Origin of the sequence: Pseudomonas sp. Larv2_ips (assembly GCF_963879675.1) — a bacterium.
GTDB lineage: Bacteria > Pseudomonadota > Gammaproteobacteria > Pseudomonadales > Pseudomonadaceae > Aquipseudomonas.
Map to the genome: position 1 here is coordinate 39,438 of NZ_CAWOAW010000001.1, position 57,116 is coordinate 96,553.

The following is a 57,116-nucleotide window of genomic DNA, read 5'->3' on the forward strand; positions in this document are numbered from 1 at the left end:
TTGCGGGCGATCCACGAATAGATCAGCGTCTTTGGCTCCTCAGGGTGGTGAGTTCTCCTGCGGTAGCTGGCGAAGGTTGGTGATGTGCAATACGTGCACACGTCGCTGACGTCGATCTGCTCACGCTCAAGGCCCGCCGCTTGCAACAGCATCACCCCGTAACCACTCAAGTCGAACCACGCACTTCCCGCTTGCCGCGCGTGGGGCGGTGCAATCTGCGGTGACAGCCGCGGCGTCGGTTGCTCGAAGCACCATGGCGCCTGACCGTCACGCCACACGTGGCCCTGGCTCGCCTGAAATTGCGCGATAAACTCGGCGCTCACTTCATAACAACACGGCTTGATCGACGGCCCGATCGCCACCCGCAACTGGTCAACGGCAATGCCCTCGGCAGCCAATTGTTTCACCGCATTGGCGATGATCCCCCCTTGCAGACCCTTCCAGCCGCCATGCACGGCGGCAACCGGATCACCACTGTGTGCGGCGATAAGAATGGGCAGGCAGTCAGCGGTGATCACTGCAATTGGCGCAGACGCGTGCGTGAACACGCCGTCTGCCTCAATGGTATTGGCCACCTGTTCCGCCTGCCATTCGATCACCGAAGCACTGTGCACCTGCTTGCAGATGAACACCCCGTCCGGCCGCAATGGATCATTGATCGAACAAAAACCGTGGTCGACGCCGGGGATGGCGCCGAGATTGTTTGCCTGTTGCAAGGGGCTCTCTCCGCTCAATAAAGTCAGTCGCCGACCGCTTCGCCTTCGCGCCGAGGGTCGGCGCCGCCGCTCAGCGACGCCTTACTCTGGGCGTCTGGCGTGCGAACGATGGCCTGCACGCCGCTGGTCATATCAATCTCGCTCAGTGCATGGCCTTTGTCCCTCAGCGCCTGCTTCAACTCGGGGCTGAACATCCCGGCCTCAAGCTCGGTGGCGCCGTTACGGCTACCAAAGTTGGGCAAGCTGATGGCCGCTTGCGGGTCGAGGTTCCAGTCGAGCATCGCCACCAGGGATTTACTCACATACTCGATGATCTGCGAACCGCCCGGCGATCCGACGGTGGCCAGCAACTCGCCGCTCTTGCGGTCGAACACCAGCGTCGGCGCCATGGCCGAGCGCGGGCGTTTGCCCGGCTCGACACGGTTGGCCACTGGCTGGCCGTTTTCTTCGGGGATGAACGAGAAGTCAGTCATCTGGTTGTTCAGCAAAAAGCCCTGAACCATCACGTGCGAACCAAACGCCGCTTCCACCGTGGTGGTCATCGACACGGCGCCGCCCAGGTCATCCACCGCCACCACTTGCGAGGTCGAGATGCGCAAGGGCGAGCGGTCCGGCGCGTACGCCACCTGGATGCCCGCAGGCGTGCCTGGCTTGGCGATGCCCATGCTGCGGTCGCCGATCAGTGTGGCGCGTTGGGCCAGGTAGTCCGGGGCGATCAGGCCTGCGGTCGGCACCGGCACGAAGTCGGCGTCGGCCACGTACAACCCACGGTCGGCGAAGGCCAGGCGACCGGCTTCGGCCAGCAGGTGCACGGCTTCAGGTGTGGGCTCAAGGCCGGCAGGCGATGTGCTTTTGACCGGCTTCATCGGTGCGATGGCCAAGCGCGGGTCGCGGGTTTCCAATGCCTGCAACGTACCGAGGATCTGCGCGACAGCAATCCCGCCCGACGACGGCGGTGGCATGCCGCACACCTGATAGCGCTTGTAGTCGGTGCACAGTGGCGTGCGCTCCTTGGCGGTGTAGCCCTTGAGGTCCGCCTGCGACAGGCTGCCCGCGTTGCGGTTGCCCTGGACCTTGCGTGCGATCTCATCGGCAATCGGCCCTTGGTACAACGCGTCCGGCCCTTCCTTGGCGATGCGCTTGAACACGTTGGCCAACGCCGGGTTTTTCAACAGCGTGCCGGCAGCTTTGGGCGTGCCGTCGGCATTCAGAAAATACGCCGCCATCTCGGGCGATTGCGCGATGTAACGGTCGGCAGCGATCAGCGCGTGCAGGCGCGGGGAAATCGCGAAGCCTTGCTCGGACAGCCGAATCGCCGGTTCAAACAGCTTGGCCCATTGCAGGTGGCCGGTCTTTTTGTGTGCCATCTCCAGCGCGCGTAACACGCCTGGCGTGCCAACCGAACGCCCGCCAATCTGCGCCTCGGGAAATGCCATCGGCGTGCCGTCGGCTTTAAGGAACAAGCGTTCGGTAGCTCCCGCGGGCGCCGTCTCGCGGCCGTCATACGCGTGCACGGTTTTGCCGTCCCACAGCATGATGAACGCGCCGCCGCCGATGCCGGATGATTGCGGCTCCACCAGGGTCAACACGGCCTGCATCGCAATCGCCGCGTCGATGGCCGAGCCGCCCTGGCGCAGCATTTCGCGCCCGGCTTCGGCAGCCAGCGGGTTGGCGGCGGCGGCCATATGGCGCTCGGCGTGGCGGGTGGTGAGGTCGGTGCGATAACCCGAACCCAGCTCCGGCGCGGGCGGTTGTTCATTGACGGGGGTATGGCAGCCAGCCAGGGCGAGGGCGGCGGCAATCATTGACAGTTGACGGCGGGAAATCGAAAACACGCGCTGAACTCCGTTCATTTTGAGAATGATCTGTTGTCCTTGGGTTAAGGCTTTTTACAGGTATATCGTGCCTTGCAGGTAGAGCACCGCGTGGCCGGAGATAATCACGCGGTCGTCCTTGAGCTCGCAACGCAGTTGCCCACGGCGCTTGCCGCCTTGTTCGGCGGTCAACTGCGACTTACCCAAACGCTCGGCCCAGAAGGGCGCCAGCGAGGTGTGCGCCGAACCTGTGACCGGGTCTTCATTGACGCCCACGTTGGGGCCGAACCAACGGGATACAAAATCAAACCGCGTGCTTTTGGCCGTCACCGCAATCCCGCGTTTGGGCAGGCCCTTGAGGCGCGCGAAGTCCGGCGTCAGGGCGGCGACTTGAGCTTCGTCGTCGACCAGCACGAGGTAGTCGTCGGTGGCAAACACCTCGGCATGCTCAATCCCCAATGCGCTCAACATGCCGCTTGGCGGCTCGCAGCGCTGGGGCTGTTTGGCCGGGAAGTCCATCGCCAGTTCGTCGCCATTGCGCGTCACGCGAAGCTCGCCGCTGCGGGTGGCAAAGCGCAATACGTTCGGTGCATCCGCCAATTGATGAATCAGCACCCAGGCTGCGGCCAGCGTGGCATGGCCACACAGGTCCACTTCGACCTCCGGGGTGAACCAGCGCAACTCATAGAAATCGCCACGGGGTACGAAGTAGGCGGTTTCGGAGAGGTTGTTTTCAGCCGCGATATTCTGCAGTTGCTCGTCGGGCAGCCACTCGGTGAGCGGACAGACTGCCGCCGGGTTGCCGCCGAAGGGGTGTTGGCTGAAAGCATCGACTTGATAGATATCCAGTTTCATCGAGGGCACTCCGAGTAGGGAGGCTGGACACTAACAGTGGGTCTGTGAAGCGTCAAAATACAGATGCGGCGTTTTTTTGAGCGCATGAGTCTCGCTCATCCCAGGCGCAACACCATCGCCCCGGCGGCGATCACACACGCGGCCAGGATGCGCACGCGGGTCAGACGCTCTTTGAGCACCCAGGCCGAGATCACCACGCCAAACAGGATCGACGTTTCGCGCAGGGCCGACACGGTCGCGATGGGGGCTGCGGTCATGGCCCACAGCGCCAGGCCATACGAGGCGATCGTGCCCACACCACCGACGATGCCCAAGCGCCAGTTACGCGCGAGGTAATCACAGAACAGCGTGCGCCGCGAAGCTAACGCCCACGTCGCCAGCGGGACGCCGGTCAGCAGGAAAATCCACAGCGTGTAGGCCACAGGCGCACCGGACTTGCGCACGCCCAAGCCGTCGATAAGGGTGTAGCTGGCGATCACGCCGGCGTTGATCAGCGCCAGAACCAAGCCTTTTCTTGGCCCTGAAGAAGGCGCCAGGGCCATGCTCAATATGCCCAGTGAGATCACCGCAATGCCAAGCCAGGCGGAGGTCGAGAGCGGCTCGGCCAACACAAACACGCTCACCGTCGCCACCAGCAGCGGCGCTGTGCCGCGCATGATCGGGTAGGTCTGGCTCATGTCGGCAATGCGGTAAGTCGAGGCCACCAGCACGAAATACAGCACTTGGAGAATCACCGACCCGCCGATGAACGGCCAGCTCTCTCTTGCCGGCAGCGGCAGAAACGGGGTGGCGGCCAACGCGATCAACGAGGCGACGGAGGCGATCATGCAGGTGGTCAACAGCTTGTCGGCGCCGCCTTTGACCACGGCGTTCCAAGTGGCGTGGAGCGCGGCGCCCAAAAGGATGATGGCGAATACGCTGAGGCTCATCAGTCGCTCTCTGCGTGGTTGATCAGCGACGTCAACACGTGGTCCGCCCACACGCCGTTAATCTTGAGATAGGCCCGCGCTTGACCCTCGCGCTCAAACCCCAGCCGTTCCAGCAGGCGTGCACTGCGTGCATTTTCGGGGCGGTAGTTGGCCATGATTCGATGCAGTTTCATGGCATCGAACCCATAGGCAATTGCAGCCTTCAGCGCTTCGTGCATCAGCCCCTGGCCCTGAGCCGATTCGTCCAGCGCGTAGCCCAGGTGGCAGGCTTGAAACGCACCGCGCACGATGTGGGTGAAATTGCAGGCGCCGATGATCTGACCGTCGCGCTGTATCAGCAGGTGCAGCGCTTCGCCGCTGGCGGTCTTTTCGGCCATGGTTTCGAGGCGTTGAGTGATGGCGTCAAGTGCAAAGAAGTCATCGTCGCGCGTGGGTTCCCAGGGTTGCAGGTAAGCGCGGTTTTGCAGCAGGTAGGTGTGCAGGGCGCGAGCGTGAGACGGCTGGGCGGCTTGCAGTATCAGCCGTTCGGTGGCAATGCCGTGGGTGGGGAAGTGCGTGTTCACCAATCGCCTCCTTGTGGTTGGGGGCGAGTATGCCTGAGGGCTTTTATTCAGGCATAAAAAAACGGCTTACCTTTCGGTAAGCCGTTTTTAGTACTTGGTGGTACACAGTCATTTGAACTAGATCTTCAACTATCTGGTTTTAAAGGGTTTTATTCGTTGCTAGCGAGTTAGGCATACACATGGGCATACACGCCCGTGATTGTTGCCCCTTTCGGAAGCATCAATCGCAATCGCCAGCAGAAGACGTGCATTCATGTTGTATGGCAATCATGGCAACAAAAGTAGCACCCATTGATCCTACTGTTTAGCCAATGCCGCTTGGCATCCGCCAACGCTTCTCTACAGGTCGAATGGAAACCTAGGTCTATTTGATTGACGGGTAAAGGCATGAACTTACACCCAGCTGTATCGTTGTGGATCTCGTAATCGCCGTTGGTTTGGGGACGCTTATTGATGATGAATTTAGGCATTGCTAGTAACTCGCTTCTGCGTGGACGTTTACCAAAAGTCACCCCCAGGTAACGCTCGCTGATCAGTAAGGCGTGCTGCTTTCCGCTCCAGAGTAGCTGGCACAAAGGCTATTGCAATTCGGTCTTTAGGTTTTTCTATTCACATGTAACAGCTTTCCGCCACGCGACGTTATCCAAGGGGCGTATGCCTTCGTTAACTAAGTCATTCCCGACGGGATAAACAGGCAAAAAATCGCTGGGGACCCTGAGCTTTTTCTCATACCACGGGGCATGAAACCCGCGGGATCGAGTTAGTGGGAGGCGTTTGAAGTTACTGAAATTTCAATCGTTGAAATTGAAAGGATTTTGAAGAAAAGAGGGTATCGTTACCGGACCGGTAACAGTGCTCTCGAATCGCTCAAACGGTAGGGCAAATGCACAGGTGAACTGGAGTTCACCTGGCTCACCTGTTCACTATGCTGCGTGACTTTCCGCTAACACGATTTGGCGGGTTTCCGACCCGTGCCAAACCGAAATGTGCAGGGCACCCCGACCGTATCGATTAGAAGAGTATCATCGATCTCCCCTCGCTGGAGGTCCAGTTACCAATGGGGCTCAGGGGTTACCCTCATAAAACCACGTTACGGGTGTTACACTCGTTACGAATAATTATAAATTGTTGATTTATAAAGGTTTTATGGCCGTTACACATTCCTATTATTTTGCTTCACGTGCGTGTTACACGTTCATTCGGTGTTACTCCTAAAATGCTCCATTGGATCGGTACAGACGCTCTTTGGAGTGACGCCATATGACCTCTCAAGAACAAATGTTTTCGAGCCGGTGCAGTTAATTGGACCGCCGAACAGGTGGATTACCAACGGGGATGCGAACCGTCTTCACCATAGGGAATAGATCACTGAGCGTGCGCCAGATTTGGTCGGTACATTGCAATTGGCCTTTAAACGCTCGCCTATCACAGACCTACTTTGAACCCAGCAGCCCTATCGCATCGGCAAATCGTCCTACAGCCTTCAGACGCATCCAAGTACACGATTGCTCATTGCGGGAGCATAACGGCATTGTGCGCGATGTTGTTCCGCCCAGTTCCCCGATAGCGTGCGCATACCGCCATCCGCCGTTAACCCTGCCCATCACTGCGTCCCGCGCAGTGCGTTGGCTGATCATGGATTTCATTGAGTTTGTTTGGATCGGCGACCCTTTCATGGCGCCCGCGCATGGCGGGGTGTGCTGGCCGCTTTCTCCGAATGATTCAAAGGTTTTTCCATCTTTCCAGCTCGAAATTGACCAAGCCTAACAGGGGTATGCATCTAGTGTGCTCACGCGTGGAGCGCTGATGTGAGCGTGCGCGTGGCTCTAGCTTGTCTGAAGAGCGCAGAACCACTCTAAGTAGCTAGTGGAGGTGTGCCGAGGGGTTTGAATTGCGCAAGAAGAAAGCCCCTTTCAAAAGCTATGAGGCGTTCCGAAAATAAAGGCTAATGTGTGATATTGATTTGCCATCCGAGCCTTTCCCTGACTAGCATGGGTTATTGAGATTTGGATGCGGTAATTCCGGGCTGCTTGATAGCCATGACGGTTTGCCGTTGCGAATTTGAACTAAAAGTTTCGCCTTCATGCTAGGGCCTTCAACCTAAGGCATTCCTGACATCGACAAGATACGTTTTGAAGGATCAAACGATGAGTACTAACGATCAACTCCATATCTTACAGCTCCAGAAAGACTTATGGAGGTGGCCCCGCTCAAGATCTGCTGTGATGGTCGGTGCGGGCTTTAGCCTAAACTCCCAGCCCCTACCTGGAGTAGCGTCACGCTTTCCAACCTGGAGCGAACTTGTAAAGAAGATGTTTGACGAGCTTTACCCAATTGAGGCCAATGCTTCCGAGGATGATAAAAATTATAGAACGCAGCGTTTTCTAAGTGAGAATTATCTTCGGTTAGCAAGTAAGTATGAGGCTGCGTTCGGATACGCTCGATTGGACACCCTTATTCGAAAAATGAACCCTGATGATGATCACATTCCAGGACTGTTACACAGAAAATTATTGGCTTTACCTTGGAATGATATTTTTACTACAAATTACGATACTCTTTTAGAACGTACTGAAGATTTAGGTAGATCCTACCAGACAATTGCAAGTTTTGCCGAGCTTCCCGGATCTTTATCTCCGCGGATATTTAAATTGCATGGCTCATTTGCTAGTACTGGTCGTTTAGTTATAGCAGAAGAGCACTACAGGAAATACCCAAAGGACTCAGCACCCTTTGTAAATACAGTACAACAGTCCCTGCTCGAAAATAGTTTTGTTCTTCTTGGCTTTTCGGGTGATGATCCTAATTTTCTTGCATGGACGGGTTGGATTCGCGACGAATTACAAGATCGGCATTCTTCTATATATTTAGTTGGACCTTTAAATTTATCCAATACGGATCGCTTACTACTTAGTCGAAGGGGCGTCACTCCCATTGATTTATGTCCTATGTTTAGGCGAGACGAACATTACGAATCTATACTTTGGTTTCTCGAGTCGCTAGCCGAAGCTGCGCCTCAAAGGCCAGAAAATTGGCTTGAGCTTGAACCCAAAGTAAAAGTGATATCGGCAAAGCCGTTATCTCTCTCTGAGAAGAAAAGCGGCCCTCCTCTTCCCCAAAAAAATCATACATCTGAGTCGATCAGTGAAGAGCAGCTAAAGGCTTTAATGCAAGCTTGGGCTTATGAGAGATTGTCGTATCCTGGATGGGTCACCGCTCCAAAACAAAAACGCGATAGGTTGTGGAACGGGACCGTCTCTTGGTTAACGGAGCTAGTCAAAATACTTCCGAGCTTATCAGCAGTGGATAAATTGCTTTGCGTGCAAGAGTTAGTGTGGCGCTTTAACTTGTGTCTTATGCCGCTTTTTCAAGACTTTATAGCGATATTTGATGCCGACCTGGTAAAAATTTATGAAAACATTAAGAGTGACAGCTTTAAAAGTGAAAGATTGGAGAGTGAGATCTTTGGGAAGATATCACCTCAGAGGCTTATAAATTCATGGTTAGATGTTTCTCTGGATGTAATGCGGGAGGCTAGAGAAGTATATGATGACGTTCGGTGGAAAAAGCTATCCTCGATGATCAGTGAGGTTCTTGAGGCTAATCAGATTACATCTGATAGATTTATTTATGAAAAGTTATTAAATTCAGCTTGGAATGTGAGGTTGGACGAAGATCTTGAAGATCTTATTGCATGGCAACCGCGGGAAGGAGTGCCTCAGGCTCAGTTGTGGAAAGCAAGCCTTTTAGCTGAAGCTGGAGAAGTACAAGAGTCGAAGGTGCTACTTGAGGTAACGCTAAATGGAATACGTAAGAGTTCAAAAAATAAAGGCGATAATATTGAACTCATGTCGCTTGAAGGGTGGTGTACTTATCTCATCTGTTGTCTGAATAGGAGCTTTCACTATTTTGACAGCTCTGAGTTTGGACAGCGATGGCAAGAGCTTAAAGCTTGGGATTGCAACCCATGGGAGATACAGAAGGAGCTAGAAAACTCCTTGGCGGAGATGTCTGTTCATCCGAGTCCAACAGGGAAGGTTCGTAAAGCAGGATTTGATCCAAGGGTAGTTCATCACTCAATACGCTTCAGTGGGGGCGTGGCAGGCACTGCAAGGCCTGCTTTTTCTTATCTGAGACATTTTGAGCATGTTGGTGTGCCAATGTATTGTCATGGAATAAATTTTGTTGGAGGATATTTAGAAAAAGCGGTTCAAATTATACAGCCTTACATAAGTTTCTGGAGTCCGGCACTTATGATTAGGTCGCGTCAAATTAAAGAGCTTTCCGAAAATCCGGCATTTTTAGGCCGTACGCAAGTTGCGTCTCTTGACGTGGCGCTTGCTCGAAGGATTAACGCGTGGTGTTTAACTATATTTGAGCGCCATACAAAAAAGTATTATATCTCTAGGCATCAAGAGATTTTTGAGGATCGATTAGTGTCTGGCCTGCCTGAGGTGCTCTCTAGAGTGTCTTTCAAGTTGTCGTCGGATGAGCTGGATCACAATTTTAGGTTAGCGCTAAAGATATATTCAACGTTGGCAAATATTTCTGCTCCAGCTATTAACTCTGTATGTCATAAATGGCTCACCCGGATTTATGACGCTGCTGACGATAATCAACTTATGGGCTGGCTACCTGATTTGCTCAAAGCCCCATTCCGTGAGTTTGAAGGAAGCAAATCTAGAGATCGCTTCGGCTGGGTAGACCCCATGAGTCAACTTCCTGTGCAGCGGTTGCAGATAAAAGATCGAGGGATATCATCCTCGGAGTTGGATGAGTCTATTAGTTGGCTGTTTCGCAAGATATACAGTTTGGACGGAGATGCGCGAAGTTCGGCAATATGGCGATTAACTATGCTGAATTCTGCGGCGCTTTTAGATAGCGAGCACATAAAAAAACTACGTGAATTACTATGGATCAATGTTGAAAAATATGCGCTACCAGTTGATTTACATCCTTTCAATTATCTCCATCTTCCAAAAAGAAATGAGCGAACGTTTTTAGAGCTTTTTAAGAAGAATCTGCTCAATCAACCTTTGTTGAGTAGTTTGAGGGAGGAGGGCGGACGATTTGTATTGAGTTCTCAAGGCGAATTTCCGTCTGAACGCCTCAATAATATCGTTATGTCATCTAAGCCCCCGGTGCAACTCATAAACGAGGCGAATGGTTTGGTTGTCTGGAGTGAAGATGAGGTCTTTGAACTTTTTGAGGAATTAGTAAGCTGGTGGGATACTGTAAAAGAGGAAAGTTTGCGCTTTGATGAAGTCAGGTTCGACGGAGCACGATGCTTCGGGAATTTCGTGTTACGAGTTATTGGGACGTCAAACTTCGTATTGCCACGTGAGTTTTTACTCAGGGTTTATAGGTGGATTCTTGATGTCAGGAATTACAATATTTGTGCGGACACAGCTCTCTCTGCTTTTTATTTCATCCTGCCGGAAAAAGAGGATGAGATTAAAGAGTTATTGCAAAGTGATTTGAATAGCGGTGAAGAGATTAGAATTAAATGTGCGATTCGAGGTGTGCATAATCTTTATGCGCTTGCGCAATCTCTAGAGAAAAAAATCGACAACAAGCTTTTGATGCAGCTTATTTATCGAATAGTGTTTAGATCTGAAAGAGCTCTGCTCGACGCTGTCGAGAGAGTTAGTTTTTTGATTATGCAGTTTCCCAGCGTTTTTCAGGAGCGCGAAATCGAGTTGTTAGCGGAAAGCCTCGCCGTATGGGCTGAAACAATATCTCTACCTGTACATATTGAAGTTGTCGGGATCGAAGAGGTTTCCAGGCCTGACTTACAGGCAGCGGTTGGTACATTGGCGGGCACCATGTCTGCGTGGTCTTCGAAGAATAAAGGTGTATTTAAGCGGCATCCTGGAATCGATCTTTGGAAGGAAATTTGCGATGGCAGTTGTTTGCCAGAAGTGAAAAGATCATTTAGGTTAGGTGTACAGTATTCAATGAAGAAAAACCAATAATTTAGGTTGTTTTAGATTGTCTGACCTGGTTTTGTATAGGTATAAGGCATAGTCGGTGTGCCAGGGATAGGTTTTCGGAGGTAGATTCAGGCAGGGTAAATAGTCGTGTTTGAAGAAGTTTCTGATAGTTTTTTTTGGCTCTTAATGTGTTAGGTTTTAGGTGTTGTTGCCGTTTGAATTTTGTGTTCGCGAGTTATATGTTTAATGATTAAATGTTTTATAGTGGCGGCTAGTTGAGATGTTTTAATTTTTCTATGGGGACTGTTTAACTTGAGAGATATCGATCACACAGCTAGGCAAGATCGCGCCATTGAACACCCTAGTTCGGATGCATTAGAGCGAGGAGTGTTTGTAACAAGTTTGGTTAAAGCGTTAGTGCATACCGAGTATTCAATCGCTGGTGCTGTTGAATCACGCAGTTCTACGGGTTTTGTAGTTGGGCTTACGGGTGAGTGGGGATTAGGTAAGTCGAGCGTTCTTAATCTTGTCGCACGTGAGCTTCAGGGGTTAGATCATGTTGCAGTCGCCACTCTCAATCCCTGGCTCTTCAAGGGTCGGGATGAGTTAGTAGAAGCCTATTTTAATGTTTTAAGAGACGCGTTAGGAACTAGTCCTAGTGAAAAGGCGGGAGCTTTAGTTCGTCAGCTAGAGCGTTATAAAGCCTCAATAGAATATGTTGGGGTTACGACTGCTCGGCTTATTGATCTTGTTGCAGGTGGGGGGGGCGCTTCAGGATTTTTTAGTAAATGGTTCTTGAAACTTATCAATTCGATAGCAAAACCTCGAGAGTTATCTGCACGTCAGGAGCGGGAGAGTTTGGAGGCTAAGCTCGCAAGCGAAAAATTCGCTGTCGTGGTCTTAATTGATGAACTAGATCGTGTTGAAGATGAGGAAGTGCGAGCTGTTGCACAACTTATTAAAGCGGTTGGAGATATAAAGGGTATTTCTTATCTTGTCGCTTATGACCCGGAGAGGGTAGCTCAGGCTTTGGGTAGAGGTAGTAGCTATTTGGAGAGAAGAAGTTCCGGTGAGAGCTATCTAGAAAAAATTATTCAGTTTCCCATTCCTTTGCGGCGATTATTTGAGGACGACTCGCGAGACCTCTTGAAGCGTGCTATGCAAAGTAATGGTGTCGTGATTCCTGAAATTTTCTCTGCGTATCAATCCGAAATATTTAATCAGCTAATTATTACTTTACGAACTCCTCGCGAAATTAAGCGATTGGTTGGTGCGTACTCAGTGTTGGAAGAGATTGTGCGTGGTGAAATCTGTTGTTTCGATCTTTTGGCCTATAGTTGGATAGTTACTAAGGCTCCTGGTGTTCGTCAGATTATATCTGACAAGATTCAATGCTTTGTCAGTGATCCAAGCGCGGAAGAGCAAATCAGAAGGCAGCGCTGGCGACGAGAGCATGGGGATACTCATGAAACTTTAGTTGATCTATTGGGGCCATGTCCAGAGAGCTACATTGACATGTTGCGTCTAGTCTTTCCGAGATTTAGTGATGCTCCTGAATCTTCTGCCGGAGCGTCGCCTGGTGATAGGATATCGAAGCGTAGAAACCTCACTAGACTGCTTTATTTAGGAAATCCTCCCACGCAGCTTTCAAGGGCGCAGGTTGAAAGAATCTGGGCCATAGTAGACCAGGAAGAGTTGGTTGCTGAGCTAAGGTCTTTACAGCGTGCGAATCTTTTTGAAAGCCTACTAGACAGAGTTGCTGACCTATCGCATATGCTTCCCGAGAATGGTGATCAAGTTTTTTGGGGCGCACTCTCAAAAGTGTTAGCTCGTGATCATGATTGGATCGTAAACGAAGAGGTTGAGCGTGGGTATGTTGACGATACTGGTTCAATGCTTTGGCGACTAGCTCATTCTGGGAGAGGAGGGATTAGTCGTTTCAAAAATATTATGGAGTCGCTGATTGAAAGCGGAGATCTCTTAATCAGTCCGTTGCTTTTAAGGCGACATCTCTTTGCTTATGGGCTTACCCCTCATGAGCACCAGAACAGTGATCCAATATATGATTTGAATGAGACCATCGCATTGCGTGACCGGGAACTACCTCGATACCGAGTGGCTATTATGGATGGTATTGCACTTCGAAGGTTGCCGGATACTGAAGCAATGTACTGCATTATCAATAGTGAGCTTTGGGATGAGGAGCTTAAATCCAACTTCACTGATCAGTTGATAAGTCCAGACGCTATTTACTCTCTGGCGGCACTCATGGTTCCACCTGGCCTGATGTGTGGACGTGACACACTCGACATAATGTTTGATGCTGATGTGGTATCAGAGAGGGTAAGTCAACTGATTGATTGGTCTCAAATTGCAGATAATGAATGGCTTGCGGTTTGTATTCGTCGGCTAAATGGTGCTCTTACAAGCGGGAGATTTCGGGAATGATTTTCTCTAATTAGTTGTGGGGGTTCTTTTTTTGGGTTTTGACATTACTTTGGATTTAACAAAGTAATTCAGATGTTTTATTTATAAATATTTTAACTTGTTTCTATTGTTTTTCAGGGGGGGCTAGTATTCCGACTTTTTTAAGTTGTTCAGCTTTTCAATTGGTTGTGGAGCTCTATCAGAGAGCTATATTTAGTGTTTTATTGCTATGTGCTTAGACTGCGTCACAGCCTCTATTCGCTGCTGTGACGCGTATTTTTTCTATACTTCTAGCAGATCCTTTAAATCATAATTATGTGACCGATCTACAAGTTCTCGATAGGTCCAGCTTCCGAAGCGATCGCCCTGTTCCGGGATGTCCAACTTCAGCAGCGCAACCGGATCTCGATTAATTAGTCTTCGTGCAGCACACAACTTACCGCCGGTTTCCAGCAGTGCTTTCGCGGCCGCGTTCCACTTTTCTTCCAGCACCGTGTTCGCGAGATGCGCTGCTTTGTTCTCGATCTTGGCGTGTTCTTTTTGTGCCTCCGTGATGTGCAGGTCAATCGTCACCAGCTCCTGCTCCAGCGCCGTGATGAGCAGATGTTGGCGGCGGTGATGCTCAACCGCAGCCGTTAGGTTTTTGGCTGCCTTTTGAGCTCCCGCGCTAGCGGCTTTCTCGCCCTCCACATCGCCCCAGGCGACAGCCTGCGCATAAGCGGTGGCTGCGTCTGTCTCAGCTTGTCGAGCTTTTGCCATGTCTTCCTGATCGCTCTGGCGGACCTGCTGCAACCGGGTCTCGATGCTGCTGCGCTTTTCGTTGAGTTCCAATTCGTCGGCTTTCCAGGTCGCCATCGCGCTGATGTAACCCGCAGCCAAGCTTTCACGGTTCGCCAGTGCCTCAAGGCGATCTATCTTTTGATTCAGGAGGTGGATCTCGTGACCTCGCGAGTAGATGCGTCTTGTGTGATCGTTGATTTCATTCTGCACAGCCCGTTCATGGCCCTGCTGGATAACCTCTGGGCTTTCCAGCGCTTCTTCGAGCGGCGCCAGGTCGCGCTGAATGTTCTCCATTTCGAGGATGAGTGTGTCGCGGCGGTCTTTCATTTCTTGGATAGTGTTCATCTGTATTGTCTCTGGGTACTGCGGTTGATAGGGATGGTTGTCGAACGGCTGGCTAGGCCGGTAATGAGCCGGCGCTACCTCTTTCAGCAGGCATGCCGTCAAGCGGCCTTGGCCTCGCCTTCACCCGTTGCTGGAACGGTCTTCACCACGTAGCAGCGTTGAGGCCCTAACCCGGGTAGGCGAATCAAGCTGTACGCCTTTCCGTCGCTTCCCGGCTCGAGCACGCCCCGTTGCAGCAGCTCCTTGTTCACCGCACTGATATTCATACCCTTGAAGATTTCGGCCCTCCAGGCTTCCGGCAGTACGTAGTAGGTGTTGGTGGTGTGCAGGGCGTCGCCCATTCCGTGTTCCAACGTCTTGCGAAAGCCCAACCGATCAATCGTGCGTGGGCCATGTTCATCGATCTTGGCGGCGGCAGATTCCCAACGGGTGAAGCGGCTTTCTCCAAAGCGCTCGATGACCTGTCTCAGTCGCGCCAAAATCGCATCACCCTCGAAATTTCCGGCGCCGCCACGCTCGGCTAGCCACGCATGCAGACACACACGTGCGGCGGTCGTGGCTGTACCGTCCGGCCAGCCGGTGACGCCGAAGGCGGTAGCCAACTCTCCGGCCGCTGCGGCGAGGCCGAAGCGAAGGGCTGCACGCTGGGCCTGACCACTGGCCGAGGCGGGCAGGTTTTTGGTGATGAACTGCTCCACCGTGCGGCGCACGATCACTGACCATCTGAGCATTTCCCCTGGCGCGCACAGTGCGTGCAGGAAGGCGGTGAGGGGTGTGCCGTAGTATTTGGCGACACGGGCCTTGAGCGCATCGGAGAGTGCAGCAGCATCCTCAAAACCGTTCAGCACATCGAACATGCCGAGACCTTTGCTCGCATCGGCAGGCACGGCGAGCATGCGCACCTCCATACCCGCTTTCAGCTCCTTGTTGGCATCCGCCATGTGCTGCGCCAACGTCTTCTCGCCGGTCGAGAGAAACAGCAAGCGCCACTCCTGCACCTGTCGGCCCGCTTGTCCTCGATCATTCGCCCGGGCCTTGCCGGTGCCATTGCCGAGCATGTAGACCGTTTCGCCGATAATGCGCGGGTCGCACATGCCGATTTCATCCAGCACAAGGAGGCCGTCTGAGTGTGCTGCGGCGATGGACTCCAGTGCGTTATCTGTCGAGCGCCATGAACGCACCAGGCGCGGACCGCCATAGACCGAGGCGGCGACTTGCAGGTGGGTGGTCTTGCCCCCGGAACTGTCGCCATACAGGTGGAAGCCGCCCGACTCATGACCGAGCATATTCAACAGAGGCCCTGCAAAGGCCACAGAAACGACAAACGCCAGGCGGTGGTTACCCACGCACAGCGCGCCGATTTGCTGCTGCCATTGCTCCAGAGAACCCGCCTCGCTGATCGGTGGGAGCTGGGCACCGGCTTCATAAAAATGCAGGTGTTCGGCATGTGAGCCGATTTGCTGTTCGGGCAAAAGAAAGGCGTTGTCGTGCCAGCCCAAGCGCGTCACCAAGCGTGCGCGCTCGGCGCTGTCGAAACCGCCGAGATAGCTTTGTAGGTCGTTGCGGGCATTGCGCCCCGACCGACTTCCGGCCAGTCGCAGACCCATGTCTACCAGTGGCCCGAGTACATCTTTGCCGAAGTCGCCGGTCATGGTTCGGGCCGGAATGTTCCAACGTTTTTTGGCGCCGTCCGGGTCATCGAACTCGACCAACAAACCCCAGTTGTGGCCCTTGTCGTCGCGAGTGCGAGCGATGATTTCGAGAGGCGAACACACGGGGCGCGCCTCACCATCATCGCCGGAATAGAATACCCCTTCAGACGTCAGGCGAAAGCCGCCCGGCAACAGGTCATTTTTCGATTTCGCAGGGCGTTTGGCGGGTGCCTTGGTCGTTGGTTCTTGAGGCTCGGTGGGCTCAGCAACACTGCCGAAAAACTCGCCACTGCGCACCAGCTCGGCGACGTGGCCTGCGGTCCAGCCTTTGGCTAATGCATCCGCTGCATCGTCGCCGTCTGCCCATTTCCCGCCTTTGACGAGTGTCGGCTTGCCGCCTTTGCTGCTGGGCTTGAGCTTGAACACGTCGAGCGAGATTCGTTGTACTGACGCCGCGCCCAGCTCAATCAGCTTGATCTCGATGGCGTCCATGCAGGTCTTGCCGCTGACATCGTTATCCGGCCACAGAACCACAGCGCGCCCTTTGAGCGGCGTCAGGTCGGCCTTGTGCCAAGAGTTGGAGCCGTTCGGCCAGCAGGTGGCTACGTAGTTGGGCATCAGTTCAGCGGCGGCGTCAGCGGCCTTTTCGCCTTCACACAACACCGCTGGCGCATCGGCGCGCTGTGTCAGCTCATCCAGGCGCAGCAATGGCCGAGGCTCCGGCAATCCTTGCCAACGCCATTGTGTGGTTTGTCCATCGGAGCGCTTGCACCAGGTCAACGGCGCAAAGACTTTTCGCGGTTTGCCGTCTTCATCTGTGCTCAAGTCGAATCGATATAGCGGCATGACCGGTTGGCCCTGCACATCCCGATAGATCCACACCTTGGACGGGACACCGTGTTGCCGGTGTTTGGCTGGGCACCTGTTCATGGCCTCGGCCGGGATCGGTTGAATCGCAATCCACTCCGGCGTAGCGCTCTTGGGCGGTGCGCTTTTGGCAGTCGCAGAGCCAGCGGAAACACTGAGCAGATCCTCCAGCTTTTTGCAGGCCTCAACGACCGTGCCACCGTCGATGTACCGCACGAGGTCTATGAGGTCACCGCCCTTATCGCCTGTGGCAAAGTCCGCCCAGGTGCCCTTGATCAAATTGACCTTGAGTGAGCCTGCACGTTTGTCCGTGCGCGTCGGGTTCGGTGCGGTGTATTCCTTGCCGCCGTCGACGCGTTTGCCGTTTGGTAGCCAGCGAGCAAGTACGCGGTCGATGTTCTTCAGCGCAGCGCTTTTTACGTCGGCAAAGCTGGGGTGTTTTGAGGTGTTGCCGGTGCGCTGAGTCATGGCGTTGTCCTCGTTGCATACAGCGCGTCGTTGACGTCATCAATCAGCGCTTTTGCCATTTCGCCTAGGTAGAGAGCAGGCCAGCTGATCCGCTCGCCCTCGTTACTCATGGCTGCGTCGAGGGTCAGTTGATTGGCGTAGTACTGAAACAGCGATATGGCCTCGAGTGCGTCCTCGATAGGCACGCCTGCATTGACCCTAAACAGCTTTTGAGTACCGCTGGCAACGCATGAGAATTGCGCACGCCCGAGAGTGTTGGCAGTGTTCACAGGGCACCGCCTTTCTGACCCATTGGCACAGAGGAGGCATCACCGTACAAAGCGAGTGTTTTGATCAAGCCCAAGGTGCCGCGTACGTCCCAAATAACGGATGACAGCACGCGGTTGGAGAGCACGGGTTTATCGCCGTCTAAATGATCTTCCAGCAGCATCAGAACTGAATCGGCACGGTCGAGGGCGCAGGTGATGGCGTCGATGGGAATACCGGCTTCGGCGTCCTGGCTGACGCAGAGTAGGTCCTCGGGCAGTGAAAAACCTGGGAGCATGCTCATTGGGCACCCCCTGCGGCTTCCAGGGCGCGAGCTTTGGACATATGGGCGTTGTAGCGGGAGAGGCGTGTAGCGAGGCTGGAGTTGGCGTGTAAAGCGGCGAGAGCCATCGCTCGGTGAGCGGCGGCGCGAATTTTGGGCGGATTGATGGCGTGCATGTGTGGAGCTCCCATATCTTTTTGAGAGCTGCCACGATCCTTCCTACGGGATTGGGTGGCAGCTATGTGCGGGGTAGGAATACCGGAGATACAGGAACCCGGCCAGGCCGAAGCCTGCCCGCACACAGCCGCCATGACACTTGATTGCAGGCGAAAAAAAACGCCTGCAATTGTGAATTGGGCGCTGGTGCGCCTGTACCTTTGCGGGTTCCTACACCCGGTCGCTGAATTTGCAGCGACGGCCAGAGAGTAACGCCCGTTTTTGGAAAGTGCAACTGTGCAGGTGGCTTGCGGATTTTTTTGATGCGGCATAAATTGATCAGGCATGTAGATTTACCTCAACGCCTCCGGTTGCCGCCGGGGGCGTTTTCATTTCAGGCATGGACTTCCCAACGCAGGGAAACAAAGGGCAAGAAGTCGCTTTCGAGGCAGGCGCGTGCATCTTCGTAGGCGGCGATTTGTTGGCCTTCGTCGACGATGATTGCTTGAGGGACTTGGCACGGAACTGACAATGCGCACCAGATGCCATCTGCCCATCGCATCACCATCACGTCCCGGTTCAGGCTTTTTTGCTCTGTACGGTGGCGCTCAAAACGCTGCATACCGCGCGATGAGAAACCGACTTTTCTGAGTACAGAAAAGGGCTGCAAGATGGCCCTGTTGGCGACTCGGTTTTTCATGCTGCCACCTGATCGCGGGCAGCGATGCGTGCCCGTGTCCATGCCTGAACTTCCCCCAATACCCACGCAACCGGAGCGCTTCGGGCATTGCTGTTACTCAGCTTTACCGGCAACGGGAATCCGCTTTCAGGTTGACGCATCAGCTTGTAGATAGTTGGGCGTGCGAGCCCTACGATTGAAATGACCTCCGGCATGCGGATGAGGGTCATGGAGGGATCATGCGAGGGAATTGCTTTTAATACGGTAGTCATAGCGAGCTAACCCTTTGTTAATTGAGACAACGGGTCATACGCTACGCAGGGGAGGGAGAGTGGACTGTGTCCGCTCCCTTTTTTATTTCAGTGGTCTTAGGCCCAGAGCGGTCAAATGCTCTCGAATGGTTTTTTTTGTGCCGTGGCCCTTCCGTTCGGAAAGAATATTGGTCAGTTCAGCATCGGACAGACTTCGCATTTCAATTTTCCGACCGTTAATGATTTGCTCTGCAGCAGCTTTGATTTTTGCCCGCCTATCCATAGCCAAGGTCTGTATTGCGGAACTGGGGTTTCGGTTCCCATTACCTGCTTCCTGGCCCCTTCTCGTCGCCTTTGTCGACAAGGCATCGTCGAGAATTCGATGCATCAGGCTTGATGTGTTGAAGCCTTTTTTAAACACATCCATCTGCTCCACCTGGCGATAAAGACTCGCCATCAGCAGCGCCTGATTCGCCTCGCCTAGCAACGTCGCGAACTCTTCTCGTGCCCTGATCTCGTTTCCGCTGCTGCGGTCCCGCTCTTTTTCGATCAGGGCAAGGTACTGGCGGGGTGAGTCATGTTTCAGCTGCTCTATCAGGTCTGCATCAATGCCGTAAGTGGTGAGTTCAAGGTCGAATAGCCAATTTGCAAGCGTCTCCACAGCCTGCGTTCCCAGTACCAGGGAAAAGGTCGCCGCAAGCTGTGAGTCTGCTGCGGAATGACTCACCCCAAGAAACCGTCGAATGACACTGGGCAATGAGCCTGCCTCTGCATAACTGGCATGCTCGCTAATGGGATCGCGAAGTCGATAAAGGGTTCTTGTTACCGACTCTGCACACGGAGCGTAGGAGCCCTCCTCAAGCCAGAACGATGTGGCTGTGTTGATCAGATCGAAGGCATCTTTGAAGTGGTTGTTGAATTGCGGAAACAGCGCAAGACTGCGAACGGCTGCCTCGACGTCGTCCTGATCCCACACCAGGCACGTTATATCGAAGCCTGCGATTTCGAGTTCAAGCTCTTCTGCATCGATGCCCCGCTCAAAGTCCATTTAGATCTCCCCGCCGCCCCGACGCCGATAGGCTGTTACAGCGATTTTCGGCTGGAAGCGCCAATGCCAGCAGGGTTGCGGGCGTGGCCTTTCTGTAACGCGACTGCTCGATGTAACACGTGGTGCTCAGAAGTTTTTCAGTGCGTGTAACGCTAAATATATCCATTAAAAACAATGGGTTAAAGGTATGCGTAACACGCGTAACACCCGTAACACCATTTCTGAGGGGGTATAGTGCTAACGGCTTCACACGGCCTTCCAAAATTGACCTTGCACTACATTTCCGTTCTCTAGGGAATCAAGATGATCGGCGTACCATTGCATCATCTGTGTGCGTTGCTCAAGGTACTGAGCCTTGTTGTAAATCCCTCGAACACCTTGTGCTTTGTGGCTGAGTTGGGCCTCGATATGGTCAGCCGGATATCCGCGCTCGTTGAGGATCGTGCTGGCGATGTGGCGGAAGCCATGGCCGGTCTGGCGCCCTTCGTAACCAAGGCGTCTTAGTGCCATTAGGAATACGGTATCGCTGCGGGGTTTAGTGCGGTCGCTTCTACCGGGAAACAGGAGAGTGTAAGCGCCGGTGAGTTGCCGAAGCTCCAGTAGTGCTTCGATTGCTTGAGCGCATAGTGGCACCAGGTGCTCACGACCTTTCTTGCGACCCTTGCGTTCGACTGGAACGGTCCACAGCCTCTTGTCGAGATCGAACTCTATCCAATGTGCTTCTCGGAGTTCGCTGGGGCGTACAGCCATCAGGGTTAACAGCCTTAGGCCAAGCTGAACATCTTTGGCGTGGGGGTAGGAGCGTATCGCTCGGAGTAACCCTGGAAGCTCATCGGGAGAGACGTGGGCGTAGTTCTCTGCCTTTCCCGAGGACAGAAATTTATGCACACCCTCCAACGGATTGTTGACTGCTCTGCCGGTCACGCGAGCCAGGTCATAAATATCTTTGCAGTAAGCCCTCACACGGCTCATCTGTTCCAGAATCCCCTGACGTTCAAGCCCTCTCAATAGCTCCATCCACTCCATCGACATGATTGAGGTGTAGGGACGTTTACCGAACGAGGGGAATACATGGCGTTCAAGTGCGCCGAGTATCCTTTTGGCCGTACCAGCATCCCAGCCGCTCAGGCGAGACGTGTGCCACTCCCTAGCCAATGCTTCAAAGGTGTCGTTGGCCGCATCGATCTCGGCGGCTTGGCGAGCTTTCTTGGAGGTGATCGGGTTCTTACCTTCCGACGCGTCTGCGCGTAGATCAGCCGCTTTTTGCCGAGCGAAAGCGCCGCCTACTTCCGGGTAGCCGCCAAGACCAAGCCATGACCATTTGCCGTCTGGCTTCTTGTAGCGTAACTCCCAGGACTTTTGGCCGTTTGGCTTGACCCTGAAATACAGCCCTGGGCTGTCTAGTTCGCGGTATGCCCCGGCCTCAGGCTCCAGGCTGGAAAGTGTAGTGTCAGCGAGAGGGCGCCGCTTGATATCAGTGCGTTTCATCCTTGTATGCCTTCAGTTCAATTATTTATGAAGCATACACGTGGGCATACACGGAGGGGAAGGATAGGGGTAGATAGAGGTGGACAGCCAGAAACAAGAAAGCCCGCACTAGGCGGGCTTCTTGAGGTGATTCATAGACTGCTATAGACATCTATGGATCGGTACTTGGTGGCTACACAGGGACTTGAACCCCGGACCCCAGCATTATGAATGCTATGCTCTAACCAACTGAGCTATGTAGCCAAGTGGCGCGCATTATTCGCGTAGAACGGGAATGCGTCAAGCACTTTTATCGAAATTTTTTCTACGCTTTCAATTGTTTAACCGGAATCGCCAGCTCTGGCGACGAGTGGCTTGTCATTCGTCCGCCTGTCGGGCCGCGTGGGGCGCAGGCTTTCAATTGAGCGACCCTTCACCGTCGTGGTGATTTTCTGCAGATGCCATCCGGGGTCGATCGTGGCGTTGCAAGAGCGTGCCGCAGTCGAGAACGGTAGCGCAAGCGCTGAGCATCAGGTGGGAAAGGTAGGGCTGGACGTCTTCGCCGCTGAGGTTGTTATCGGCGCTGAGGCAGTCGGTAGGGGATGGGGTGTTCGGGCGGTTGGCGATCGCGTCGCGGTGAACGAGAGAAGCAAAATTCGGTTGGGCAGATATCCCTGCCGCCCAACAATTACCCTCTAGAGGGCCTTACGGTTGCGACGGGTTATGCGTGACGCGCTTGAGGTGTTCACGCGCGCGTGACAAGCGTGAGCGAACGGTGCCGATGGGTATGTCCAATACGTCGGCGGTGTCCTGGTAGCTGCCGTCGGTCTCCAGTGAGGCGTACAACGTCTTGCGCATTTCTGTGGGCAGGTGGTCGATGGCGGTCAGGGTTTTCTCCAGTCGGCGGTTGATCTCGAACTGCCAATCCAGGTTCTTGGTTTCCTCCTGCCCATGCCACAGCGACTCATCGAATTCGCAGTGCACAGGCTTGGCGTACAGGCGGCGGAAGTGGTTGCGTACCAGGTTCTGAGCAATCCCGCACATCCAGGTACTGAGGCTCGCCTGACCACTGAAGCGTTCCCTGTTGCGCCAGGCTTCCAGGTAAGTCAGTTGCAGTATGTCGTCTGCATCTTCGGGGTTGAGTACGCGTTTATGAATAAAACGCCGGAGTTTTTTCTGTTGGTCGTCCGTCAGTTGGAGCATGAATTGAGGCGAGCTGCCAACCAGGTGCGCTAAAGCTTCAATTGGGATATTCACGTTTTTTTCCTCAGGGTAGACGCTATCGAAATAAGTTCGATGGAAACCCCCTTAGCACTGGGTGTGCCAAATGGAAAAAGATCGCAACTAGCTGATTATTAAAGGTAAATATCTTGAAATGGAGAGATATTGCGCAGTAGTTTGCAAAAAGCGCCGAGGGTTTGTGCCGGTCTTGTCAAACCTCTCGATAGCCGCGTTCTGATGGAACCGTATCGGTAGGCATTGCCACATAGGGACACACTCTTCCCGTCTTGGCATGCTTATGAAAGTCGAATCCCCTAAAGATGCGCCCTCTGCCCAGCGCCTGGATCAATCCGCCTTTGCGCCTGTTTCCACGCCCGCACCCGCGAAGGTTGATGAGCTTGCTTCGCTCTTCGACCAGGAAGTGATTGCCAACAACCGCGCTCAGCGCGCGATGTCGATTCGCGTGCCCCCCACCGAGCAGCTTGCGCAACTTTATGAACAGCTGGGCCATCCTGCTCAGGAGTCCCTGGCGACTATTTCGCGGCGGTTCAGGCACCAATTGCAGCAGCATCCCAGTGTCGACAAGCTGGTAGAGCTCGCCGAGGGCGACCCCGCACGCGCCTACGTGGTGCTCAAACATCTGGAAGCCCAGGCCGACAATGATGTGCGCCCGACCGAAGCTGCCTTGGCGCGCGATGCTATTGGCATGCTGGCGGTGGGCTTTAAAGGGGAGATCCAGGCTGGCCTCAAATTCGCCACGGCGTTGATGGAGGCCGGTGGTGATCCGCAGGAGCGCCAAGCGCTGCGCGCGCTTTATTACGCCAGCGTGGCCACGCGCCAATCCCTGGCGACGATGATGCAGGCGCTGTTGGGCGTATACGGCGGCGATACATTTTCCGTCAGGCTCATCAGCATGCGTAAAGCCTTGGCTGACGACATCGCGGTCCTGGTTTCGTCAATGACCACGCCGCGTTTGCGCACCTTGTTGCTGGCCCTGCAAAGCTGTGGGCAACTGAGCACCGTGTTGGCCGGTTGCCACGCGTTGATCCAGCGCCTGGGCATCGGCTACGACGCCGTCAGTCTTTTGCAGCGCCTGCTGGGGTATGCCGGCAGCGGCATCGATGCGGGCGAGATCCTGCGACTTGGGCATGATCTGGGCAGTGGCCCGAGCCCCCGGCAAGTGATTGTTCTCAACGCGCTTTACCCTCTGGTCCGGCAATTGCCTTTGGCCTTGTGGCCTGACAGTCGAACCCGCCAGGGCGCGCTGGACAGCTTTTTGGCCGTGATGGGGGAACTGGAGCGGATCGAGCGCGGCCCGATCAAGTTTGCCGGTGACCTGGGGGCGTCGGCGTGACTGCACTGTCAGCCATCAACGCTGTACTGCTCAAAATGGCCCAACGTGCCGAAGTCCTGGGCGCAGTGGTGATCCTGGGCATCGTGTTTATTTTTATCGTGCCGTTGCCCACCTGGCTGGTGGACATTCTGATCGCGCTGAACATTTGCATATCCTGTCTGTTGATCGTGCTCGCGCTGTATTTGCCAGGCCCCTTGGCGTTCTCGTCGTTCCCGTCGATTTTGCTGCTGACCACCATGTTCCGTCTGGCGCTGTCGATCGCCACGACGCGCTTGATTCTGCTGGAACAGGACGCCGGCGACATCGTCGAGGCCTTCGGCAATTTCGTCGTGGGCGGCAATCTGGCGGTGGGGATGGTGATCTTTCTGATCCTGACCCTGGTCAACTTTCTGGTCATCACCAAGGGTTCGGAACGGGTCGCCGAGGTGGCGGCGCGGTTCAGCCTGGACGCGATGCCGGGTAAACAGATGTCCATCGACAGCGACCTGCGTGCCGGGCTGATCGACGGCACGCAAGCGCGGGACAAACGTGAGCAGTTGTCCCGCGAGAGCCAGCTGTTCGGTGCCATGGACGGTGCGATGAAATTCGTCAAGGGCGATGCCGTCGCCGGTTTGATCATCGTTGTGGTCAACCTGTTGGGTGGCTTCACCACGGGCATGTTTCAACACGACTTGAGCGCTGCCGAGTCGATACGGCTGTATTCGGTGCTGACCATCGGCGATGGCCTGATCGCACAGATTCCGGCGCTGCTGATCTCCCTGACCGCCGGCATGATCATCACCCGCGTGGCTCCGGACGGGCGCAAGGGTATCAGTAACATGGGCGCCGAAATTGCCCGGCAAATGACCAGCGAACCCAAGAGTTGGATGATTGCGTCGGTGGGGATGCTCGCGTTTGCTGCGGTGCCCGGCATGCCTACCCTGGTGTTTATCCTGATTTCGATGGTCACCGGCGGCCTGGGTTATTACTTGATGCGCCAGCGTCAACGACTAGAACAGCCGGCCCCCGAAGCGGCTGACGCCGTGCGCCCGGAGCAGAACGGTGATGAAGACTTGCGCGGGTTTGATCCGTCGCGACCGTACTTGCTGCAGTTTTCCCCGGTCTTGCGCGGAACCCCTGAGGTCACCGAGCTTATCCATGGGATACGCCAGGCCCGAAACACGCTGGTGGCCAATATCGGTTTGACCTTGCCGCCGTTTGAAGTCGAACTTGATGACGCCCTGGCCGCCGATGAAATGCGCTTTTGTGTTCACGAAGTGCCGATGGTCAAGGCCTCGGTCGTCAACCATTTGGCCGTGGAACGCAAGGCGCTGGCGGTTGAACCCGAGCACGCAATACCGGGCAAGGCCGACCGCGATGAACAGGATTGGCTGTGGTTGGCGCCCGATGATCCGCTGCTCGATGACCCGCAGCTGGAGCGCTTTACCGCGACGAGCCTGATCATTGAGCGCATGAGGCAGGCGATGATGCTCAGCGGGCCGCAGTTCCTGGGGATTCAGGAGAGTAAATCGATCCTCAGCTGGCTTGAGCACAACCAGCCGGAACTGGTGCAGGAACTGCAACGCATCATGCCGCTCTCGCGGTTTTCGGCGGTCCTGCAACGCCTGGCCAGCGAAGGGGTGCCACTGCGTGCCGTGCGGCTGATTGTCGAGTCGCTGATCGAGTACGGCCAGCATGAGCGCGAGCCCGAAGCGCTGGCTGACTACGCGCGCATTGCCCTCAAGGCGCAGATTTTCCACCAGTACAGCGAGGAAGACGGCCTGCACGCCTGGCTGCTGTCGCCCCATACCGAAAACATCCTGCGCGAGGCGTTGCGTCAGACGCAGACCGGGGTTTTCTTTGCGCTTGATAACGAAAGCAGCGCCGCGTTGATCAACCTCCTCAACCAGGCCTTCACCTTACGCGCCAAAAGCAAAAGTGTGATGTTGGTGGCACAAGACCTGCGCAGTCCCTTGCGCACTCTGCTTCTGGAAGAGTTCAACCATGTGCCGGTGCTGTCCTTCGCCGAGTTGGGAAGTACCTCCAAGGTGAAAGTGCTGGGGCGTTTTGACCTGACCCAGGATGAGCTGGCGCGCGGTGCGCTGGCATGAATCTCCAGTCGGGCTCAACGCGCCGGAGCGCTCGATAATGTTTGAGTTACGGGTGCTCAATGGTCTGCGCCAGGGCGCCGCGTTGCCGCTTTTTGGCGAGCAATGGAGCATCGGCGCTCACCCTGACGCTGACCTGATGCTGAATGATCCTGGCATCGCCGAGCAGCACGCGCGGTTGCGGCTGATCAACGCAAACTGGTCAGTGCAGGCCGAAGCCGGGCTGCTGCAAGGTGATGAAGGGCAGGTGCTGGCCCAGATTGCGAGCCTGGTGCTGAACGTACCGTTTTCAGTCGGAGCTGTGCGGCTGTGCGTCACCTGGGCCGATCAGCCATGGCCCGGGGCACCCGCCCCAGCGCCGCCGGCCCCTGAAGCGCCGCGGGCGCTGCAACTTTCGTCCATCTCGCACGCGCAGCAAAAGCGCCTGATCAGCGTGGCGCTGGTGGTTGCGATCATCGTCGTGGTGGTGGGCATCGCGTCCACGGGTGAGCGTGAGGCCCAGGCCTCATTGATGCCGCCTGTGGTGGTCAAACACGAGTTGGCGACGCCGTTTGAAGTGCGCCAGCAGTTGCTGAAGATGCTCAATGAGCGCGAATTGAGCCAACGGATCAGCCTGCAAGTGATCAATGGCCAGGTCGCGCTCAACGGCGACGTGTCGCAGGACGATGTGGAGCTGGTGTCGCGCATGCTCAGCCGGTTTGTCGAGCTGTTCGACAGCGCGGTGCCGGTGATCAGCCGTGTGCGTGTCAGCGACGGCGCGCTGCCGTTCAAGATCGTGCAGATCGTCGGCGGCCCCAATGGCCACGTCGTTCTGGAAGAGGGCAGCCGGGTGTTTGTCGGTGATGAAGTGGACGGCCTGCGCCTGGTGCTGATCGACAACAGCAAAGTGGTGTTCGATGGCGCGCGGCGTTATGAGGTGCGCTGGTGAACGAAGAACTGAATGCACGTCTCGATGCCTGGCAGCAGCGCCAGGCCCAGGCACTGGCCAACCTGATGCCGGTGACCCTGCGCGGTCGGGTTCAGCGCGTCAACGGCATGTTGTTGCAATGCCGGTTGCCAAGCGCGCGTATTGGCGACTTGTGCCAGGTCGAGAAATCTGCCGATGACTACATGCTGGCGGAAATCATCGGCTTCGATCAGCAGGATGCCGTGCTCAGTGCCTTGGGCAACCTTGAAGGCGTGCGCGTGGGCGCCAGTGTGCAGCGTCTGGGTGTTTCGCATCGAGTGCGCGTCAGTGATGCGTTGCTGGGCCAGGTGCTCGATGGGTTCGGGCGGCCGATTACTGGCGTTGGCCCCAATGCCTTCGCTGACACCGACAGCCCGGATGCGAGCATGGTGTTGTGTGAGGCGCCGTTGCCGACCGAACGGCCGAGGATCCACCGGGCCCTGGCGACTGGGGTGCGCTCGATCGATGGTCTGTTGACGCTTGGCGAAGGTCAGCGCGTGGGCCTGTTTGCCGGTGCCGGCTGTGGCAAGACCACCTTGCTCGCGGAGATTGCCCGTAACGTCGAGTGCGATGTGATTGTGTTCGGCCTGATCGGTGAGCGCGGCCGGGAACTGCGCGAATTTCTCGACCATGAACTGGATGATCAATTGCGCGCCAAGGCCGTGCTGGTGTGTGCGACATCCGACCGCTCAAGCATGGAACGCGCCCGCGCGGCGTTCACCGCAACGGCGCTGGCTGAGGGCTATCGACGCAAAGGCAAGCGGGTGTTGCTGCTGATCGACTCCTTGACGCGTTTTGCCCGCGCGCAGCGAGAAATCGGCCTGGCAGCCGGTGAGCCCTTGGGGCGCGGTGGCTTGCCGCCTTCGGTGTACAGCTTGCTGCCGCGTTTGGTGGAGCGCGCCGGGTTGACCCGCGACGGCGTTATCACCGCAATCTACACCGTGCTGATCGAACAGGACTCCATGAGTGACCCCGTGGCCGACGAAGTTCGCTCGCTGCTGGACGGCCATATTGTGCTGTCGCGCAAGTTGGCCGAGCGCGGTCACTACCCGGCGGTCGATGTGCTGGCCAGCCTTTCGCGAATTCTGAGCAATGTCGCCACCCCTGAGCACATCCAGGCGGGGACCGGGCTGCGCCGTTTGTTGTCGGCGTATCAGCAGATCGAGCTGATGCTCAAGCTGGGTGAATACCAGGCCGGCAATGATGCCCTGACCGACTTGGCGGTGGACAGCCGTTCGGCGGTGGATGGCTTTTTGCGCCAGGACTTGCGTGAGCCTTCACCGATGGCGGCGACCCTGGATCAGCTGACGGAGCTGACCGCCTATGTTCCTTTCTGAGCTGGAAACCCTGAGGCGTCTGCGCAAACACCGCGCGGACCGGGCTGAGCGCGCATTGGGTGAGGCTAAAAGGCATCAGCGTGCACTGCAGTTGCACGTAGAGCAGGCGCAGCAGCGCCTTGAGGACACTCGCCTGCAGGAAGCCGAGGAAGCGGCGCAGCTATTGAGCAAGCATCAAGGGCACGTGCTCTCGTTTCAGGAACTCAAGTCGTGGAATACCCAAGAGCGCTCATTGTCGGCCAGCACGCAGCGTGAAGAGGCGCAGTTACAAGCGTTACAGCGGCAGCAGGAACAGCAAGTGGTGCATATCGACAGCATGCAAAAGCAGGCCAGCCAGTATTTGCGCGAGGTCGAAAAACTCTCGGAATTATCCCAGTTACTGGTGCAGGAGCGTCATGAAACGATTGCCTGTGAGCAGGTCTGAGCGGCCGCGCGTGCGCGAGCCCAGGGACGACCGTGAGAGAGGCGTTGAGGCCGTGGTGCCGTGGGTTCATGTGCACGTCTTCGCGCAACTGTTTGCCAAGGACGATGGCTCGGGCGGTTACGTTTCCAGTCTGCCAGCGCAAAGTCTGGCGACGGATAAATTGATGATTGAGGCGTTGGCGGGGCAGTTGGCGCTTCGCGTTCAAGGCGGCACGCAATGGCCGTTGCTGGCGGTGCTTTACCTGCCACGGCTGGGGCGAATCAACGCCAGTGTGCAGCGGCAGTCGGGCGCGTGGAACGTCGAGTTGGACGCCGAAGAACCGCGCACGGCGCATTGGCTCGCCACGGTGCAAAAACGTTATCAGGACAGGCTGACCGAGGCGCTGGGCCAGCCAGTCGATATCCACATCAACAGCACGGGGCCCGCATGATCATGTTGGCGGTGACACCGCCCCTGGTTGAGGCGGCAAGGGTTGCGGCGTTGCATCGGCTGGGGCGCGGATTACGCATGCCGTTTCAGGCCGGCGATCAGCAGGGGGCGTTTGTGCTCGAGCCCGGCCGCGCGCCTGAAGGGCGAAGCCCGGTGTGTTTCGAGAGTGCCGTCGGTGTACTGGGGTTCTCGGAACCCGAGGCGATGTTCAGCCTGATGGGCGAATGCCCGGTCACCCTGGCAGAAGCCGGCAATGACTCGACGTCGTGGTTCTGGGAATTGTTCCAGCATCACCTCAGCCCGCAGGTAGTGGCGTTGTTGGGTTATCTGCGCTTGCTGCCTGCAGCCAAAACGTTGGGCTTTGGTTGCCGCTTCACCGTGATGTTGGGGGCCTCCAAGGTCGCCGGTTACCTGTGGCTGGCCCCGCAGAGCTTGCTGGCGATGTGTGCGGCGGGCGCTTGGCGGTCCACGGCCAGCTCATTACCCGCATCGTTTCCCCTGGCAATCGCCGTGACCGTGGGCCGCTTGAACTTGCCCGTCGGGCAGTTGCGCAGCGTGCGTGCGGGGGACGTGCTGATGCCTGAGCAGGCGTTTTTTGATGCGCAGGGCCGTGGTCACGTGCGTATCGGGCGTCGCCATCTGCAAGGGCGCATTGACGATGAATCCGGGCCGTTGTGCCTGAACCTTTTTGCGATTGAGGAAGCGTCCATGGACGAGCACTTTGTAGTGGAAGAATACCCGGGGCCTGAACAGGACCAACCGGTGGAGGATGTCTTTGGCCGTGAGCCCTTTGACGAATTGAGTATGGCGCTGACGGTGCGCTGTGGTGTCCTGAGCCTGACCCTGGGCGAGCTGCGCAATCTTGCTCCCGGTGCGGTGCTGGGCATCACCGGGTACGCCCCGGGCATGGCCGGCCTGTATTACGGCGAGCGGCCCATTGGCCAGGGGCAACTGGTGGAAGTGGATGGGCGACTCGGCTTGCAAGTGTCTCGCGTGGTGTTTTCCCGATGATATTCCAGGGCGTTGACCCGGTCGTCCTGGCTTTGTTTTTCGGGGCGTTGTCGCTGCTGCCGATGCTGCTGATCATCTGCACCGCGTTCTTGAAGATCGTCATTGTGCTGATGATTACCCGCAACGCTATCGGCGTGCAGCAGGTGCCCCCGAGCATGGCGATCAATGGCATAGCGCTGGCCGCTACGCTGTTTATCATGGCCCCGGTGGGTTACCAGGTCGCCGAAACCCTCAAGGGCGCGCCCCTGGACATGAGCACCGTGCAGACCCTTCAACAGACGGGTCTTGTGGCCATACAGCCGCTGCGTGCGTTTATGAAACGCAACACCGATCCGGATGTGTTGACCCACATGCACGAAAACAGCGCGCGTATGTGGCCACCTGAAATGGCGCAAAGCACCCAGCGCGATGACCTGATCCTGTTGGTCCCCTCCTTTGTGCTGTCGCAGTTGCAGGCCGGGTTCGAGATCGGCTTCCTCATCTACATTCCGTTCATCGTCATCGATCTGATTGTGTCCAACCTGCTCTTGGCGCTGGGGATGCAAATGGTCTCGCCCATGACCATTTCCCTGCCGCTCAAACTGCTGTTGTTCGTCATGGTCTCCGGATGGTCGCGATTGCTCGACAGCCTTTTCCTTTCCTACCTTTGAGTGCCCCATGGAACCGATCGTACTGTTCAAGCAGGGCATGCTGCTGGTGGTGGTGTTGTCGGCACCACCGCTGATTGTGGCGGTGATCGTCGGCGTGCTGACGTCGCTGGTGCAAGCCCTGATGCAGATACAGGATCAGACCCTGCCCTTTGGCATCAAGCTGGTTGCGGTGGGCATCACGCTGATATTGACGGGGCGCTGGATTGGCGTGGAGCTGATTCAACTGATCAATCTGATGTTCGACATGATCGCTCGCTCGGCACTGAACTGAGGGCATGCACGTGCTGCTTTATCTTGAATATCTGCCAAGTCTGCTGGTGGCCATGGCGCGCATCTATCCCTGCGCGATCCTGGTGCCGGCGTTCTGTTTCCAGCATCTGCGCGGCATGCCCCGGCACGTGATCGTGATGGTCATGGCGTTCATTCCGGCTCCCGGCATCCATGCGGTACTGGCGGGCCAGGACTATTCGGCGCTGATGATCATCGGGCTGATGCTCAAGGAGGTCGCCCTGGGCTTTTTGCTGGGGGTCTTGTTGGCCATGCCTTTCTGGATGTTCGAGTCGGTTGGCGCGCTGCTGGATAACCAGCGTGGCGCCCTGGCGGGTGGCCAGCTCAACCCGTCATTGGGGCCGGATGCAACGCCTGTGGGGCATCTGTTCAAACAGCTGGTGATTTACTTGTTGATCGCAGTCCTGGGCCTGAGCGTGCTTACCCAAGTGATCTGGGACAGTTACCTGCTATGGCCGGCCACCGCTTGGGTGCCGCTGCCGGCAGTCAATGGTTTCAGTATTTTCCTCGGGCTGCTCGGCGATGCCTTTACCCACATGATGCTCTACGCTGCGCCGTTCATTGCGGTGCTGATGTTTCTGGAGTTCGGTATCGCGCTATTGGGCGTCTACAGCCAGCAGTTGCAAGTGAGCACACTGGCGCCGCCGGTCAAATGCCTGGCGGGTATCGGGATTCTGTTGCTGTACTTTGCGTTGCTGCAGGACCTGATCGTTGGGCGCTTGAATGTGCTCGGCGATCTTAAACACTCACTCGGGCTGATGTTCCAGGTCTCGACGCCATGAGTGACTCCGGTGAAAAGAAGCACCCGGCCTCAGCCAAGAAACTGCGCGATCAACGCAAGAAAGGTCAGGTTTCCCAAAGCCAGGATGTCAGCAAGCTGCTGGCGCTGACGGCCATCAGCGAGGTTGCGTTGTTCACCGCCGAAACCAGTTTGCAGCGCTTTCAGCAACTGATGGTGTTGCCAATGTCGAGTATGGCTCAGCCGTTCACGCGGGCGCTGGAGACGGTGCTGTTTGAAGGGTTGATGATGTTTTTCGCGTTCGCCCTGTTGATGGCCGGATTGGCAATTGCCGCGAAGCTGATCAGCAGTTGGATGCAGTTCGGATTTCTGTTTGCTCCCGAGACTTTGAAGCTCGATTTCAATCGGCTCAATCCCCTCAAACAGCTCAAACAAATGTTTTCCGCGCAATCGGTCATGAACCTGTTGATGAGCATTACCAAGGCAGTGCTACTGGGCGTGATTTTGTACGTGGTGATCAAACCTTCTTTGGGCGCGCTGATTAACCTGGCCAGCAGTGACCTGCAAACCTACATCCTGGCGTTGATCATTCTGTTCCGTCACTTGTTGCATGCCTGCCTGGGGCTTTTGCTGGTGATGGCGCTTATCGACCTGGCGTTGCAAAAACACTTTTTCGCCAAGCGCATGCGCATGACCCAGGTCGAGGTCGTCAAAGAGTACAAAGACATGGAGGGTGACCCGCATGTGAAGGGGCAGCGTCGTTCATTGGCCCAGCAACTGGCCCAGGAGGAACCGAAGGTCAAGCTGCCCAAGCTGGAAGAGGCCGATATGCTGGTGGTCAACCCGACGCATTTTGCCGTGGCGCTGTACTACCGCCCGGGTGAGACGCCGCTGCCCATGCTGGTATGCAAAGGCACGGATGACGCGGCGCGCGAACTGATCCACCAGGCCAAGGCCGCTGAGGTGCCGGTGATTCAGTGCGTGTGGCTGGCGCGCACGCTCTACACGAACAAACTGGGCGCGAGCATCCCCCGCGACACCCTGCAGGCGGTGGCGCTGATCTATCGCACGTTGCGTGAGCTGGATGATGAAGCCAAGCGCGAAACCCTGGAGCTGCCGGCGCTGGAGGTGCGCTGATCAGCGCACCGCACCTGCGCGAAGCCAGGGTCAGGTGAGCCGCCGCGCTGCTCACCTGACGGCCCGGCAACAGCCGGCGTTGATCGCGGAACACTCATCGTTCCAGCGAAATTGTCTGGTAATCCGCGCGCTCTCCTGAAGGGCCGGGCTCGACGCGCATCTGCGGCGGCCACCAGATTACCAACGTATCTTTGGTCGATTGCGGGCGTGAGCAGGAGTCGCCTTTGCACGTGGGAGCGCAGCCGGCGATGAGCAGCACGGTGCCGATCAGGGTGATGCACAACAGGTGGCGTTTCATGGGGCGACCTTCTTCTGAGTGGGAGTGATCAAGGAAGGGCGGGGCACGCCGATGTGTTCATCCTTCACCACCGGGCGCATGGCGATAAAGACCTCGGCTTCTTCACCCGGTTTGAGCCAGGCACGTGGCCATACCGTGACGGCCAGGGTCTGCGAATTGCTGCACTCCTTTTCGTCGATACGCACATTGCGCTTGATCTGATTGCGCACCACCACCACCGCCACATTGAACTGCGGGCCGGCGTACCACTGGCTGCGCTCGGTGTTCATGGCCAGTAGAGCGCGGGTGTTGCACAAGGTGTCCAGGCCCAATGGCATCGGTGCCGCCTTAAAGGCCAGGGGCACTTGCCCGGTCACCAGATTGGCCAGGGTGCTGGTGATGTCACTGCGCTTGATAACCGGCGGGTGTTCGGCGTAACGCCTGGCCAGGGGCTTGAGTGCGGCCTGCAGCTCCACTTGATCTTCCTGCGGCAAATACCGTGAAGGGTCCGCCTGATCGCCGATGACGCGTGGCGTCAGGATGAACAAACGCTCGCGGCGGTTGTTCTGACGTTCGCTGGAGGAAAACAGCGCCTTGCCCAGCAACGGTATGTCGCCCAGCAGCGGAACCTTGTTGCGCTTGTCGGTGCTTTCGGTGACATGGAAACCACCGACCACCAGCGAGCGTTTTTCCGCCATTACCGCCTGGGTGCTGACATTGCCCCGGCGCACGTCGGGGCCGATGCGATCCGGGTTGGATTCATCGAAGTTGCCGTCCTCGATATCCACCATGAGGTGAACCTGATGAGTGCCACGGGTGGTAATCACCCTGGGTATCACTTGCAGGCTGGTACCGACCGTAATCGGCAGGATCGTCGCGACCTCCGTGCCTGCGGTCAGGTATTGGGTGCGGTTGAAGTCAATGACCGAGGGCTGGTTTTCCAGGGTGAGCACCGAGGGGTTGGACACCATGGTTGCCAGGCCGCGCTGCTCCAGGGCGCGTATCTTGGCAAAGAAGCGGTCACGGTTTTCGATCGACAGCTGCGATGAACTGCCAGGGGCCATTCTCATGTCGCTGCTGAAATGGCTGTTGCCCCAGTTGACCCCGAATTCGCGCAGTTCAGAGCGCTCTATGTCGAGGATGATTGCGTCGATTTCCACCATTTTGCGCGCCACGTCGAGCTGGGTAATCAGCTCTCGGTACATGACCTGCCGTTCCGGGAGGTCGTAGATCAGGACGGCGTTGTTGCGCACGTCGGCCTCTACGCGGATTTTGCCTGCCGACACCGGAGCGCGCGGGGTGAGCGTGGCGCCAGAGGCCAACTGGCCTGGGTCCGCTGTCTGGCCGAACATTTGCCCGAGCATGGGATTGCTCAACCGCGCAAAGTTCGGCGTGATGGGCGAGGGCTGTGAGGCAAAGGGGCGCGGCGTAAGCGTCGACAGGGATGACGTCGCCCGCGGCTCCAATAAGCTCCGCAGCATGCTGGCAACGCCAGGGATGACTATTTTTTCGCCGCGGTAATCGATCTGGCGATCTCCCGCGTTGGCGAATTTCAGCGGGTAGCTGAGCACGCTTTGTTTTTCGTCGGGTGATTTACGCTGGCTGCTGAATTGCTTGATCTGTTCGATGTAGCGCTTGGGTCCAGAGACCAGCACCACCCCGTCATCGGGCAGTTCACCCCAGCCGAAACGACTGTCGAGCAAGCCGATATCGGTCAGGGCCCGCTTGAGGTCGGCGACGGTCTCGGAAGAAACCTCCAGGCGCGCGGACTCTTGCAGGTCCAGGGTGCTGATGTAGAGGGTGTTGTTGTACAAGTACCACTGAAAACGGTGTTCAACGCCCAGCCTGTCGAGTAACGACTGCGGAGTATTGGCGCGTATCTTGCCATTTACGATGCCCTCCAGCAGACCGTCGACTTGCAGTTGCGTGCCAAACGTCTGGGCGAAGTCCTCCAGCACATCCCGCAGGGGCTTATGCTCGGCTTCATAGGCGTAGGCGGTGTTTTTCCATTCGGATGGGATGGCGGCGAAGGGGCTGTGCAGCGGCGCCAACAACAAGGGCAGCGCAAGCAAACAACGCCAGTGGGCGCGTTTTGCCAGAGCCGCGGGCGAGTTTAAACGCAAGCCAGTGTGCTTGTTGATCTTGCTATACATGACAGGTTCTCTGTTTCAGTGCGAAAGCGTCGTAATGAAGTGGGCCGAATTTGCGCCCAGCCGTTGTCAGGCGCGCCGTTGCGCTGCGCCAGGTGTCACGTTGGTTGAGAGGTACTTCAAGGGTTTGCTATCAAGTGGCAGGCATTGCACCCACCGGAGATGGCGTATGGCCCGAACCCGGGCAAGGGCTGACTTGCGGTTCAATCCGCCGCCTGGTCTGTTCACGACCACCCAAGCCGTCAGTCAGCGTTTGCCACCAGCCACTAAACGACATTGATGGCCGATTTAACCGTTTCGTGTTTGTAACTGAGGTAGGTCGAACTCACGGCAAAGTTGTTAACCAGGGCGGACTTTTCCTCAATGAGTTGTTCGAAGAGCCGCGCGCTGTCTTCGTTTCCTTCGCTGTACGGAATGTCGGCGCTGATCTGGTCGAGGTTTTTTTCGGCTTGCGATTGCTGCCTGTAGAGACTGCTGAGTACGCGTGAGTCAGTATTCATGGCGTTATCTCCAGTGGGGGTGTATCCCTGTGTGGCGGCAGATTGCTCACCAGTTCCAACAACAGGCCTGTGTGGTTAAAAAGAACTGCGTTTACCCAGCAACGTTGTCACTTGATTTGGCCAAGGGTGGAATCGCCACCAGGTTGTCCAGGGCATGCGCCCAGTTGATGTGAAACCCGCCATCTTCCGTCTCAAGCAGCAGCGACTGGGCGGCGATTCCGTCTTCGACTCGAAGCGTCCAGGGCACGCTGCTGTGAAGATTGAGCCATAGCTCGACGTGTTCACGGTCCAGCGGATTGCACACCAGGTGCGCCTCAACGGTGGGCAGTTGAGCCTCCAGCAATTTGTTGAGCAGTGTTGTGAGGCGTTGAACAGGCACAGTCTCCTCCAGCAGGGTTCGAATGGCCGCGCTGATGACTGAGCTGGCGACCTGTTCCAAACTTGCCAGCATTGCCTGGCGCTCTGACTCCCAGCGATGCAGCTGGGTATTGGCGCGTTGCCAGAACTCATCACTGGCACTTTCGAGTATTTTTTCGCATTGCGCCTGGGCCTGGCTGATGCGCGTTTGTGCTTGAGTTTCTGCGTGTTCCAACAGCTGACGGGCCTGGGTGTATTCAGACAGCATTTCCCTGGGGATCAGGGCCGTGGGCAGTTCGTGGGCGGGGGTGTTCAGCTCAATCGTGTGGGCGCAAAACATGGTCGGGGTTCTCGCGAGGGGCGGGCGGCGCATCATCGACAGCGGTGGAGGTTGCGCGCCAGATCGTGGCTTTCCACAGGGTATCCAACCGGCCGTGGGTGTCTGCCAGTCGAGGATGCTGCTCTAACGTGAGCACCCTTGGGCGAGCAAAATTCAGGCGTAGCAGCTGCCAGACATTGGGCGCGACCCACGCGCGCAGGTAGTGCAATGGGTCGTCGACGTCCACCGGTGTTGAGCCCGTGGGCAGTGCCTTGGCCAGGCGTTGGCACCACAGCAGCTGCTCTTGATTCAACCGGCTGTCGTGGGGCGCGTTGTACACCGCATTAACCAGTGTCAGTGCGAGGTCGCGTTGTTGCGCGCTGCTCAACACCCATTGGAGGAGGGCTGGAGACGTGGGAGGGGCAAGCTCGGGCGCGATGTCGAACAGGCTGCTCACGCGGCGATGATAGGCGCGTGAAAGCGCTGCGGTTTCCACAAAACCCGTTTGCGTGAGCCAGTCGATGTGGGCGTTTTTCCAGGGGAAAGCCCACCATGTTACCCAGCTGAGGTCGTCACTCATGGGCGTGTGCCGGCGCGGTTTGCGGGGTGGGTGTGAAGACTTTTCTGCGGCGCCAGAACAGCCAGGCAATGCCTGCTGACAGAGCGATGATCAGCGGCGCAATCAGGCCGGCGCGCCAGAAACCAAGGTCTTGCTCGGGCACCAGAAAAGGGCCGAGGTAGGTCAGCTGTTGCTGCTCGGTGTAGGCGGTGGCCGGTACAAAAATGACGGTCAGTTTTGTCGTGTTGTCTATGGCCGAGGCCATGCCCGGGATGCTGCTGGCCACCAGTCTGCGCACGCGCGGATTGATATTGTCCGGGTCCAGTCGCGGGTCGTGCTTGATGAAAACCGAGGCGGACGCCGGCTGTACCGGCTCGCCTGGCGCGACGCGCTCAGGCAGTACCACATGCACACGCGCGACGATCACACCGTCTATGTTGGATAAGGTCGATTCCAGTTCCTGGGACAGCGCGTAGATGTAGCGTGCGCGCTCTTCCAGCGGGGTGGAGATGACGCCTTCCTTGCGAAAGATATCCCCCAGCGTCGAGCGGGCCGTTTTGGGCAGCCCCGCCGCATCCAGGGTACGCACAGCTCGGCTGATATCACTTGCCTTGACCCGAACAGCGACCCCGTCTTTGCCGGGCACCTTCTGGGCCCGGATTTGCTTGTCTGCCAGCTCCGCGATGACTTCGTTGGCTTCCTGTTCAGAAATATTGCGATGAAGCTCTACGCTGTCACCGCAACCGGACAGCATCAACGCTAATGAAAACAAGAATGGGGCGGTTAGGCGGCGGTACATGCAGCTATCCCATGCTTGAAATTTTGTCGACGCCTTTCGCGACGGCGCCAATGACCTTGACGCGTGACATCACGTCGATGTGCGCTTCGGCGAGCGACTGGGGGAACTCGTTCGCGTCCTTGGTCTTTTTGTTCAGGCTCGCGTCACGAAAGCCTTTGGATACGCGTCTGGATAAAGTGTCCGAGGCTGTCGCGTCCCACGATTGAGCAGGGGACGCCACGGCAGGCACGATGCCTTTAACGGGCTGCTCGGCCTGGCTGAGTTGGGCGTTGAAAAAGTTGATGTCAGACGCCCGGTTGATCGCGCCAGGCGCCTCGGCTTGAGGGAGAGTGCTGCTGTTTTCCGATTGCCCAGGGGTGGTGATGTACATGTGAATCTCCATCGAACGTATCGAGTGTTACGTGCGTCGTGACGATGAAAACCTCCTCGACCTGGGCAGAGGAGGTCGCGCTGACTTAAGCGAATCGCAAAGACTTAATGCGACCCGCTTTCGCTGTAGTCAGTTCTTGTTCAGCAGTCTTCTTGGCCTCTTCGACGACTTTCCTTTCTTTATCTGCGTTGATTGCGTCCAGTTGCGCCTGGTTACCCGCGCTGGAACCACCAATACCTGAGATTGAGGACATAGATCACCTTCTTGATTTCAAATGAAGTCTGATAGCGAGTGTTAGCTACCGTCTGAGTGGCTGTGAAGTCACCCACTTATAAGTGGTGCAAGGAAATAAAGCGTTCCAGTATTTATATGTTTAAAATTATTTCCAGTGCTGTTTGCTGAGAAGTCATTGTTGTAATGCTTGATGCTATGTAGGCGCTAAAGTGCCCGAGGAGGTGCGAGTGGGTAAGTTTTGCCGCAATGCGTCAACTGCACTGTTTCGGTTATAGGTCGAGTTGTTTGATTCGGTGGTAGAGCGTGCGTTTGGCGACACCTAATTCAAATGCGGTGATATCGACACAATGATCATTGCGCCGCAACGACTCTTCAATCAGTGCTTTTTCGATTTGTTGCAGGCGTTCCTTCAGGCTCAGCTTTCCGTCGTGCGGGTTGCTCATGGGCGTAGAGAACGGTGGCAGGCCCAGCACGAAGCGCTTGGCGGACGAACGTAATTCGCGAATATTGCCCAGCCAGGCGTGGCACAGCAGTTGTTGCAATAGCTGGCCGGGAACAGACGGTACGGTGCATTTGAAGTGCTCGGCTTCTTCCCGGACCATCTTCATGAACAGCGGAATGATGCGCTCCCGCTGGTGGCGCAAGGCCGGAAGTTCGAGGCTGACCACATTCAGGCGAAAGTACAGGTCACGCCTGAAGGTGCCCAATTCGACCATGTGGTGCAGTGACTGCTGAGCCGAGGCAATAACGCGCATGTCTACCGGGATGAAGCGGGTTGAACCTAGACGCTCCACGCCCCGCGACTCCAGCACCCGCAGCAGTTTGGCCTGCAGGCTCAATGGCATGCTGTCGACCTCATCAAGGTACAAGGTGCCCAGATGAGCCGCTTCGACAAAGCCGGCCCGCGATTGCACGGCCCCGGTATAGGCGCCGCTGTTGACCCCGAACAATTGGCTCTCCGCGAGGCTTTCCGGGATAGCGGCGCAGTTCACGGCAATGAAGTTACCGCGCCGCCCCGACAAGCGATGGACCCGTTGGGCCAAAGTGTCTTTCCCGGTGCCGGTTTCACCGAGTAGCAGAATGTCGATATTGAGTGATGCTGTGCTGTTAAGGGTGTTTTCAATACCTGAGCTGTCACTGATTGAGATGTCCGTTTCAACTTCCCTATGGTAGGCATCCGACATCAAGTAAGTGCTCCATTATCACTGTGCATCATTCAGGCAACGGTCGACAGGCAAAGGCCAGCAGGTCGCGAATTATAGTTATTTTGTTGTGGTTCTGAAGTAGGAACTTACGCGCAAGACGTAGGAGAAATGAGATAGGTTTGGGGATTATTTTGCTGGGGTGTGTAGTTAGTAAAATGCCGAGGGTTAATAGGATAATTCTTAAGCGTCAGGTTGTGCGGATGGACGTCCATAAGTAGTCACCCACAAAAAAGCCGATGCAATGCATCGGCTTTTTTGTTCGCGGTAATTACCGCAAGGTTACTTATACGTTGAAACGGAAGTGCATCACGTCGCCATCTTTGACGATGTATTCCTTGCCTTCAAGGCGCCACTTACCGGCTTCCTTGGTACCGGCTTCACCCTTGTACTGAATGAAGTCGTTGTAGGCGATGACTTCGGCACGGATAAAGCCTTTTTCGAAGTCGGTGTGGATCACGCCGGCAGCCTGTGGCGCGGTAGCGCCGACCTTGACGGTCCAGGCGCGGACTTCTTCGACACCGGCGGTGAAGTAAGTCTGCAGGTGCAGCATTTCGTAGCCGGCGCGGATCACACGGTTCAAGCCAGGCTCTTCCAGGCCCAGCGCCTCGAGGAACATGTCTTTTTCTTCGCCGTCATCCAGCTCGGCAATTTCGGCCTCGATCTTGTTGCACACCGGCACCACGATCGCGCCTTCTTCCTCGGCGATGGCCTTGACCACGTCGAGCAATGGGTTGTTCTCAAAGCCGTCTTCAGCGACGTTGGCGATGTACATCACCGGCTTGGTGGTCAGCAGGTGGAAGCCTTTGATCACCGCTTTTTCATCGGCATTCATGCTCTTCATCAGGCTGCGCGCTGGCTTGCCCAGGGTGAAGTGAGCGATCAATTGCTCCAGCAGGCCTTTCTGAACCACGGCATCCTTGTCGCCGCCCTTGGCGTTACGCGCGACTTTCTGCAGTTGTTTCTCGCAGCTGTCGAGGTCGGCGAAGATCAGTTCCAGGTCGATGATCTCGATGTCGCGTTTCGGGTCGACGCTGTTGGAGACGTGAATCACGTTCTCGTCTTCAAAGCAGCGGACCACGTGGGCGATGGCATCGGTTTCACGGATGTTGGCCAGGAACTTGTTGCCCAGGCCTTCACCTTTCGACGCGCCGGCCACCAGGCCTGCGATGTCGACGAATTCCATGGTGGTCGGCAGGATGCGCTTTGGATTGACGATAGCCGCCAACTCCTGCAGGCGCGGGTCCGGCATGGCCACGATACCGCTGTTGGGTTCGATGGTGCAGAAGGGGAAGTTCTCCGCCGCAATACCGGACTTGGTCAAGGCGTTGAACAGGGTGGATTTGCCGACGTTGGGCAGGCCGACGATGCCGCAATTGAATCCCATGGTGTTTCCCCTCGGTAAGAGTCAGGCCTTCTGGCTGTGCAGGTTTTTCATCGCACGGTTCCATTCACCGGCGAAGATATCCGGCAGCACGCCGAGGGCAAAGTCGATGCTGGCATCGAGTTTTTCCTGTTCGGCGCGTGGCGCACGACCCAGGACGAAATTTGAAACCATACTGGCAACGCCTGGGTGGCCAATGCCGAGCCGCAGACGGTAAAAATTATTCTGATTGCCCAGCTGCGCGATGATGTCGCGCAGGCCATTGTGCCCGCCATGCCCGCCGCCTAATTTGAGTTTGGCAACGCCGGGTGGCAGGTCCAGTTCGTCATGGGCCACCAGGATTTCTTCGGGTTTGATCCGGAAGAAGCCCGCAAGCGCCGCGACGGCTTGGCCGCTGCGGTTCATGTAGGTGGTGGGAATCAGCAGACGAACATCCTGACCTTGATGCGAAAAGCGTCCGGTCAGGCCGAAATATTTGCGATCGGCCACAAGGTTTACGCCTTGGGCGTGGGCGATACGCTCAACAAAAAGGGCCCCCGCGTTATGCCGGGTCTGTTCGTATTCGGCGCCTGGATTTCCCAGGCCAACGATCAGTTTAATGGCAGTCACGACAGGGGCCCTTCCTTTGGAGTTGTGGATAACATCGCCGCAACCTGCGTGCGGCGAAAGTGGACGACAAGAGATCATTTACTCAAGAGTAAACGCCGCGTTATCGCCCGCTTTCTCGCTACGTTTCGGTCCGCGATGTTTCCTCAAGCTCCGGCAATACAGAGTGAATTACTCTGCAGCGCCTTCTTCTTCAGCTTCTGGAGCAACGCGTGGAGCGTGAACGTTGGCAACAGCTTTGTCATCACCGTGAGCCAGTGCGACAAATTCAACGCCTTTAGGGGCCTTGAGGTCGGACAGGTGAACGATTGCGCCGATTTCCAGAGCCGACAGGTCGACTTCGATGAACTCAGGCAGGTCTTTCGGCAGGCAGGTCACTTCGATTTCGTTCAGGACGTGCGAGATCTCGCCGCCTTTCTTGACCGGAGCTTCTTCGCCAACGAAGTGCACTGGAACGATAGCGGTCAGTTTCTGACCGGCTACAACGCGTACAAAGTCAGCGTGCAGCACGTGGCCTTTGGCCGGGTGACGTTGCAGAGCTTTGATGATCACGTTTTGCTTGGTGCCGCCAACGTTCAGTTCGATAACGTGGCTGTAAGCAGCATCGTTTTCGAGCAGTTTGGCGATTTCTTTAGCCAGCATGCTGATGGATTCAGGGGCTTTTTCGCCACCGTAAACTACAGCTGGAACCAGGCTTGCGAGACGACGCAGGCGGCGGCTCGCACCTTTCCCCAGGTCGGAACGCAGTTCAGCATTCAAAGTAAAATCGTTCATGTTGTATCTCCAAAATAACCACATTCGCCCCAGCGTTTGCGACCAGCGCTAAAGGCGATATGGGCAAAAAAGCCCCGCCCCAACAGTATGCTGGGGCGGGGCGCTTTTCGTCAGGTTGATGTCGCTAAGGCGTGAACCTTAACGGAACATCGCGCTGATCGATTCTTCGTTGCTGATGCGGCGAACCGCCTCGGCAACTACCGGTGCGATATCCAATTGACGGATACGCGAACAGGCTTGAGCTGCTGCGGACAACGGGATGGTGTTAGTCACCACCAGTTCGTCCAGCATGGAGTTCTCGATGTTCTCGATCGCTCGGCCCGACAGCACAGGGTGTGTGCAGTAGGCGAAGACTTTTGCGGCACCGTGCTCTTTCAAGGCTTTCGCCGCGTGGCACAGTGTGCCGGCGGTGTCGACCATGTCATCAACCAGAATACAGGTACGCCCTTCGACATCACCGATGATATGCATCACTTCAGAGTGATTGGCTTTCTCACGGCGTTTGTCGATGATCCCGAGGTCAACGCCCAGGGATTTGGCAACAGCCCGTGCACGCACGACGCCACCAATGTCCGGGGACACGATCATCAGGTTTTCAAAGCGCTGGTCTTCGATGTCATCCACCAGTACTGGGGAGCCGTAGATGTTATCTACCGGGATATCGAAGAACCCTTGAATTTGGTCAGCGTGCAGGTCAACCGTGAGAACACGGTCGATGCCTACCACGGTCAGCATGTCAGCAACGACTTTCGCGCTGATAGCCACACGTGCGGAACGCGGACGGCGATCCTGACGGGCATAACCAAAGTAAGGTATTACAGCTGTGATTCGAGTCGCTGAGGAGCGGCGGAAGGCATCAGCCATCACGACGAGTTCCATCAGGTTATCGTTGGTCGGAGCGCAGGTCGGCTGAATAATGAAGACATCTTTACCGCGGACGTTTTCATTGATCTCGGCTGTAATTTCGCCGTCGGAGAACTTACCGACAGAGATGTCACCGAGAGGGATATGCAGCTGACGTACGACACGTCGAGCCAGATCGGGGTTGGCATTCCCCGTAAAGACCATCATCTTGGACACGCGCAGTACCTAGAGGCTGAGGGTAACCTGGATGAGTATTAGAAAATGGCAGGGGCGGCTGGATTCGAACCAACGCATGGCAGGATCAAAACCTGCTGCCTTACCGCTTGGCGACGCCCCTGTATCTGTTGCAACGAGTACCCAGTACTCGGTTCCTTTAGAGCAGACTTTGCAGCTTGCGATGCAACATCGAAACGTTACTTCCCTTTGCTACAAACCCTGTAAGGGTCTCTGTAAGAAGGGCCGAGACTTTATCAGCTTCAGCTTTGCTTGGGAAGCCCCCAAACACACAACTTCCAGTTCCGGTTAATTTTGCTTCGGTAAATTTACCTAACAAATTCAAAGCGTTACGTACCTCTGGATAACGCCTTGCTACAACCGGTAAGCAGTCATTTCGACTGTTTCCCTTGGGAACGGGGCGCACTTTAATGGGAGGAGAGTTACGTGTCAACAGTGGATCTGAAAAAATTTCTGCTGTACTTACAGATACTTGCGGAACAAGCACGACATACCACGGCTCTTCGGGGTATTCCGGGGTGAGTTTCTCCCCCACGCCCTCGGCAAAAGCGGCGTGTCCACGCACGAAAACCGGGACGTCAGCGCCCAGCGTCAGGCCCAGCGTAGCCAAGCGATCGTGGTCCCAACCCAGTTGCCACAAATGATTGAGGCCGAGCAGCGTCGTCGCGGCATTTGAGCTGCCACCGCCGATGCCACCGCCCATGGGCAAAATTTTATCGATCCAGATGTCGATGCCCAGGGGGCAACCGGATTGTTCCTGAAGTTTTTTTGCGGCCTTCACAATCAGGTTGCTGTCGTGGGGCACGCCTGCGAATTCGGTGTGCAGCTGAATCACGCCATCATCGCGTACGGCGAAGGTCAGTTCATCGCCGTAGTCCAGAAATTGAAACAGCGTCTGCAGCTCGTGGTAGCCGTCTTCACGGCGACCCAGAATGTGCAGCATCAAGTTGAGTTTGGCGGGGGAGGGCAGCGTCAGCGTTGTAACAGTCACGTTTATTGCCCCAGCTTGCGCGGTTGCCAGTCCTTGATCACCAGTGTGACGTCAAGGTCGGTGCCATGCAGCTTGATGCGCTCGGGCAGCCAATAACCGCTCTGTTGCACGTAGCTGAGGTACTCCACCTGCCAGCCGTCTTGCTCCAGCGTGGCCAGCCGACTGTCGCCATTGAGGCTCAGGCGGCTTTTGCTGTCCGGCGCGGGCAAACCGCGAACCCACCACACCAGGTGCGAAACGGGCAGCTTCCAGCCTATTTGCTGCTCCAGCAATTCTTCCGGCGACGCCGCTTCATAGCGTCCCTGGTTGGCCACTTCCAGGCTGACTTGCCCCGGGCGTCCCGTCAGGCGAGCCGCGCCGCGGCCCAGTGGGCCGGACAGGCGAATATCGTAATAGTCCTGACGCTGCAGCCAGAACAACGTGCCGCTGCCGGAATCTTTTGGCGCGCGAACCCCGACCTTGCCTTCGATCTGCCAGCCATCAATGCTGCTGAGCTGATCCTTGTGTTGTTTCCATTGCGCCGGGTTGCCCTGGCCTTCAACGGATTCGCGGGCGCCGAAACCCGCGCAACCGGCGAGCAGGGCGATGAAGCTGAAAACAATTACGTGGCGCAAGAACATAAGCTTAAAGGGTCTCGGATCCGGTCAGGCGCTTGATGGTGCCGCGCAGGATGGGGCTTTCGGGTTGTTCCTTGAGGAATTTTTCCCAGATTTGTCGCGCTTCGCGCTGCTTGCCATTGGCCCACAGCACTTCGCCAAGGTGGGCGGCCACTTCCTGGTCGGGGAAGCGTTCCAGTGCCTGGCGCAGCAAGCGTTCGGCTTCGTCCAGGTTGCCCAGGCGGTAATTGACCCAGCCCAGGCTGTCGAGTACGGCCGGGTCTTCCGGGTTGAGCTTGTGGGCTTGCTCGATCAGCACCTTGGCTTCGGCGTAGCGCGTCGTCCGGTCGGACAAGGTGTAACCCAGGGCGTTCAGCGCCATGGCGTTGTCCGGGTCACGCTTGATGATCAGGCGCAGGTCTTTTTCCATCTGCGCCAAGTCATTGCGTTTTTCCGCCTGCATGGCGCGGGTGTACAGCAGATTCAAATCGTCGGGGTATTGCAACAAGGCCTGTTGCAGCAGTTTCCAGGCGCGTTCGCCCTGCTTGTTGGCCGACAAGGTTTCGGCCTGGATCAGGTACAGCTGGATCGCGTAGTCCGGTTCGGCATCGCGCGCTGCGGCCAGGCGTTTTTCCGCCTCGTCGGTGCGGCCGTTGCTCATCAGGATGTCAGCTTGGCGCAATTGGGCCGGCAGGTAGTCGTTGCCAGGGCCAACCTGAGCGTACTCAAGCAGGGCCGCCTGCGGGTCGTTGCGCTCTTCAGCGATACGGCCGAGGTTCAGGTGCGCCGAATCCACATGGCTTTCGCGTTGGATCAGCTCTTCCAGATAGCCCTTGGCCTCGTCCCAGGCCTTGGCTTCCAGGCACACCAGTGCCAGGGAGTAGCGCAATTCATCGTCGTCCGGGTATTGCTGGACCAGATTGGCGAACTGCACTTTGGCGTCTTCCATACGGTCCTGCTCAACCAGCGTGCGCGCATAAGTCAGGCGCAGGCGCTTGTCGTCCGGATACTTCTTGATGCTCTTTTCCAGCAGAGGAATCGCTTCCTTGCCGCGATTGAGGTTCTGCAGCAGGCGCGCACGCAGCAAAATCGGTGCGATCTCGCCGTCTTCCGGCGGGTTTTGCTCCAACAGCTTGAGTGCGGCGTCGGCTTCATCATCCTGTTGCAGCAGCAACGCCTTGCCGAAAATCAGCTGGCTGTTTTTCGGGTGTTTTTGCAGCAGGCGGTCGAAACTCTTCATCAGGCCATTGCGCGTGTCCTGGTCGGTGTCGGCAGCCGACAGCGCGAGGAAGTCGAAATGCGTGTCGCCCTTGCCCAGCAGGACTTTCTCCATATAGACCATGGAGTCGTCATAGCGCCCCGCGCGCGCCAGTTGAATGGCCGCGGCCCGCTGCGCTTCCAGGTCGTCCGGTGCGTTTCTCGCCCAGATCAGCGAAGTGTCCAGCGCAGCCTGGTCAGCGCCCAGGTATTCGGCGATGCGAAACGCACGCTCCGAAATACCCGGATCCTGAGTGTTGATGGCCTGGGTCACGTAGTTATCCAGGGCAATATCGAAACGATTGCGCTGGCCGGCGAGTTCGGCGGTCAGCAGGCTGTAGATCGTTTCTTCATTGAACGAGGAATAAACCTTGGGCTTTTCAGGGGCGGGGGTGCTGTCTTCAACCGGCGGCGTACCGTCCGGCGACACGGGTGCCAAGGCCTGGCAGCCGCTGAGGAAGACAAAAGCAAGGAGCAACGCGGAAGATCTATTCATATAGGAAGAGGACGACTAACCTGCGGTCGGATCATCATGACACAAGCCTTCGGCCAAACATAACCGAGTCTCAGTTGGCGCCTTTATAGACACAAGGCATTAGGACAATAGCCTACGGTGGTTGTTCTGAATCATTCGAAGTAGGACAATTGTCGGCTTCCCGACATCATCAGCGATATTGAATGGCCTTCCTCGCACTCGGTATTAACCACAAGACTGCTTCCGTAGACGTGCGCGAGCGCGTGGCGTTTACGCCAGAGCAGTTGGTTGAGGCCTTGCAGCAGCTCTGCCGGCTCACCGACAGCCGCGAAGCTGCGATCCTTTCGACCTGCAATCGCAGTGAGCTTTATATAGAGCAGGAACATCTTTCAGCGGATGGGGTGCTGCGCTGGCTGGCCGATTATCACCATTTGAGCCTCGATGACCTGCGCGCCAGTGCGTATGTGCACGAAGAGGATGCGGCAGTTCGTCACATGATGCGCGTCGCCTCAGGGCTCGACTCGCTGGTGTTGGGCGAACCGCAGATCCTTGGCCAGATGAAATCTGCCTATGCCGTGGCCCGCGAGGCCGGCACCGTGGGGCCACTGTTGGGGCGGCTGTTCCAGGCCACCTTCAACTCGGCCAAGCAGGTGCGCACCGACACCGCCATCGGTGAAAACCCGGTGTCCGTGGCGTTTGCCGCCGTCAGTCTGGCCAAACAGATTTTCAGCGACTTGCAGCGCAGCCAGGCCCTGCTGATCGGCGCCGGGGAAACCATCACCCTGGTGGCGCGTCATCTGCACGACCTGGGTGTAAAGCGCATTGTGGTCGCCAACCGAACCCTGGAACGCGCGAGCATTCTTGCCGAGCAGTTTGGCGCCCATGCGGTGCTGCTGTCGGATATCCCGGCTGAACTGGTGCGCAGCGATATCGTCATCAGCTCCACCGCCAGTCAGTTGCCGATTCTTGGCAAAGGCGCGGTCGAGAGCGCGCTGAAGCTGCGCAAGCACAAACCGATCTTCATGGTGGATATCGCCGTTCCCCGCGATATCGAGCCGGAAGTCGGCGAGTTGGACGACGTTTACCTCTACAGCGTCGACGATCTGCACGAAGTGGTTGCCGAAAACCTCAAGAGTCGCCAGGGCGCCGCCCAGGCCGCCGAGGAAATGGTCAGCACCGGCGCTGAAGACTTCATGGTGCGCCTGCGCGAACTGGCAGCGGTCGACGTGCTCAAGGCGTATCGTCAGCAAGGCGAACGCCTGCGTGACGAGGAATTGATCAAGGCCCAGCGTCTGCTGGCCAACGGCAGCAGCGCCGAAGAGGTGCTGATGCAACTGGCGCGTGGCTTGACCAACAAATTGCTTCACGCTCCCAGCGTTCAGTTGAAAAAGCTTACCGCCGAAGGCCGCCTCGATGCGCTGGCCATGGCCCAGGAACTCTTTGCCCTCGGTGAGGGCGCGTCAGATAGCTCTTCGGATAAAAAACCGCAATGAAAGCGTCACTGCTCAATAAACTGGACGTGCTCCAGGACCGTTTCGAAGAACTGACCGCCTTGCTCGGCGATGGCGAGGTCATCTCCGATCAGACCAAGTTCCGCGCCTATTCCAAGGAATACGCCGAAGTTGAGCCCATTGTGGCCACCTACAAACACCTGATGAAAGTGCAGGCCGACCTCGAAGGCGCCCAGGCGCTGCTCAAGGACAGCGACCCGGACATGCGCGAAATGGCCGTGGAAGAGGTACGCGAGGCCAAGGAAAAGCTGGCCGAGCTGGAAGGCGACCTGCAGCGCATGCTGCTGCCCAAGGACCCCAACGACGGGCGCAACGTGTTCCTCGAAATCCGTGCCGGCACCGGTGGCGACGAGGCGGCGATCTTCTCTGGCGACCTGTTCCGCATGTACTCGCGCTACGCCGAGCGCCGTGGCTGGCGCGTCGAGATCCTGTCCGAAAACGAAGGCGAACACGGCGGCTATAAAGAAGTCATCGCCCGGGTTGAAGGCGACAACGTCTACGGCAAGCTGAAATTTGAATCCGGCGCGCACCGCGTGCAGCGGGTTCCGGCGACGGAGTCCCAGGGCCGTATCCACACCTCGGCGTGCACCGTGGCCGTGTTGCCCGAGCCGGACGAGCAGGAAGCCATCGAGATCAATCCGGCGGATTTGCGTGTCGACACCTACCGCTCATCGGGCGCTGGTGGTCAGCACGTCAACAAGACCGACTCGGCGATCCGCATCACGCACTTGCCGTCGGGCATTGTGGTGGAGTGCCAGGAAGAGCGTTCCCAGCACAAGAACCGTGCGCGTGCCATGTCCTGGCTGTCGGCCAAGCTCAACGACCAGCAGACCAGCGCCGCCGCCAACGCGATTGCCAGCGAGCGCAAGTTGCTGGTGGGTTCGGGCGACCGCTCCGAGCGCATCCGTACCTACAACTTTGCCCAGGGCCGGGTCACCGACCACCGGGTCAACCTCACGCTTTACTCCCTCGACGAGATTCTCGCCGGCGGTGTGGATGCGGTAATCGAACCGTTGCTCGCCGAATACCAGGCCGACCAATTGGCTGCGATAGGTGAATAAATGACCATCATCGCAAGCCTGCTGCGCGCCGCCGACCTGCCCGACTCGCCCACTGCGCGGTTGGATGTGGAGTTGTTGTTGGCCGCAGCCTTGGGTAAATCGCGCAGCTACCTGCACACCTGGCCGGAAAAAATCGTCAGCAGCGAACATGCGCTGACCTTTGCTGACTATTTGCAACGTCGTCGGGGCGGTGAGCCGGTGGCGTATATCCTCGGCCAGCAAGGCTTCTGGAAGCTGGACCTGGAGGTCGCGCCTCACACGCTGATCCCGCGTCCGGAAACCGAGCTGCTGGTGGAGGCCGCGCTGGAACTGTTGCCCGCCACGCCTGCCAGGGTTCTGGACCTGGGCACCGGCAGCGGCGCCATCGCCCTGGCCTTGGCCAGCGAACGTCCGGCCTGGCAGGTTACGGCGGTCGACCGCGTGCTCGAAGCCGTGGCCCTGGCTGAACGCAATCGCCAGCGCCTGCACCTGAAAAACGCCACGGTGTTGAGCAGCCATTGGTTCAGCGCCCTGCAAGGCCAAACCTTCGACCTGATCATCAGCAACCCGCCGTACATTGCCGATAACGATCCCCATCTGGTGGCCGGCGACGTGCGGTTTGAACCGGCCAGCGCGCTGGTGGCGGGGCATGATGGCCTGGATGACTTGCGGTTGATCATTGCCCAATCTCCAGCCCACTTGAATGCGGCTGGCTGGCTGTTACTCGAACATGGCTACGATCAGGCGGCGGCCGTACGTGACCTGTTGCTTGGCGCAGGCTTTGAAGCGGTACACAGCCGCCTTGACCTCGGCGGCCACGAGCGCATCACCCTGGGACGCCGGCCGTGCTGACCGATCAGGAGCTGTTGCGCTATAGCCGACAGATTCTGTTGCAACATGTCGACATCGAAGGCCAATTGCGCCTCAAAAACGCCCGCGCCCTGATTGTCGGCCTGGGCGGTCTGGGCGCGCCTGTCGCGCTGTACCTCGCCGCTGCCGGTGTGGGCGAGCTGCACCTGGCCGACTTCGACACCGTCGACCTGACCAACCTGCAACGCCAGATCATCCACGACACCGACAGCGTCGGGCAGACCAAGGTCGATTCGGCCCTGCGTCGTCTCGCGGCGATCAACCCTGAAGTCAAACTGCTTGCTCACCGCGCAGCGCTGGATGCCGATTCACTGGCCGCAGCAGTAGCGGCGGTGGACGTGGTGCTCGATTGCAGCGACAACTTTTCTACCCGTGAAGCGGTGAACGCTGCCTGTGTTGCTGCCGCCAGGCCATTGATCAGCGGCGCAGCGATTCGCCTCGAAGGGCAGTTGTCGGTGTTCGACCCGCGCCGCGCCGACAGCCCGTGCTACCACTGTTTGTACGGGCACGGCAGCGACACTGAACTGACCTGCAGCGAAGCCGGCGTCGTCGGTCCGTTGGTTGGCGTGGTCGGCAGCCTGCAAGCCCTGGAAGCCTTGAAATTGCTGGCCGGTTTCGGTGAGCCGTTGGTGGGTCGCTTGCTGCTGATTGATGCGTTGACCACACGTTTTCGCGAATTGCGCGTCAAGCGCGACCCCGGTTGCAGTGTCTGCGGGACGCAGCATGGTTAAGAGCGCGCCCATCGGTGTGTTCGATTCCGGCATCGGCGGCTTGACCGTGCTGGAAGAAATTCAGCAGTTATTGCCCCATGAAACGCTGCTGTACGTGGCTGATTGCGGGCATATCCCCTACGGCGAGAAAACCCCTGCATTCATTCTTGAGCGCTCCCGGCGTGTCGCCGAATTTTTCCGCGAGCAAGGCGCCAAGGCGTTTGTGATTGCCTGCAACACGGCGACCGTCGCCGCCGTCGCCTATTTGCGCGAGGACTATCCGGACTGGCCCCTGGTAGGCATGGAACCCGCCGTCAAACCCGCCGCCGCCGCCACTCGCAGCGGCGTGGTCGGTGTACTCGCCACCACCGGCACCCTGCAAAGTGCCAAGTTCGCCGCTTTGCTTGATCGCTTCGCCACCGACGTGCGTGTGATCACCCAGCCGTGCCCGGGCCTGGTGGAGTTGATTGAAAGCGGCGACCTCGACAGCCCCGAGCTGCGCCAGATGTTGCGCGGCTATGTCGAACCGCTGCTCAGCGCCGGTTGTGACACGATTATTCTGGGCTGCACCCACTATCCCTTCCTCAAGCCGCTTCTGGCGCAGATGCTTCCCCAAAGCATCATCCTGATCGATACCGGCGCTGCCGTGGCACGCCAGCTCAAGCGTTTGCTGGGCGAGCGTGACCTGTTGGCCCGCGGCAACCCTGAGCCGGCCCGGTTCTGGACGAGCGGTAACGTCGATCATTTAAGAAATATCCTACCGACACTATGGAAACATCCCGGAGTTGTGCGAAGCTTCGACGCGTGAAAAATTCGTGAAATACCGGGGTTAGACGCTGAACTTCTGGCTATGCGCGCGCTTCTATAGCGAGTTAGCCTGTACAAAACCATACAACTTCGTTCTCAAGGACTGTTTCTTATGAAGCGCTTGTTCTGTTTGGCTGCGATTGCGGCCGCCGTGGTAGGACACTCTGTTTCGGCCCAGGCCGCTGGCCTGGAATTTGGTGTGGGGAGCACCAGCGATTCGACCATGACCTATCGGTTGGGGCTGACATCGGATTGGGATAAAAGCTGGTGGCAGAGCGATACCGGCCGGCTGACCGGCTACTGGAGCGGCGCTTACACCTATTGGGAGGGCGACAAACGTGCGGGCGCCAGCAGCCTGTCGTTCTCGCCAGTGTTTGTGTATGAGTTTGCCGGGGCATCGGTAAAACCTTACATCGAGGCCGGCATCGGGGTGGCGGCATTCTCGCGCACACGCCTGGAAGACAACAACATCGGCCAGTCCTTCCAGTTTGAGGACCGCCTGGGCTTTGGTTTGCGTTTTACCGGTGGGCATGAGGTGGGCATTCGTGCCACGCACTATTCCAACGCGGGCATCAGCAGCAATAACGACGGCGTAGAAAGCTACGCGCTGCACTACACCATGCCGCTGTAAACCAGCGCAGTTTTTCAGAACCCTGCAAAACCAAATGCGGGAGCGGGCTTGTTCGCGAAGGGTGGGTGTCAGTCACTGAATAATTGACTGTACACCGCCTTCGCGAGCAAGCCCGCTCCCACATTTAATCCTCGTAACGTTCAGCGCTAGCGATACGCCGTCGCAATTCCTTCACGCTCGGTCAGGCATTCCGGCGCACCCATCTCGAACTCCCGGCAGATCAGCGGCCGTCGCTCGTAAATCGTGCACATCATGGTGTCCCGGTCCAGCGCCGCACACCAGCCATCATCCAGACGCAGCATCACTTCGCCGCCCCAGTCGTCGGTATCGATATAGCGCTCCGGCACGCCGGTGTCGGTGATCAGCATCACTTCCAATTGGCAGCAGCAGGCCGCGCACGTCGAGCAAGTGACGGCGGGTTCGGTGATTTGAGTGTGGGGGATGTTGGTCATAGGCGCGCAGTGTAAGGCAAGCGTGTCAGGTAGGTGTAAAAGCTCTGACGGACGTCAGTGCCCCAGTTGTCGGGCGATCCAGTGCAGCACCGGGAACACCAGCGCCCAAAGCAGCGCCAGGCCGATCAGGGTTGGCGCCGTGCCGTAACCAAAACTTACGCCGGCCAATTGGCTGCCCGCGTAATAAGACAACGGCCCGCCGACTGCGCCCAACACGCTGGCGCGCCACCAGGGCTGGGCACTCCAGGCCAGGCAATGGCGTAGCGTGGTGGCGAGCAACGCCCACAGCAGCACCAGCCAAAACGGAATCAGCGGCCCCGGAAAACTGAAATGAAAGACGCCAAAGGTGCGCAATGCGGTATCCACCACAGTGCCCAGCAGCGTGACGGCGAGGATCACCCGGCCTTCCCGCGACCATGAACTTATCCACAGCAGGTGAATGGCCAGCACTGCACCGACCACCAGCAACCATCCGCTGTCGCCCCCCAGCACACAGGCAAACCAGCCGCACTGGAACAGTACGGCGTTCGCCAGCGATTTAAGCACTGAAGCGCCCGAGCAAGGGTGGGTTGATTGCCGCAGGTTTTGCCAGCAGCAACTGCGCGGTGCCTATCGTACGTTCCATGAACCCACCTTCGCAGTAGCACAAATAGAACTCCCACAAGCGCAGGAAGTATTCATCGTAGCCCAACTCGGCGAGCCGGCCATGGGCGCGGCGGAAGTTCTCATGCCACAGGCGCAGGGTTTTTGCGTAGTGCAGGCCGAAGTCTTCCATGTGCAGCAGGTTCATGTCGGTGTCGCGGCTGACAATGTGCAGCATGTTCTGCACGCAGGGCAGGGCGCCGCCGGGGAAAATATAGCGCTGGATGAAATCGACGCTGTTCTTGGCCTGCTCAAAACGCTGCTCGCGAATGGTGATGGCTTGCAGCAGCATCAGGCCGTCGCTCTTGAGCAAATGCGCGCATTGCTTGAAGTAGGTCGGCAGGAAGCGATGGCCCACCGCTTCGATCATCTCGATGGACACCAACTTGTCGTATTGACCGGTCAGGTCGCGGTAGTCCTGCAACAACAGGGTCACCTGGTCCTGCAGTCCCAGGGCCTCGATGCGCTTTTGGGTGTAGGCAAACTGCTCTTTGGACAAGGTGGTGGTGGTGACTTTGCAGCCATAGTGCTGCGCTGCGTACAGCGCCATGCTGCCCCAGCCGGTGCCGATTTCGAGCAGATGGTCGGTGGGCTTGAGTGCAAGCTTTTGGCAGATGCGCTCCAGCTTGTTCAATTGCGCCTGTTCCAGGGTGTCATCGGGCGTCAGAAATTGCGCCGCCGAGTACATCATGGTCGGGTCGAGGAATTCTTCGAACAGGTCGTTGCCCAGGTCATAGTGGGCGGCGATGTTTTTCTGCGAGCCCTTGCGCGTATTGCGGTTAAGCCAGTGCAGGCCTTGAGTGAAGGGGCGTGCCAGGCGCGCCAGGCCACCTTCCATGGCGTCGAGCACCTCAAGGTTGCTGACCATCACGCGCACCACGGCGGTCAAGTCCGGGCTGGTCCAGTAACCGTGGATAAACGCCTCGCCGGCGCCGATCGAGCCGTTGGCCGCCACCAGACCCCACACTGCCGAGTCGAGGATCTGGATTTCTCCCAGCAGGTGCGCTTCGCGGGCGCCGAACACTTGGCGTTCGCCGTCCTCGATCACCACCAGTTGGCCGTGGCGCAGTTGGCTGAGTTGGCGCAGCACGGCCTTGCGCAGCAATGCGCTGGTCATGCCGTTGACGTTCAGGCGATTGGTCTTGACCGATAAGCTAGGGGATTTCATGGCGGCGATCCTTGGTATACCCGACTGCGGTGCGAGAGGCGCCATCGGCGGCCTGATGGGAAAAAATCGGTGTGCGTTTGAGCAACAGGCGCATGGCCTGCCAGTAAATTGCCAGGCACGTCTTGGCGGTCATCCACGGGAAGCGCCACAGGTAGCGATGCAGGCTGGCGCGGTTCAACGCCTCCTTGTGCAGGCTCAGCGTGGCGTCGAAAACCTTCAGCTCACCTTGCCAGTCGGCCATGTGCACGCCGATCTTGGCGGCGGGCGGGCTGAAACTCATGCGGTATTCCAGGTCGCGCGGCAAAAACGGCGACACATGGAAGGCCTTGGCCACGGCGAAGTGCTGATGCTCATCGGCGCCGAGCGCCTGGGCCGGCAGCACGTAGTGATAACGCTCGCGCCATGGGGTGTTGGTCACTTCACACAGGATCGCGGCCAGTTGCCCATCGGCCTCGAAGCAGTAGAAGAAACTCACCGGGTTAAAAGCCAGGCCCCAACTGCGAGCCTGGGTCAGTAGGCAGATAACGCCCTGGGGCTCGCGCCCCAGTGCCTTGCCAACTTCCTGGCGCACGGCATCGCTCAAGCTCATGCCGTGGCGCGTGAATTCACGCAGGTAATCCTGCTGGCGAAAGCCGAAGGGCGCCAGGCGGCCGGCGCCGGCCAGGGGCGACAGCCCGAGCACTTCGTCCTGTTCGCTTAAATCCAGGTACAGCAGGCCGATGCGGTAGCGAAAGGCGTGAGCCTTGGGCGCAAACCGGCGATGGGCGATCCAGCCGCTGTACAGGGCGCTGTTCACAGGGTTTCTCCAAAGGCTTGAGCCACGCGCAATGCGCTGACCACGCCGTCTTCGTGGAAACCATTGGCCCAGTAGGCGCCGCAAAAAAAGGTGTTGCGCGTGCCCGCCAATTCTTCCCAGCGCGCTTGGGCAGCGACCGCCGCGAGGCTGTATTGCGGGTGCGCGTAGGTGAAGCGCGCGAGGATCTTCAGCGGGTTGATCATTGGCGTCTGGTTAAGGCTGACGCAAAAGGTGGTGGCGCTGTCGATGCCTTGCAGAATGTTCATGTCGTAAGTGACGGCGGCCTGGGTTTGGGTATCGCCGGTCAGCCGATAATTCCAGCTGGCCCAGGCGAGCTTGCGGTCCGGCAGCAGGCGCGTGTCGGTGTGCAGCACCACATCGTTGTCGGCGTAAGGCAGCGCGCCGAGGATTTCCTGTTCAGCCGTGCTGGGGTCGGCCAGCAAGGCCAGGGCCTGGTCGCTGTGGCAGGCCAGCACGACCCGGTCAAAGGTCTCGCTGCCGGCGGCGCTGTGGATCACAACGCCGTCGTCGGTACGCTCGACGTTATGCACCGGGCAATTGAGGCGCACCTGTTCGCGAAAGCCGCGCGTCAGCGGTTCGATGTAGCTGCTCGACCCGCCCTCGATCACGCACCACTGCGGCCGGTTGTTCACCGAGAGCAAACCGTGGTTCTTGAAAAAGCGCACAAAGAACTGCAACGGAAAGCCGAGCATGTCAGCCAGGGACATCGACCAGATCGCCGCGCCCATCGGCACGATGTAATGCCGGATAAAGCGTGGGCCGTAGCCGCCGGCTTCGAGGTAATCGCCCAGGGTCATCTCGGCGCTGATGCGCTGTTCCTGCAGGTCCAGCGGTGCCTGGCGATTGAAGCGCAGAATGTCGCGCAACATGCCCCAGAACCCTGGCGACAGGATATTGCGGCGTTGGGCAAACAGGCTGTTGAGGTTGTTGCCGTTGTACTCGAATCCGGCGCTTTGGTCGCACACCGAAAAACTCATTTCGGTGGGTTTGAAGGTGACGCCAATCTGCCCCAGCAAGCGAATGAAGTTGGGGTAGGTCCAGTCGTTGAACACGATAAACCCGGTGTCCACCGCGTAGCGTTTACCCTCAACCGTGACGTCGACCGTGTGGGTATGCCCGCCGATGCGCTCGCCCGCTTCGAACACCGTGATGTCGTGGCGACGGCTGAGCAGGTAAGCGCTGGTCAGCCCGGCGATGCCGCTGCCGATAATGGCGATCTTCACAGGTCGTCCCTCTTCGGTGGCGGGCTGCGCAACATGCGTTTGCCGATGATCAGTTGCGCACGGTTGGGCAGCTTCGACAGCGGCCACAAAGTGGCGATAAACATGGCGGGAAAGGCAATTTCCAGCGGACGTTTTGCCAGCTTGGCGAAGATATGCCGGGCGGCCTTGTCGGCGGACCAGCTCAGGGGCATCGGG

General features: G+C 57.4%; 55 protein-coding genes and 2 tRNA genes (1 of these 57 only partly in view). 19 read left to right on the forward strand and 38 right to left on the reverse strand.

Annotated elements, in window-relative coordinates; genetic code table 11:
- The 5 genes from pgeF to AACV02_RS00190 all read right to left on the reverse strand — a co-directional run.
- Nucleotides 1-716, reverse strand: a 716-nt coding sequence (pgeF, locus tag AACV02_RS00170; protein ID WP_119736400.1) for a peptidoglycan editing factor PgeF, incomplete at its 3' end; no start/stop codon positions are given.
- Nucleotides 717-739: 23 nt separating this feature from the next.
- Entirely contained in the window at nt 740-2,569 is a 1,830-nt protein-coding gene (gene ggt, locus AACV02_RS00175) for a gamma-glutamyltransferase (protein WP_119736402.1), read from the reverse strand.
- 36 nt (nt 2,570-2,605) lie between these two features.
- Nucleotides 2,606-3,385: a PhzF family phenazine biosynthesis protein gene (locus tag AACV02_RS00180; RefSeq protein ID WP_119736404.1), complete on the reverse strand. Its 780-nt coding sequence runs from the start codon at nt 3,383-3,385 to the stop codon at nt 2,606-2,608.
- A gap of 95 nt (nt 3,386-3,480) precedes the next feature.
- A complete protein-coding gene (locus AACV02_RS00185) occupies nt 3,481-4,314 on the reverse strand; it encodes an EamA family transporter (RefSeq protein WP_119736406.1) in 834 nt (277 codons plus the stop codon).
- On the reverse strand, nt 4,314-4,877 hold the full coding sequence (locus tag AACV02_RS00190) for a GNAT family N-acetyltransferase (protein ID WP_256660643.1): 564 nt from the start codon (nt 4,875-4,877) through the stop codon (nt 4,314-4,316). Before AACV02_RS00190 ends, AACV02_RS00185 begins: the two co-directional genes overlap by 1 nt.
- A 2,147-nt stretch (nt 4,878-7,024) precedes the next feature.
- Between AACV02_RS00190 and AACV02_RS00195 the strand changes: the two genes are divergently transcribed.
- Both AACV02_RS00195 and AACV02_RS00200 read left to right on the forward strand, forming a co-directional pair.
- A complete protein-coding gene (locus tag AACV02_RS00195) occupies nt 7,025-10,852 on the forward strand; it encodes an SIR2 family NAD-dependent protein deacylase (RefSeq protein WP_119736413.1) in 3,828 nt (1,275 codons plus the stop codon).
- 270 nt (nt 10,853-11,122) lie between these two features.
- Nucleotides 11,123-13,258 carry a KAP family NTPase gene (locus AACV02_RS00200; RefSeq protein WP_157986801.1) on the forward strand — a complete coding sequence of 712 codons (2,136 nt, stop codon included), beginning with the start codon at nt 11,123-11,125 and terminating at the stop codon, nt 13,256-13,258.
- A 261-nt stretch (nt 13,259-13,519) separates the two neighbouring features.
- Here the strand turns inward: AACV02_RS00200 and AACV02_RS00205 are convergent, their stop codons facing one another.
- From AACV02_RS00205 to AACV02_RS00250, 10 genes are all read right to left on the reverse strand, one after another.
- On the reverse strand, nt 13,520-14,362 hold the full coding sequence (locus tag AACV02_RS00205; RefSeq protein WP_119736417.1) for a chromosome segregation protein SMC: 843 nt from the start codon (nt 14,360-14,362) through the stop codon (nt 13,520-13,522).
- A 98-nt stretch (nt 14,363-14,460) separates the two neighbouring features.
- Nucleotides 14,461-17,349, reverse strand: a complete 2,889-nt coding sequence (locus tag AACV02_RS00210) for a DUF927 domain-containing protein (protein WP_119736420.1) — start codon at nt 17,347-17,349, stop codon at nt 14,461-14,463.
- A complete protein-coding gene (locus AACV02_RS00215; RefSeq protein WP_119736422.1) occupies nt 17,346-17,618 on the reverse strand; it encodes a DUF3077 domain-containing protein in 273 nt (90 codons plus the stop codon). Before AACV02_RS00215 ends, AACV02_RS00210 begins: the two co-directional genes overlap by 4 nt.
- Entirely contained in the window at nt 17,615-17,899 is a 285-nt protein-coding gene (locus tag AACV02_RS00220; protein ID WP_003175982.1) for a hypothetical protein, read from the reverse strand. Before AACV02_RS00220 ends, AACV02_RS00215 begins: the two co-directional genes overlap by 4 nt.
- Before the next feature lie 529 nt (nt 17,900-18,428).
- Nucleotides 18,429-18,734, reverse strand: coding sequence for a hypothetical protein (locus AACV02_RS00225; RefSeq protein WP_119736424.1), 306 nt, complete (start codon nt 18,732-18,734; stop codon nt 18,429-18,431).
- Nucleotides 18,731-18,985: a helix-turn-helix transcriptional regulator gene (locus tag AACV02_RS00230; protein ID WP_026078127.1), complete on the reverse strand. Its 255-nt coding sequence runs from the start codon at nt 18,983-18,985 to the stop codon at nt 18,731-18,733. Before AACV02_RS00230 ends, AACV02_RS00225 begins: the two co-directional genes overlap by 4 nt.
- An 82-nt stretch (nt 18,986-19,067) precedes the next feature.
- Complete coding sequence (locus AACV02_RS00235) at nt 19,068-20,012, reverse strand: hypothetical protein (RefSeq protein WP_119736426.1); 945 nt, start codon at nt 20,010-20,012, stop codon at nt 19,068-19,070.
- A 246-nt stretch (nt 20,013-20,258) separates the two neighbouring features.
- The gene (locus AACV02_RS00240; RefSeq protein WP_119736428.1) at nt 20,259-21,500 is read right to left on the reverse strand and encodes a tyrosine-type recombinase/integrase; all 1,242 of its coding nucleotides are present in this window, start codon (nt 21,498-21,500) and stop codon (nt 20,259-20,261) included.
- Nucleotides 21,501-21,666: 166 nt separating this feature from the next.
- Nucleotides 21,667-21,743: transfer RNA gene (locus tag AACV02_RS00245), tRNA-Met, on the reverse strand.
- Between the two features lie 441 nt (nt 21,744-22,184).
- Nucleotides 22,185-22,736, reverse strand: coding sequence for an RNA polymerase sigma factor (locus AACV02_RS00250; RefSeq protein ID WP_106578536.1), 552 nt, complete (start codon nt 22,734-22,736; stop codon nt 22,185-22,187).
- A 262-nt stretch (nt 22,737-22,998) separates the two neighbouring features.
- On the opposite strand from AACV02_RS00250, the gene AACV02_RS00255 reads away from it, so the two are divergent.
- The 11 genes from AACV02_RS00255 to sctU are packed head-to-tail and all read left to right on the forward strand — an operon-like array spanning nt 22,999 to nt 33,102.
- The gene (locus AACV02_RS00255) at nt 22,999-24,054 is read left to right on the forward strand and encodes a TyeA family type III secretion system gatekeeper subunit (RefSeq protein ID WP_164487906.1); all 1,056 of its coding nucleotides are present in this window, start codon (nt 22,999-23,001) and stop codon (nt 24,052-24,054) included.
- Nucleotides 24,051-26,144 carry a type III secretion system export apparatus subunit SctV gene (gene sctV / locus AACV02_RS00260; protein ID WP_119736432.1) on the forward strand — a complete coding sequence of 698 codons (2,094 nt, stop codon included), beginning with the start codon at nt 24,051-24,053 and terminating at the stop codon, nt 26,142-26,144. Before AACV02_RS00255 ends, sctV begins: the two co-directional genes overlap by 4 nt.
- Nucleotides 26,145-26,181: 37 nt before the next feature.
- A complete protein-coding gene (locus AACV02_RS00265) occupies nt 26,182-27,069 on the forward strand; it encodes an FHA domain-containing protein (protein ID WP_119736434.1) in 888 nt (295 codons plus the stop codon).
- Nucleotides 27,066-28,424 (forward strand): FliI/YscN family ATPase, encoded by a 1,359-nt coding sequence (locus AACV02_RS00270; RefSeq protein WP_106578540.1) that lies wholly within the window; start codon nt 27,066-27,068, stop codon nt 28,422-28,424. Before AACV02_RS00265 ends, AACV02_RS00270 begins: the two co-directional genes overlap by 4 nt.
- Nucleotides 28,411-28,848, forward strand: a complete 438-nt coding sequence (gene sctO, locus AACV02_RS00275; RefSeq protein WP_119736436.1) for a type III secretion system stalk subunit SctO — start codon at nt 28,411-28,413, stop codon at nt 28,846-28,848. Before AACV02_RS00270 ends, sctO begins: the two co-directional genes overlap by 14 nt.
- Nucleotides 28,820-29,278, forward strand: coding sequence for a type III secretion system HrpP C-terminal domain-containing protein (locus AACV02_RS00280; protein WP_119736438.1), 459 nt, complete (start codon nt 28,820-28,822; stop codon nt 29,276-29,278). Before sctO ends, AACV02_RS00280 begins: the two co-directional genes overlap by 29 nt.
- Nucleotides 29,275-30,288, forward strand: coding sequence for a FliM/FliN family flagellar motor switch protein (locus AACV02_RS00285; RefSeq protein WP_119736441.1), 1,014 nt, complete (start codon nt 29,275-29,277; stop codon nt 30,286-30,288). Before AACV02_RS00280 ends, AACV02_RS00285 begins: the two co-directional genes overlap by 4 nt.
- Nucleotides 30,285-30,938 carry a type III secretion system export apparatus subunit SctR gene (sctR, locus tag AACV02_RS00290; RefSeq protein WP_119736443.1) on the forward strand — a complete coding sequence of 218 codons (654 nt, stop codon included), beginning with the start codon at nt 30,285-30,287 and terminating at the stop codon, nt 30,936-30,938. The genes AACV02_RS00285 and sctR overlap by 4 nt, the downstream gene beginning before the upstream one ends.
- Nucleotides 30,939-30,945: 7 nt before the next feature.
- A complete protein-coding gene (sctS, locus tag AACV02_RS00295; RefSeq protein WP_058411467.1) occupies nt 30,946-31,209 on the forward strand; it encodes a type III secretion system export apparatus subunit SctS in 264 nt (87 codons plus the stop codon).
- Nucleotides 31,210-31,219: 10 nt separating this feature from the next.
- Nucleotides 31,220-32,008, forward strand: a complete 789-nt coding sequence (sctT, locus tag AACV02_RS00300) for a type III secretion system export apparatus subunit SctT (RefSeq protein WP_119736647.1) — start codon at nt 31,220-31,222, stop codon at nt 32,006-32,008.
- Entirely contained in the window at nt 32,005-33,102 is a 1,098-nt protein-coding gene (sctU, locus tag AACV02_RS00305; protein WP_119736445.1) for a type III secretion system export apparatus subunit SctU, read from the forward strand. Before sctT ends, sctU begins: the two co-directional genes overlap by 4 nt.
- 94 nt (nt 33,103-33,196) lie before the next feature.
- Here sctU and hrpT read toward each other — a convergent pair whose 3' ends face one another.
- From hrpT to AACV02_RS00390, 17 genes are all read right to left on the reverse strand, one after another.
- Complete coding sequence (gene hrpT, locus AACV02_RS00310) at nt 33,197-33,400, reverse strand: HrpT family type III secretion system protein (RefSeq protein WP_119736448.1); 204 nt, start codon at nt 33,398-33,400, stop codon at nt 33,197-33,199.
- Nucleotides 33,397-35,532, reverse strand: a complete 2,136-nt coding sequence (gene sctC / locus AACV02_RS00315; RefSeq protein ID WP_119736450.1) for a type III secretion system outer membrane ring subunit SctC — start codon at nt 35,530-35,532, stop codon at nt 33,397-33,399. Before sctC ends, hrpT begins: the two co-directional genes overlap by 4 nt.
- A gap of 263 nt (nt 35,533-35,795) precedes the next feature.
- Entirely contained in the window at nt 35,796-36,029 is a 234-nt protein-coding gene (locus AACV02_RS00320; protein WP_119736452.1) for a hypothetical protein, read from the reverse strand.
- Nucleotides 36,030-36,120: 91 nt separating this feature from the next.
- Nucleotides 36,121-36,726, reverse strand: a complete 606-nt coding sequence (sctL, locus tag AACV02_RS00325) for a type III secretion system stator protein SctL (protein WP_106578549.1) — start codon at nt 36,724-36,726, stop codon at nt 36,121-36,123.
- On the reverse strand, nt 36,704-37,285 hold the full coding sequence (locus tag AACV02_RS00330) for a type III secretion protein (RefSeq protein ID WP_119736454.1): 582 nt from the start codon (nt 37,283-37,285) through the stop codon (nt 36,704-36,706). The genes sctL and AACV02_RS00330 overlap by 23 nt, the downstream gene beginning before the upstream one ends.
- On the reverse strand, nt 37,278-38,063 hold the full coding sequence (sctJ, locus tag AACV02_RS00335; protein WP_119736456.1) for a type III secretion system inner membrane ring lipoprotein SctJ: 786 nt from the start codon (nt 38,061-38,063) through the stop codon (nt 37,278-37,280). Before sctJ ends, AACV02_RS00330 begins: the two co-directional genes overlap by 8 nt.
- A 4-nt stretch (nt 38,064-38,067) precedes the next feature.
- Nucleotides 38,068-38,433: a hypothetical protein gene (locus AACV02_RS00340; RefSeq protein ID WP_106578552.1), complete on the reverse strand. Its 366-nt coding sequence runs from the start codon at nt 38,431-38,433 to the stop codon at nt 38,068-38,070.
- A gap of 85 nt (nt 38,434-38,518) precedes the next feature.
- A complete protein-coding gene (locus AACV02_RS00345) occupies nt 38,519-38,686 on the reverse strand; it encodes a hypothetical protein (RefSeq protein ID WP_157986803.1) in 168 nt (55 codons plus the stop codon).
- Between the two features lie 250 nt (nt 38,687-38,936).
- On the reverse strand, nt 38,937-39,851 hold the full coding sequence (locus AACV02_RS00350) for a sigma 54-interacting transcriptional regulator (RefSeq protein ID WP_119736458.1): 915 nt from the start codon (nt 39,849-39,851) through the stop codon (nt 38,937-38,939).
- A 304-nt stretch (nt 39,852-40,155) separates the two neighbouring features.
- On the reverse strand, nt 40,156-41,256 hold the full coding sequence (ychF, locus tag AACV02_RS00355) for a redox-regulated ATPase YchF (protein WP_101266309.1): 1,101 nt from the start codon (nt 41,254-41,256) through the stop codon (nt 40,156-40,158).
- 21 nt (nt 41,257-41,277) lie between these two features.
- On the reverse strand, nt 41,278-41,862 hold the full coding sequence (gene pth / locus AACV02_RS00360) for an aminoacyl-tRNA hydrolase (RefSeq protein WP_010213318.1): 585 nt from the start codon (nt 41,860-41,862) through the stop codon (nt 41,278-41,280).
- 168 nt (nt 41,863-42,030) lie between these two features.
- Nucleotides 42,031-42,633, reverse strand: a complete 603-nt coding sequence (locus AACV02_RS00365) for a 50S ribosomal protein L25/general stress protein Ctc (protein ID WP_106578554.1) — start codon at nt 42,631-42,633, stop codon at nt 42,031-42,033.
- Nucleotides 42,634-42,771: 138 nt separating this feature from the next.
- Complete coding sequence (locus AACV02_RS00370) at nt 42,772-43,713, reverse strand: ribose-phosphate pyrophosphokinase (protein WP_003208392.1); 942 nt, start codon at nt 43,711-43,713, stop codon at nt 42,772-42,774.
- A 46-nt stretch (nt 43,714-43,759) separates the two neighbouring features.
- Nucleotides 43,760-43,834, reverse strand: a tRNA-Gln gene (locus AACV02_RS00375).
- A gap of 36 nt (nt 43,835-43,870) precedes the next feature.
- Nucleotides 43,871-44,674, reverse strand: coding sequence for a 4-(cytidine 5'-diphospho)-2-C-methyl-D-erythritol kinase (gene ispE, locus AACV02_RS00380; protein ID WP_218911254.1), 804 nt, complete (start codon nt 44,672-44,674; stop codon nt 43,871-43,873).
- Between the two features lie 50 nt (nt 44,675-44,724).
- Nucleotides 44,725-45,342, reverse strand: coding sequence for a lipoprotein insertase outer membrane protein LolB (gene lolB / locus AACV02_RS00385; RefSeq protein ID WP_106578556.1), 618 nt, complete (start codon nt 45,340-45,342; stop codon nt 44,725-44,727).
- 4 nt (nt 45,343-45,346) lie between these two features.
- A complete protein-coding gene (locus AACV02_RS00390) occupies nt 45,347-47,071 on the reverse strand; it encodes a tetratricopeptide repeat protein (RefSeq protein ID WP_106578557.1) in 1,725 nt (574 codons plus the stop codon).
- Nucleotides 47,072-47,253: 182 nt separating this feature from the next.
- Between AACV02_RS00390 and hemA the strand changes: the two genes are divergently transcribed.
- From hemA to AACV02_RS00420, 6 genes are all read left to right on the forward strand, one after another.
- Complete coding sequence (gene hemA / locus AACV02_RS00395) at nt 47,254-48,543, forward strand: glutamyl-tRNA reductase (RefSeq protein WP_106578558.1); 1,290 nt, start codon at nt 47,254-47,256, stop codon at nt 48,541-48,543.
- The gene (prfA, locus tag AACV02_RS00400; protein ID WP_119736461.1) at nt 48,540-49,622 is read left to right on the forward strand and encodes a peptide chain release factor 1; all 1,083 of its coding nucleotides are present in this window, start codon (nt 48,540-48,542) and stop codon (nt 49,620-49,622) included. The genes hemA and prfA overlap by 4 nt, the downstream gene beginning before the upstream one ends.
- Complete coding sequence (gene prmC, locus AACV02_RS00405) at nt 49,623-50,453, forward strand: peptide chain release factor N(5)-glutamine methyltransferase (protein WP_119736464.1); 831 nt, start codon at nt 49,623-49,625, stop codon at nt 50,451-50,453.
- Nucleotides 50,447-51,202 carry a molybdopterin-synthase adenylyltransferase MoeB gene (gene moeB / locus AACV02_RS00410; RefSeq protein WP_119736467.1) on the forward strand — a complete coding sequence of 252 codons (756 nt, stop codon included), beginning with the start codon at nt 50,447-50,449 and terminating at the stop codon, nt 51,200-51,202. Before prmC ends, moeB begins: the two co-directional genes overlap by 7 nt.
- A complete protein-coding gene (gene murI, locus AACV02_RS00415; RefSeq protein ID WP_119736469.1) occupies nt 51,195-51,989 on the forward strand; it encodes a glutamate racemase in 795 nt (264 codons plus the stop codon). Before moeB ends, murI begins: the two co-directional genes overlap by 8 nt.
- 111 nt (nt 51,990-52,100) lie before the next feature.
- Entirely contained in the window at nt 52,101-52,619 is a 519-nt protein-coding gene (locus tag AACV02_RS00420; RefSeq protein ID WP_106578563.1) for an acyloxyacyl hydrolase, read from the forward strand.
- Between the two features lie 146 nt (nt 52,620-52,765).
- Here AACV02_RS00420 and AACV02_RS00425 read toward each other — a convergent pair whose 3' ends face one another.
- The 6 genes in view from AACV02_RS00425 to AACV02_RS00450 are tightly spaced (at most 54 nt apart) and all read right to left on the reverse strand, a layout consistent with a single transcriptional unit that may run on beyond the window.
- Nucleotides 52,766-53,071, reverse strand: coding sequence for a YkgJ family cysteine cluster protein (locus AACV02_RS00425; RefSeq protein ID WP_016977069.1), 306 nt, complete (start codon nt 53,069-53,071; stop codon nt 52,766-52,768).
- Between the two features lie 54 nt (nt 53,072-53,125).
- The gene (locus tag AACV02_RS00430) at nt 53,126-53,617 is read right to left on the reverse strand and encodes a DUF2878 domain-containing protein (protein ID WP_119736471.1); all 492 of its coding nucleotides are present in this window, start codon (nt 53,615-53,617) and stop codon (nt 53,126-53,128) included.
- Nucleotides 53,610-54,881 (reverse strand): SAM-dependent methyltransferase, encoded by a 1,272-nt coding sequence (locus AACV02_RS00435; protein ID WP_106578565.1) that lies wholly within the window; start codon nt 54,879-54,881, stop codon nt 53,610-53,612. Before AACV02_RS00435 ends, AACV02_RS00430 begins: the two co-directional genes overlap by 8 nt.
- The gene (locus tag AACV02_RS00440) at nt 54,868-55,677 is read right to left on the reverse strand and encodes a DUF1365 domain-containing protein (RefSeq protein WP_119736473.1); all 810 of its coding nucleotides are present in this window, start codon (nt 55,675-55,677) and stop codon (nt 54,868-54,870) included. Before AACV02_RS00440 ends, AACV02_RS00435 begins: the two co-directional genes overlap by 14 nt.
- Entirely contained in the window at nt 55,674-56,921 is a 1,248-nt protein-coding gene (locus AACV02_RS00445; protein ID WP_119736476.1) for an NAD(P)/FAD-dependent oxidoreductase, read from the reverse strand. The genes AACV02_RS00440 and AACV02_RS00445 overlap by 4 nt, the downstream gene beginning before the upstream one ends.
- Nucleotides 56,918-57,116, reverse strand: partial view of an SDR family NAD(P)-dependent oxidoreductase gene (locus AACV02_RS00450; protein WP_119736478.1) — the final stretch only. It continues 584 nt past the right edge of the window; only the last 199 of its 783 coding nucleotides appear in the window; its start codon lies beyond the right edge, outside the window — the gene reads right to left on this strand; the stop codon is at nt 56,918-56,920. Before AACV02_RS00450 ends, AACV02_RS00445 begins: the two co-directional genes overlap by 4 nt.

Excerpts from the sequence above, each read along its gene's own strand:
- AACV02_RS00210 (WP_119736420.1), bottom strand. The coding sequence starts at position 17,349 with ATGACTCAGCGCACCGGCAACACCTCAAAACACCCCAGCTTTGCCGAC.
- ggt (WP_119736402.1), bottom strand. The coding sequence starts at position 2,569 with ATGAACGGAGTTCAGCGCGTGTTTTCGATTTCCCGCCGTCAACTGTCA.
- sctR (WP_119736443.1), top strand. The coding sequence starts at position 30,285 with ATGATATTCCAGGGCGTTGACCCGGTCGTCCTGGCTTTGTTTTTCGGG.
- sctJ (WP_119736456.1), bottom strand. The coding sequence starts at position 38,063 with ATGTACCGCCGCCTAACCGCCCCATTCTTGTTTTCATTAGCGTTGATG.
- AACV02_RS00220 (WP_003175982.1), bottom strand. The coding sequence starts at position 17,899 with ATGAGCATGCTCCCAGGTTTTTCACTGCCCGAGGACCTACTCTGCGTC.
- ychF (WP_101266309.1), bottom strand. The coding sequence starts at position 41,256 with ATGGGATTCAATTGCGGCATCGTCGGCCTGCCCAACGTCGGCAAATCC.
- AACV02_RS00255 (WP_164487906.1), top strand. The coding sequence starts at position 22,999 with ATGAAAGTCGAATCCCCTAAAGATGCGCCCTCTGCCCAGCGCCTGGAT.
- AACV02_RS00345 (WP_157986803.1), bottom strand. The coding sequence starts at position 38,686 with ATGTCCTCAATCTCAGGTATTGGTGGTTCCAGCGCGGGTAACCAGGCG.
- AACV02_RS00225 (WP_119736424.1), bottom strand. The coding sequence starts at position 18,734 with ATGAAAAACCGAGTCGCCAACAGGGCCATCTTGCAGCCCTTTTCTGTA.
- AACV02_RS00425 (WP_016977069.1), bottom strand. The coding sequence starts at position 53,071 with ATGACCAACATCCCCCACACTCAAATCACCGAACCCGCCGTCACTTGC.
- AACV02_RS00285 (WP_119736441.1), top strand. The coding sequence starts at position 29,275 with ATGATCATGTTGGCGGTGACACCGCCCCTGGTTGAGGCGGCAAGGGTT.
- sctU (WP_119736445.1), top strand. The coding sequence starts at position 32,005 with ATGAGTGACTCCGGTGAAAAGAAGCACCCGGCCTCAGCCAAGAAACTG.
- AACV02_RS00330 (WP_119736454.1), bottom strand. The coding sequence starts at position 37,285 with ATGAGTGACGACCTCAGCTGGGTAACATGGTGGGCTTTCCCCTGGAAA.
- sctL (WP_106578549.1), bottom strand. The coding sequence starts at position 36,726 with ATGTTTTGCGCCCACACGATTGAGCTGAACACCCCCGCCCACGAACTG.
- AACV02_RS00280 (WP_119736438.1), top strand. The coding sequence starts at position 28,820 with ATGAAACGATTGCCTGTGAGCAGGTCTGAGCGGCCGCGCGTGCGCGAG.
- AACV02_RS00240 (WP_119736428.1), bottom strand. The coding sequence starts at position 21,500 with ATGAAACGCACTGATATCAAGCGGCGCCCTCTCGCTGACACTACACTT.
- sctO (WP_119736436.1), top strand. The coding sequence starts at position 28,411 with ATGTTCCTTTCTGAGCTGGAAACCCTGAGGCGTCTGCGCAAACACCGC.
- AACV02_RS00320 (WP_119736452.1), bottom strand. The coding sequence starts at position 36,029 with ATGAATACTGACTCACGCGTACTCAGCAGTCTCTACAGGCAGCAATCG.
- sctS (WP_058411467.1), top strand. The coding sequence starts at position 30,946 with ATGGAACCGATCGTACTGTTCAAGCAGGGCATGCTGCTGGTGGTGGTG.
- AACV02_RS00435 (WP_106578565.1), bottom strand. The coding sequence starts at position 54,881 with ATGAAATCCCCTAGCTTATCGGTCAAGACCAATCGCCTGAACGTCAAC.
- AACV02_RS00230 (WP_026078127.1), bottom strand. The coding sequence starts at position 18,985 with ATGACTACCGTATTAAAAGCAATTCCCTCGCATGATCCCTCCATGACC.
- hrpT (WP_119736448.1), bottom strand. The coding sequence starts at position 33,400 with ATGAAACGCCACCTGTTGTGCATCACCCTGATCGGCACCGTGCTGCTC.
- AACV02_RS00205 (WP_119736417.1), bottom strand. The coding sequence starts at position 14,362 with ATGAACACTATCCAAGAAATGAAAGACCGCCGCGACACACTCATCCTC.
- AACV02_RS00180 (WP_119736404.1), bottom strand. The coding sequence starts at position 3,385 with ATGAAACTGGATATCTATCAAGTCGATGCTTTCAGCCAACACCCCTTC.
- ispE (WP_218911254.1), bottom strand. The coding sequence starts at position 44,674 with ATGCTGCACATTCTGGGTCGCCGTGAAGACGGCTACCACGAGCTGCAG.
- AACV02_RS00350 (WP_119736458.1), bottom strand. The coding sequence starts at position 39,851 with ATGTCGGATGCCTACCATAGGGAAGTTGAAACGGACATCTCAATCAGT.
- prfA (WP_119736461.1), top strand. The coding sequence starts at position 48,540 with ATGAAAGCGTCACTGCTCAATAAACTGGACGTGCTCCAGGACCGTTTC.
- AACV02_RS00195 (WP_119736413.1), top strand. The coding sequence starts at position 7,025 with ATGAGTACTAACGATCAACTCCATATCTTACAGCTCCAGAAAGACTTA.
- prmC (WP_119736464.1), top strand. The coding sequence starts at position 49,623 with ATGACCATCATCGCAAGCCTGCTGCGCGCCGCCGACCTGCCCGACTCG.
- AACV02_RS00185 (WP_119736406.1), bottom strand. The coding sequence starts at position 4,314 with ATGAGCCTCAGCGTATTCGCCATCATCCTTTTGGGCGCCGCGCTCCAC.
- sctC (WP_119736450.1), bottom strand. The coding sequence starts at position 35,532 with ATGTATAGCAAGATCAACAAGCACACTGGCTTGCGTTTAAACTCGCCC.
- AACV02_RS00390 (WP_106578557.1), bottom strand. The coding sequence starts at position 47,071 with ATGAATAGATCTTCCGCGTTGCTCCTTGCTTTTGTCTTCCTCAGCGGC.
- lolB (WP_106578556.1), bottom strand. The coding sequence starts at position 45,342 with ATGTTCTTGCGCCACGTAATTGTTTTCAGCTTCATCGCCCTGCTCGCC.
- AACV02_RS00420 (WP_106578563.1), top strand. The coding sequence starts at position 52,101 with ATGAAGCGCTTGTTCTGTTTGGCTGCGATTGCGGCCGCCGTGGTAGGA.
- AACV02_RS00340 (WP_106578552.1), bottom strand. The coding sequence starts at position 38,433 with ATGTACATCACCACCCCTGGGCAATCGGAAAACAGCAGCACTCTCCCT.
- hemA (WP_106578558.1), top strand. The coding sequence starts at position 47,254 with ATGGCCTTCCTCGCACTCGGTATTAACCACAAGACTGCTTCCGTAGAC.
- AACV02_RS00365 (WP_106578554.1), bottom strand. The coding sequence starts at position 42,633 with ATGAACGATTTTACTTTGAATGCTGAACTGCGTTCCGACCTGGGGAAA.
- AACV02_RS00265 (WP_119736434.1), top strand. The coding sequence starts at position 26,182 with ATGTTTGAGTTACGGGTGCTCAATGGTCTGCGCCAGGGCGCCGCGTTG.
- AACV02_RS00235 (WP_119736426.1), bottom strand. The coding sequence starts at position 20,012 with ATGGACTTTGAGCGGGGCATCGATGCAGAAGAGCTTGAACTCGAAATC.
- murI (WP_119736469.1), top strand. The coding sequence starts at position 51,195 with ATGGTTAAGAGCGCGCCCATCGGTGTGTTCGATTCCGGCATCGGCGGC.